Source organism: Methanoregula sp. (assembly GCF_049686655.1).
Classification (GTDB): Archaea; Halobacteriota; Methanomicrobia; order Methanomicrobiales; family Methanospirillaceae; genus Methanoregula.
Genome location: NZ_JBAVIG010000056.1, coordinates 1 through 42,943, shown reverse-complemented (window position 1 = coordinate 42,943; position 42,943 = coordinate 1). Strand labels below are relative to the sequence as shown.

Genomic DNA, 42,943 nt, shown 5'->3' with positions numbered 1-42,943 from the left:
TTTTTGCCACAAATCGCGGGGATAATTTCCGTGGTGGACAACATGGTTCCATTTTTGTGTTCACCACCGGACCCTGATGGGAAAATACGCCCGTTTCGGCCCCGGATTGAGGGGCGAGACCGTATGTCTGAGGGCAGGGCGGTTTTGTCTCATAAAGGATGGGATAATTTAGAGAAGTACTGGACCCTAATAACGTAGTTATTGATTCTCTCCGTTTTCCCGATTTCTCATTGAATTCATATGATTACATTGCATCGAAAGGTTATATTGAACTATTAGAGAAAGAATCGTTAGAAAGAGAATGCTTTTTGAATATAATAAAAATAAAAGAAGATATCCTTAATTTGAAAGATTTTCAGAATAGTTACACTCAACATTGGATGCTTTCATCTCTAATTGGCAAGACTCCTGGAAACAGTATACAACATTACAATAAGACGAAACGGATTATTTTTGAAGATATACGTAAAACTATTGATATTTACGTCGCGGATTATAGTGTCTATAAACCTCCAAAATATCCCAAAAAGTTCTTTCTCTGAAATTTTGGAAAAACCTCCCTGCCCCGCCGTGCCTCGAAGAGGCCCTGAGGCGGGGAGCCCTCATTCCGATCCTTCCTTACCGACCGGATTTTCATTTACAGGATCTGGAATACGAGCCAAACCTTATCCCCTTCCCCGCCAGATTGCCGCGTGAGGCAACCAGGAATGGTGTCTCAGGAGGGACATCCATGAACATGGTTTGGGACAGGTTCGTATCGAACGGGATCCGTGAACTGGGATACGATATCGGAACACGGACAATGGCAGTGGTATTCTCGGACAAGACAACAAAGTACTATGCGCCGGTGCCGTATCCGCTGTATGCATCGATCTTCCATGCCCGGTTTCCCGAGCGTCTCTATAAACAGGTCATCGAAGGGCAGATTCCTCAGGTCAGTTGAGCATAAGTACCGACAACGATCTGCCGGACGATGCGGATCCCGCGTAGGTGATATGCCGTTTTTAGCGGAACGGTTCTCTTGTGATCCGGCGGGGGAATGGTCTCTTTTCGGGAGTGATCATCGCAAAGCCGAAGAATCTTCCTGAATTATTTTTTCGCATCAGGTCGAGTGACCCTTTTTAGCGTTTAAAAAAAATGTGTGTGAACCTGCCGGCTCTTCAGTAGCTGATCGTCCGCATTGCCGTAAGAGTGTCGGGCACCTGCTTGCGGTAATAGGACTTGGCTGCACCGCAGGTCGGGCATACCCAGGTAGCGGGGATGGCGGAGAAATCAGTCCCGGCCTTGATCGGTTCAGCCGACATGATCTTGCATGCGTACTTGTCCATCTCGGACGAGTTGCACAGGATCGTGGTGAACGTCTTGGTCTCTCCGACTGCGGGGTCATAGATATGTCCGCACATCGTGCACGTGTATTTGTCCATCGTGGTAACCTCCTTGTGATCTCCTCAAAAATTAATTTTTCATGTAGAGCCTGCCGTAGACCGGCACGCCCTTGCGGGTGGGATGGCGCTCGCCCATGTCACCGGTGTACTCGGTGAACCGGGCCTTGGTGCCGTCGACTTCTAGCTCGGTCTCCCCGATCTTCTTGAAGCCGGGCATCATCACGTTGATGGCGCCAAAGACATAGACCTCGCCCTTGACCATCTGGCCGGCGACACGGCGGTTTGCGTTACCCTTGACAACGATCCTGCCGCCTTCCATATGGGTGCCGATGTGGATATCGACATTGCCTTCGACGATCAGTTCGCCGCCGGTCATGAACGTGGCAACATCGGAACCTGCGTTGCCCTTCACGCGAAGGACCCCGCCGCTCATGCCTCTCCAGTCGCCACGGTAGGCAGCGCCGAGGTAGTTGCCGGCATTGCCTTCAACAGTGAATTCCCCACCTTTCATGGCGAGACCGCAGAAGGAGTGGACATTGCCCTTGACGAGGAGTTTCCCGCCGGACATCCAGCTGCCGGTGTACATATCGCAGGTGGAGTTGACAACCACTTCGCCAGCGGTCATCTTGGCGCCGATGTACTTCATCTTCGTGCAGTCGCCGTTGATGACGATCTTTGTATCCGCTGCGGTAGCGCCTGCTTCACCGGCAACGGTGAAGTATTCGCCCAGCGTTGAGATCTCCTTGCCCTGGTACGCGCCCAGTTTTGCAATCTGGTCGGGAGTCTTACCGGCAAATGCATCCGGGTTGACGTGCTCGCACTCCAGGAAGAGTTCCGGTGTCTTTTTTACGGTGAGTGTAATGGTGTTCATCTTTTTCACCTCACTGGGTCGCATCCACGGCGATGATGTGCTGGTGCGGTGCATAGCTCTCGGGGACCGGGTAGTTGTTCTCGTTCACGCTGTAGTAGCGGAGGAACTTCTCCTTGATGTCATGCAGGACCTGCTTGTTCTCATTGACCTTTGCATCCACCCAGAAGGTCTTCTTGTGACCCATGTCAACAACTTTGCCGTCCTCGACACAGATCTTGCCGTCCTTGAAGAGCCATGCGACCTGCGCAAATGCCTTCTCGATCTCCGGCCCGCTTAACGGGAACTTGTCCGGGTTGATGTTGTAGATGGCGATGTCGGCGTTCATACCGGGAGCGAGGCCGCCATAGTCCTTCATCAGGCCGAGTGCCTTTGCGGGACCTGCACGGGTCATGGCAGCGAGCTCGTAGAGCGTGATCTCACGGTCCATGTTCGCGAGGTTGGTTGCGCCGATGACCTTGTCGGCTTTCTTGAAGCCGTTGAGGAGTTCGTCACGTACCTTCTTGCTCATGAGCCATGAGTAGACACGCGGGTAGCGGGTGAACGGTCCTGCGTTCGGGTGGTCGGTGGTGATGAAACAACGCATCGGGTCCTTTGCATAGAGCGGAATTTCAAGACCTACTGCCCACTGGCAGCAGAAGACGGCATTGCTCGGATCGTAGATGAACGGTACGATACCTGCTGCGGTCTCGAGTTCCACGTCCACGTTGAACCACTTCAGGTGGTTGAGGCCGTGGAGGTGGTGCTCGAAGGGACCGTCGGCAGTCATCGTGGTGGTCTCGTCGAGGGTGACGTTACCGGTATCGATGGTGAGGTTCTTCTGCCTGTTGACGTAGTCCATGACTTCCTTTGCACCGGACTCGAAGTCACCCCAGTTGGTTCCCTTGTAGGAGTGGAACTGGAGGTGCGTGGAGTGCAGGACCTGCTCGCGGCCGAAGTTGTTCTTGGGCTTGATGCCTTCTGCGAGCTTGAGGGAGTCGAGGGTCGTCTTGTAGTTCCCGGGGTTGCCGAGGTCGTTCTGGTGGAGGTGCATCGAGTGCGGGAGACCGAGGTACTCGTTTGCATCGATCAGGCCCTTGATAATCTCTCCGGGCGTGATGTCGAAGTACGGGACCGGGTCGTGGATGGTAAGACAGTTCAGTCCCCATGCCCAGGCTTCCGTGCCGCCGGGGTTGACGCACTTGACGCCATATCCCTTGGTCTGGCGGAGAATCCATGCAATGTAGGCAGCGGTGTTCTCGATCTCCTGGTTCTTGAGGTACTCGAGGATGAACCAGTTGTTGCCGAAGACCGGGAGTGCAGCCTCATCGATGATCGGGGTGTCGTGGATCTCTTCGTGGACGTGCCGGGCATAGAGCGGGGGCATCGCGGCTTCCATGGCGAACGTGAACCCCATGCGGGCGTACTCGTAGCCGGTCTTGAAGACGGTCGGGATCGACTTGCCACCCTCGATCCTGGTGATGCCGACGGTCTTGTGGGAGTCGAAATGTTTGTCTTCAGGCCTGTACCAGCGGCCTGCGTTGACCTTGGGGCCAGCCACGTGGGCGTGGATCTCAAGGGCGCCTGCCATGACGGTCTTGTCCTTCGCATCGATGACTTTTGCGCCGGACCCGACCTTGTCGACAATCTTGCCGTCTTTGACGGCAATGTCCTTCTTGTCGCCCTTGATACCCTGGACCGGGTCAAAGACGCGACCGTTCTTGATGATAAATTCAGACATTTACGCGCCTCCCTTTGCCAGGAGTTCGTCAACACGGTGGTTGATCTTGGTTAAGAGTTCCTCGTCCGTGAGCACGCCTTCCGGCGGGTCTACCACCTTGCGGGTCTCGATCGGGACGTTGTCCATACGATAGGCACAGCCTCCTACTTCGACACCTACCAGGGCGACCGGGATGTGGATATCCGAGATCTCGGTGGTGCAGTTGATGTGCGGGTCAATGCAGACAGTTGGTTTCCGGGAACTGCTGATCATCGCATCTACCGGGAAGTGTGCGCCGGGGTCGGTTGCGATATAGAAGCAGGCCTCGACTTCGTTGCGGTTGAGGAGGTCGACGGAGGTCGTCTCGCCGGTCTGGTGGCGTGCCTGATCCCTGCGGGAGAGGTCGACCGCGTACGGGAACCCGTACTGCCAGCCGAGCACCTGGCCGGAGCCGGTGACGTTCCAGTGGCCCCGCATTGCCATGATCGCGAACTTCGTGAAGTCGTTCATGTCGCGAGTCAGGTTGATGGCGATATCGATGTTGTGGTTCCTGCCCATCGAGTGGGTCAGTCCCATGCCGAAGAAAATGATACCGAACCGGGCGGTCTTTAAGTCCTCGACGATCTCGATGATCTTCTCTTTCGGGACGCCGCCGACGGTGTCGGGGAGCCATTCGCCGCGGGCTGCGGTCCTGAAGGCGTTTAAGAGTTCGTAGTCATAACCCTGCTGGACCTGAATGAATTCATCGGCGCACTTGGCGGTGTCCGTGTACCGGCAGTCAATGGCGTAGATCTTCCGGCCTTTGTGACCCTTGACGGTGAAGAAACCGCGGGGGAAGATCGAGTACCGGGACATGTGCCGGGGGTGGGCGTGAGCCGGGTTGCAGCCCCAGAAGATGACGCGGTCGGCACGGTTCTTGACTTCACCGAGCGTACAGCTCGGGACACCGACATCTTCGATGGCGATGAGCGAGGAGCCGTGGCAGACCGTTGCACAGTTGTCGACAATACCGCCGACCTTCTCTGCGATCTCGTGGCCGATGCTCATGGCCTGGCAGCTCGTGGATGCCCAGCCGTACATCAGGGTCTTTCTCGACTTGACGAGCATCTTTGCGGTCCAGTCGATCGCCTCGTCGTAGGTGATCTCCTTGTAGGTGCCGTCGGCCTGTCTCATCCGGGGGCGTTTGACCCGGCCGGGCATGCGCTGGTGGTTGAACTTCTCGGCGCCAATCGCACAGGCGTTCTTGACTCCGAGGATCGTCTTGTTGTCGTCGGATACCGAGACTACGAGGTCATCGCACAGGGTTCCGCAGAACGGGCAGATTACATCAGTTACTTCTTTTGGCATAGCTCCTCACTTCCTTATGAGGCCGCAGGCGTCCTGCAATACCTCGACTGCGCCCATAATGCGTTCGTTTGCGGCAATCTCCACATCGACCGGGAATCCCTTGAAGCAGGGCTCGCCCGTGGAATAGGTATAGGCCGGCACAATCCGGTTTGCCCAGGGGCCCATCGGGATGTGGGCAAGGCCCGGGACAAGGTCTTCGCGGGTCTCGACTGCTTTTACAATAACGCTGCCGACCGAGCTCGTGACCTTCACGTTCGTGTTCTTCCATACACCGAGTTTCTTCATGTCCTCAGGGTGCATGTGCATAATCGTGCAGGCATCGAAATATTTCTGGGATGTCTTTCCTGCTTCCATGCCAACGCCCTGCTGGATCGTCCGGCACGTGATCATGTTGAGGGTAATTTTCTTCTCTGCCATTGCATCTCCTCGTTTGTATTCAGGTCAGGCCTTGGCCGGGAGTTCGGTTGAGCCTTTCCCGGAGAGGCTGATCACATCATACGGGCATGCTTCGACACACACGCCGCATCCTGCACAGAGTTCAGCCTTGAAATCAAGGCTGACTGCGACACCGTCCTGCACCTGGTAGATCTTCTCCTTGGTGACAGGGTCGAGCGTAAAGAGCTCGAGAGCATTGACCGGGCAGGCAACCACACAATTGTTGCACCCGGTACAGCGCTCCATGTTTACATGTACTGCAAACGCCATGCACATCACACACAAATTTTTCTGATCAAATTTGCTTAAGTCTAAAGTTGACCAAGGGCAGTAATTAAAGATTGTTTAAGTCACAGACGGTAAAGTGGAATAAATTAATCACAAGATCTGATTTTTACAAGTGATTAACACGCGATCCTGATTTTTATGTGATGTTAACAACCGGTGAGAGAAAAAAATGAATTCCGATCAGGTTGGCTGAGGGAAATTCCTTATACTGGCCGATTGAATATTTATAAAAAATTTAAAGTGTCCGTATTTTGTATAACGCGCAAAATGGAGGATAAACTAATGTAAGGTACGCCGGGCCCGTTGCCGTATGCCTTGTCCGGTGATTCAGGCTGCAGCTTTTTCTTCCTTTACCAGTTCCTGCGGGACAAATCTCATGGCATTCTTCTTCTTTGTCAGCCAGACCAGTTTTCCTTCAGTGAAGGCAAATGCCTGCATCAGGAGGACACGGATGTGGGGCGGGATAGCAGAGGTATCGGCTGCCTGCGGGACGAGCAGGTACTTCTTTGTCCGGGTACTCCAGCCATCGGGCTGGTTATCGAATGCGGCGAATACATCATCCGTCGGTGACGGATCGAAGGAGACTGCAACCAGGGTAACCTCCTCTCCTACCCATTTGTCCCGCGAAATGCGGTAGTAAGTTCCCGCAGACCGGAGTACTGGTTCGATATTCCATCCGTCGGTACCGGAAAACAACTGGCGGAGATCCCTCTCTGCGAAGAGGGCCATCACGTCCTTCTGGGAGCCCATAATGATCATCATTCTGTAGCATCTTTGATCTTATAAGTTTTGGGAATTTGTTTGATTTTTACAAATAGTTAAATGTAATTAATTAATAATCCTCTGGCAGATTGTGATCTGCCTGATGTGGGATGATTCCTTATCTGAATCATATCTTTCATGGGGAAAATTATACCGGGAATCCAAGACCGCAGAGTATTCTGCCCATGGCAGCTCACTCAATGGTATCCTGGAAGAAGAGAGGAACCGTATGAATACCAAAGAACACTCCCCTGCGCACGGCCGGGAATACACCCTTGACGAACTGAATGCCCGCATGAAAGACTATGACGTGGACCCCCGGGTCCGCGAGTACCTGAACCGGTGCATCGCGTTCCACTCCTTCCCGGCGCCCGGTCTCCTCATCGGCGCCTTCATGGTCGATTATGCGCTTGAACAGCTTGGAGCCAGACCCGATGAGAAGCTCTATGCGGTCTGCGAGACGCACAAGTGTGCCCCCGATGCCCTCCAGGTTATCGCCCATGCCACGTACGGGAACAACCGGCTCCGGATTGTCAATGTCGGCAAGTTTGCCATTACGGTCAACCGGGCTTCGGCCGGGGATTCTTCGGATGGTGTCCGGGTGTACGTGGATCCAAAGAAATTGTCCCGGTATCCCACCATCCAGACCTGGTTCACCAATAGCCCCGGTTTTGACAAGAAGACCATGAACAACCAGCTCTTCGATGAGATCTTCGCTGCCGGACGGGCAATTCTTTCCAGCGAACGTGTCAGGGTAAAGGTGGAAGGGAAGAAGAAGTGGAAGGCCGTCACGTGCCCGAAATGCGGTGAGATGGTGCCGGATTATTCTGTCGGGGCGGATGGGCTGTGTGCTGCGTGCGGGAACATGAGGTATTACGAGAAGATCGACTGAAGCGAACCTGTGTGAATTTTTTTAAAAAGGGAAATGATCGATCCCGGGGCGGGTAACGATACAAACAACCTCATTCCCACCTGCGATGGCAATGAAAACCGGTTCCTGACTGGCCTCGCGTGGCAGGGAAACATGGTACCTGATCGGGAAAACATCTCCGGCACCGATCGTTCGGGTGGGTAAACAAATACCCCCGGGAGTGAAAAGGTTCCCGGTTTTTGATTTTACTTTCCAGGAAACCCGTCTTATTTTTTTGACCGACCGTTCATGATCCGGCAGAGAAGAATCCCCACTCCGATGGAAAATGGAACCGCACCCGGAAAAGCAGTCGCAGCATGGTTTTCTGTCTTCCCAGGTACTGGATCTGTTACTGTTTTTTCCTGTGCCGGGCCTGGAGGTGACGTGACATCCGTCAGGGAAACCGGTGCAGATACCGGAACGTCCATTACAAAGAGATGGACAAACCCCTCATCGAGGGTCTTGAAATCGGGATCAGCATAGACGATCCGGTTTTGGCCAACGGCGAGAAGCTGGGGATGAGTGGTATTTACCGGAAGTATTTCACGCACGCCGGAGATCGTATTATAGACAACAATCGTACCGGCCCGCTCATCGCGCAGGTCGAAATCAGAATACTCCTGCCACACGACGAGATCCCCCGAGAGCAGGGGTGCATCGGTCACGAAAAGATCCCTGCTGATACGGATGGTAGTGCCGGATGAAATGTTGTACAGGTAAACGGCAGGTTTTCCGTTACGGTAATCCATCCACACGATCGAAGTGCCGGAAATTTTTGGTTTCTGCTGCAGGCCGCGTTCAGTACAGATCGGCTGCGTTATTCCTGTTCCAAGATCGTACAGATAAATATCCCCCCCGCCCGGCTCGTTTCGTTTATCGGTCCATACTATCCGTGAGCCGGAGATCGACGGATCCGTCTGGTCAGCGGCAGCGGTACTGATATTCTGCCGGGTTCCCGTAGTCAGGTTCATGAAGACGATATCCTGATCATTGGAAGACAGATACGGTTTCCTCTTCGCCCAAACCACGCGATCCCCGTCGATATCCGGAAACGCATTCTGCAATTGCTGGTCGGGCGCTGATCCATCGGAAGTCAGGGCGGTTTCCCTCCCGCGGGTTGCATCGTACAGGAAGAGATCGTCCCTGCCAAATTCACTCCAGACAATATACCGTCCCGAGACTGCGACGGGAGGCCTGAACTCAGACTCCTGATGGATTCCCGGGGTCCCGGAGATCATTACGATGGAATTATCAGTGAGATTCATCAGGTAAATACGGTTCAGGACACATTTCTCCTCAATCTTTCTCTCGGCCCAAGTATTCATCCAGACCAGGTTTGAACCATCGAGAGCGAAGAAACCGGAATATTCGTAATGGTCGGGAGAACTTTCATCTGCGGTAATATTCGGTGAATGGATCAGGATCTCATGCCCGGCAAGAGCACTGGCATGCAGGGAGAAGAGCGCGGTAAACCAGAAGAGCCCCATGAGAAAAATTCCGGCACGTTTCCTGATCCCGTTCACCGGATAATTATCACAGGGCCGGTTACCCGGAAAAAAATCGGGTACGGTCGCAAAACGGGATTGTCCCGGCCATCCTTCCTGCGATCTTTCCTGCATGAGTATCCTGTCCTTATCCTGTCCTATTGGTTTACTGTAATCTGTTAAGAGGTTGTTATATATTAAAAAAATTTCAAAAAAAGGAAATTATCCTGCGAAATACTTGGACGCAGAATGATCTGATCCCTCAGTGCTCGGGGTGATGGTATATCCCCAGGAATGAACATGGTAGTATCCTGCCGCCGGCCATGCCACATTGTTGTATGCCGAGACATAGGATCCCGATGTCGATCCTGATGTGGAACCTACCGTGCTGTCAGCTGCGTTCTTCAGGAACGATTCCACGTAGATATACGATGCCGACTGCGTACAGGAGGAATAACTGCTGAAATAGATGTGATTCGTGTAGATCGTCAGGTCACCGTGTACCGTCAGTGTTGCAAGAGTCGAATCCGGCTGCACGGTTTTCGGGGTTACCCCGTTATCTTCGGGCCAGTGCATCTTTCGCTGGTGCATCTCTTTTATGACTTCGTCAGAGACGCCAGCAAGCTGCTCGGGATGGACCTGCTCCATGTAATCCCCAATAGTGATATCAGAAGCCCCAGAGATGGTTGATCTTATCCACCTGGTCAGGAGCTGCCTGAACCATGCGGGTACTGTGGTCAGCCGAATCCGCTGCGCTGACAATTGGTATACTCGCGATACAGATGAGGCTTAAACAGGCAAGCATCATCAATAGTTTTGAAAATTCATGTTTCATGTTTTCACCCAGAATTTTTTTATCCGGACTTCAGTTCGATAGAGGTTCATGTTCTGATATTATGATAAAAATAAAATCCTCTTAAATTTTATGTGACAAAATTTTATCGATTAATTTTAATATCTGGATCTCAAAAAAGAACTACGGGAACCTGGAAGCACTATGATCCGGCGTATGCGATCGGTTATAAAATATATTTTCCTGGCAACCGTTGCCGTCGCCTGCGCCTATGCGATCCTCAATTCCCTTACCCTGGCTCTTTGGGGTGATCCATCGGTGCAGGGTGTGCCCCGCATCTTCCACCCTCTCCCGATTGTGATCCTGCATTACGCCAGGATGATCTCCCCGTTGCTCGGCAAGGGCGTAGAGATTGCCATATTCCTGGGTATAGGATTCCTAGCAGTCTTTGGTTTCCGTCAGCTGACAGGAAAAAACCTGCTCGACAATCCCGTCCGGAAAGATCTCGTCGATTTTATCCGGATGCATCCCGGCCTGCACTTCCGTTCAATCATGCGGGGAACCGGCATCAACCGGGGGACCCTCTATTATCACCTGAACCAGCTGAAGTCCCTGAGAATGGTTACTGAAGTGAAAGATGGCGGGTTTACCCGGTATTTCCTGCGAATGAACGGGTTTTCGCCACTTGAACAGAAGATAATCACCCATTCTGATAATCTCATCAGGTACCGGATCATCATCACGTTGAAAGATCATCCCGTTATTGCAAAAACGGAGCTCCAGAAAATTGTTGGAATATCCGGGCCATCCCTCTGGTATCACATGCACCTCCTTGTAGCAGATAAGATCGCCTGCCCTGAACCGGATGGCAGGAGAATCCGCTACTCTCTGACCCGGGAAGTTACTGCGATAGTAAGATCTGACAGGCCCGACCCGGCTTACCCCCGTCCTCAAGCCCAACAGGTCCCGGCCGTATAATGGATTACGGGCACGGCGACAATCCAGACGCCCACAGGTAACATGAACTGGCATCCCAGGCCACCCTGGGCAAGGTTCCCATTAAAAAATATCTTAAAAAAGGATTCCCGGTTACGATTCCCGTGCCAGCCGGTGATCGATTACCTGTCAACAGATGTTTCCCGGGGGTTGGATCCATGTCTTCCGGTATTCGATCACCCTGCCCGATACGGAGTCTACGTCAACGGTGAATCCGTCACTGTCGCAGGGATATTTCTTATCGAGACGATCATAGACGAATACATACGCGCCTGCGACGCCGGAATCCGGCATACCGATAGGATCGTACCGTTCTTCACTCATGTTGAGAGATAGAACGCCGTTGCGGTTCCTGATCTCATTGTCGGAAGTGATCCGGGCTGTGCCGGTGGCGATGGCCGGGCTTGCCGGGCGGCCAAGACGTTTGACCGGAATCGCATACCATACCAGGCTCCCGGTCCGGGGATCCAACTCCCCCTGGCCGATTCTTTCGTTGTTTTTGAGAAGATCGAACACGAAAGAGGACTGGCTGAATTGGTCTCCCGGGTTGTTCGTGATATTCACTTGGTCCGGGTCCAGTTCGGGCAATGCCCTGCGGGCAAGAATGCCGGCCTGGTCTGCCGTAATCGTTCCATTCTCCAGGCTGTCCGATTCGACCGGCGACTGGTCTGCCGGAATTGTACCCGAGGCAGTTGCTGACAGGGATACTTTTGCTGCCGGTAACGATGAGGATCGATCCGATGACTGCGGGGTTACCTGATGCGTTTGCCGGCTGTCGAGCACGTAACCTGCAACAATTATCACTATGAATACCACTGCGATAATGATACCAAGATTTTTTTTGTCCATGGAATATACCTCGTATCTCTTTCTGAAGCAAGAACTGGATACCCCGGTGCACAGGTTCAGGCCCAGATAGTTACGCATATTTTTCAGGATTATAAACGAGTTCTGTGACAATCTTTTGTGTGTCTCTGAGGGATCATGCTACACAAAAGAGAGAAAATACAATGTTTCATCGCAACGGCAGAGGGGATAGTGCTCGCACAGGTTCTGGACCCGGTCACGGCGCAGCAGATCGTCGGGATCATTACGGGAATGGGGGGGTGAGGGGCCCGGCCCCCTCCTCCATCCCGCGCCGGGTATATCGTGCATCCCCGGGCCCGTCTCTCCGTGAGAAGAGTATCATCGTACCGGTACAGAGAACGGATCCGAGAAGACCGACCGGCCGGATCAGGTCTGAGCTGGCCGGTTCATGGATCACCAGGGCGATCATCCCGGCAAGGACCAGGATGCAGGTGAAGTGGAAATACAGGATCCGGCGATCCCCGTCATCGCAGGGCCGGATAGATCCCCGTATGTGGTATGTGCTGAAGGGGAAGAACGGGGAGATCCCCTTCCGTGTACAGAGATCCAGGACAAGATGGAGGAGCAGGCCAAGAGCAAGTCCTGCGAGAAATATCTCTATGAGGAGATCGATCGCCGTGCTTCCTGAAAGAATATCGGGAATGGTCAGGATGGCAGTAAAACCCAGAAAAATAAATGTAATTCCCGGAAGGGAGTGGGTCAGCCGCTTGTCTTTTGGATCAAACGATTTCTCCTCGAGAGAACCGTATACAGCAATCATAACGGGTACGTAAAGCCTGGTAGTGAGCCGTGTGATATAATAGGCAAACGTGAGGGACCGGAACCGTGAGGGTTTTTTCATCTGGATGTCCGGGAGGATGGCGCCCATCTCCGCTCCAATGATCACGAATCCCAGCCAGATCAGATTACCCTGAAAAAATGCGCAGCACAGGATGAGCATGCAGAGCAGGGTGAGGGAGAGGTGATGACGGGTGATCATGCCAATACCGTAAGGATAGAAATTGACCCGCGGGATATTAAGTTTTAGTATTATGCTTAATTTTTACAAAAATTAAACAAAAATAGTTAAATAACGCAGGATACGAATGTTCTCTTACATTCAAGTATTTTCGTTCCTCCGAGGTCCGCTATGAAAAATCCGATTCAACAAAAGGAACGCAGCGTAGCGTTCCTGTCTGTCATAGGTTTGTCCTGTATCGTAATTTTCTGCAGTATTGCCGGCTGTATTGCCAATTCAACGTCCCAGTCCGGATCAAGTCCGGTGCCAATAACCTCATCTGATGTCATCATTCCGGTGGACTCCCCCTCCTCCCTTTCCTCTACGAGCAACATGCAGAAAGGTGGTGTGCCGGCCAGTGGCCTGGCCTACGAGGGGCTGGTAATCAAGGACCTGAACGGGAAGTTTGATCCGTCTCTTGCAGAGAGCTGGAATATTTCCAGTGATGCAAAGACATGGACATTCCACCTGGTAAAAAATGCAACCTGGAATGATGGCGTTCCCTTCACCTGTGAGGATGTAAAATTCACTAATGATTACATGAAATCCTACAACCTTACCATGGGCTTTGTGCTCGGGGATGTCCAGACTATTACGTGTATCGATAATTATACGGCAGTATTCACCCTGAAGACCTCGTATTCCGGCTTCCTCGATCAGATCTCGCATACGCCGGGAATCTCCATATCCCCCAAACATTTCTGGGAGAATATTACCGATCCCCAGCACTACCAGGATACGCAGTTCATCGGAACGGGTCCCTTTAAATTTGCCGGTGCAGAACCCGGGTACTTCCATTATACAGTCAATGATCTCTATTATGGTGCGAAACCCAAAATTTCCGGTATAATTCTCAAAGTGATAACCAATAAAGACAGCCAGGTTCTGGCACTCAAAAATGGCGAGATTGATGTTGTAAGTGGTATCACCCCCGCAATAGCGCAAAGCCTTGCGGGCGAGAACAATATCGGGTTATATACGATCAACGATACGGGAGCCTATGAACTCGCATTCAATATGGATCAATATCCGGCAAATATATCCGCGTTCCGCCACGCAATGAGTCACGCCATTGACAGGAAGACTGTCAGTTCCCTGTTCGGAACCGGGCAGCCTACCGAAACCACATTCTTAATCCAAAACCTTGCCGGGGATTACGTCAACCCGGCTGAAGTGGGGATGTACGATTACAACCTGACGAAGGCAGTGGAAATTCTTGCGGGGGCGAATTTTACCCGCAGCGCCGACGGGGTTCTTACAGGCCAGGATGGCAAGCCTGTAACAGTCACCATCCCCCTTGGAGGACATGGTTCGTCTGTGGACCAGCAGAAGATTGTGACTGTCATCAAGAATGACTGGGCAAAACTGGGAATTACCGTTAGCACGGTCTCATATGACGACCAGACCCAGTATCGGAATGCGGTCAATGATAACCCGGTCTTCTTCGACGGGTTCCCTGTCATGCTGCACGATGATGCCGATGCAATGATGGATTTTGCCCACACGCCGTTGCAGGAAATGAATTATTATAATTACAATGATTCGGAATACAATTCACTCGTCGCCGAAATACAGAATACTCCCGACCAGACCAAAATCAGGCAGCTGGCTTACCGGATGCAGGAACTACTCGCCAGGGATATTCCCAGCGTCCCGGTGTGCACTACTGATACCATTGTTGCATACCGGACGGACCGGTTCACCGGGTGGGACATCGGCCCGGGGTATCATACTATTCTCGATCCGAAAGTACTGACAAACCTGACACCGGTGAAGCCATCGTAATACCTGAAAAGGAGATGGGGATGCTGCATCAGGATCCATTCTTTTGCTTGGGAAGATCGAGCGCATTTCCCTTCATGTCCGGATTTTTAACGGACGAGAAAGGAATCACAGGAACAGCTAATGAATCTGGTTGAGATTGGATCGCACACCATAAGGGAAGTCGTATGATCTCAGGGAAGTACTTCCTGAAAAGACTCGGCTATAGCGGTGCTGCGTTTTTTGTCAGCGTCACCATCACGTTCTTTCTCCTGCACCTGATGCCTGGAGATTACATCACCAATTACCTGCTCTCCCTGACCAACACCCTCCCGAAGGAGACGGTTGACCAGTTCTACCAGCAATTCGGCCTGAACCTTCCGCTGACCGATCAGTATGTCCTGTATATTTCCAATATCCTGCAGGGTCAGTGGGGGTATTCCTATGCCTACAGCGTGCCGATCTTACCCCTGATAACGGAAAAACTCTTCTGGTCGCTCATTATCCTGCTGCCGGCAACCGTTCTGGGTATCATTACCGGCACTATGCTTGGTGCATGGTCTGGCTGGAAATCCGGTGGGAAAAAAGATCTCGCCCTCTTCAATGTCATGATCGTGATCCGGGCGATCCCGGAGTTCTGGTGGGCGATCATGGCGGTGGTGATATTCGGGTTTTATCTCAGGTGGTTCCCGCTGGGCGGATATTCCAGCATCAACATATTGTACGAGGGGATCAGTATCCCGGATATCCTTTACCATGCGATCCTGCCCATTGCCCTTATGACATTTTTCATCGCAACCGGGAACTATTACGTTATGCGGAACTCAATGATCTCGGTCATCGGCGAGGATTATATCACCACCGCACGGGCAAAAGGGCTCTCGGAGACCAGGATCCTCTGGAACCATGCGCTGAAAAATGCTCTTCTCCCCATGATCACGATAACCACATTCCAGTTTGCTGCGATCATCATGGGAAATGTGTTTATCGAGACGGTATTTTCCTGGCCCGGAATCGGGTTTCTGACAACAGAAGCACTCAGGTTGCGCGACCTGCCGCTCCTTGAAGGGATCTTCATTCTGGATACGCTGCTCTCGATCGCAGCGATGCTGATTGCTGACATCCTCTCTTCCATGATCGATCCACGGATCAGGAGGGGGAAAGATGTCTAGGATGATGATCCTGTGGGTGAGTGTTGCGATCCTGTGTGCTTATTTTGCAGTCGCTTTCTCTGCACCATTGATCACTTCCTTCGGGCCAACGGAAATTACCGGTAAGCCCCTGCAACATCCGGGTAACGGGCACCTGCTGGGAACAAATGATCTTGGCCAGGATATTTTCAGCCAGCTTATTTACGGGGCACGCATCACCCTGCTTTTTGGATTCTGTTCCGCCCTTTTGTCCGTATCGATTAGCACCAGCCTGGGGATTATCATCGGGTATTACGGGGGTTTGCTCGATGAGATTGTATCGCGATCCATCGACGTAGTAATGCCGATCCCGATGTTTCCTCTCCTCATTGTCCTTACCACGTTTTTCTCTCCGGGCGTCCTGCAGATCAGTATCCTGATGGGGATTCTCAGTAGCATCTATGGCATACGTATCATCCGGGCGCAGGTGCTCTCGCTTTCACAGACATATTTCGTGGAGGGTGCACGTGCAATCGGCGCCTCGGACTTTCACATCATGTTCCGGCATATCCTGCCCAACGTGATGCCGGTGATCATGGTAAAATTCGTCTCCTCTTCCCAGCACCTGCTGGTGATGGGGGTGGGACTGAGTTTTATCGGATTGTGGGATACGACAACGGTTGACTGGGGAACGATGATCCAGAATTCGTATTCGTCCGGGGGTCTTGCCCTAGGGCTTTGGTGGTGGCTCCTCCCTCCGGGTATCGCGGTCATCGGCATCTCCCTTGCCCTTGCGATGATCGGCTATAGTTTCGAGGAAAAATTCAACCCGAAGGTCGGGGTGAACCGGATATGAGTCATCCTTGCCAACCGATGCCCCGCAAAGGAGCGCCCGTATGGGAATGATCTCTCTTACCGGAATACAAGTAGTGTTTCCCTCCGGTTCCGGCAGGATACGGGCAGTGGATGCTGTCGACATCTCACTCAATTCCGGAGACCGCCTTGCACTGATAGGAGAGTCGGGATGTGGTAAGACCGTTCTTGGGATGGCCGTCATGGGTCTCCTCCCGGGAAATGCTGAAATCCGCGGAACGATACGATACAATGATCTCGAACTCCTGTCCCTCACACCTCGCGGGATGCAGCAGATACGGGGACGGGAAATCGCCATGATCGCACAGAACTCTGCGAGTGCCCTCAACCCGGTTATGAGAATCGGAGACCAGGTTGCAGAATCTCTCCTGGTCCACAGAATCCTTTCACGGAATGCGGCGCAAAATGAGGCATCCCGTCTTCTCGGTCTGCTGGGATTCGATGATCCAGGATGGGCAGGAAAGCGCTATCCCCATGAGTTTTCGGGAGGAATGAAAGAACGAATCCTCATCGCGATCGCGCTCATCTGCAATCCACGACTGGTAATAGCCGATGAGCCGACGGCAGGACTTGATGCCCAGGTAAAATTACAGGTGCTGGAGCTTATAAAAAACCAGCTGGCAGACCAGAGGACGCTCCTTCTCATCACCCATGATCTGGGAGCGGCCTCATTCCTGTGTACCCGGATCGCTGTGATGTATGCCGGGGAGATCATTGAGACGGGACCGGTGAGCGAAGTACTTTCAATGCCGAAGCATCCGTATACCCAGGGCCTGATCGCTTCGCATCCCTCTGCAGGACTCCACCCGATACCCGGTATGAGTCCCCCGCCGGATCAGCTACCTGACGGGTGCAGGTTTTTTACCCGGTGCCCTGTTGCAACAGATCAGTGTCGCAGGATTCACCCTCTCCTGAAAAACAGCGGAGGTCCGCGCCAGGTACGGTGCCTGCACTATGATTGAACTGGCGAATATCACGAAATACTACACGCGGGGCTTTTTCCGGAAACAGAAAAGTCTGATAGTGGATGACGTATCCCTGTCCATCCGGCGCGGTGAAACCCTCGGGCTTGTTGGCGAGAGCGGGAGCGGGAAGACTACGCTTGGCCGGATCGCGCTCAGGCTGATCGAGCCCTCAAGTGGAACGGTCCGGTTCGATGGCGTTGATGTGACCTCACTCTCACGGTCTGCCCTGAGGCAGTTCCGCCAGCGGATGCAGATTATCTTCCAGGACCCGGATACCTCGCTTAATCCCCGGATGACGATCCATGACTGCGTGGCAGAACCATTCAGAATATGGCGTCTTGCCGGGGCCCGGGAGATGGAGGATCGGATTCCGGAATTGCTCGGACTTGTGGGGCTCCAGCCGGAGCTTGCCTCCCGCTACCCATTCGAGATCTCCGGGGGACAGAAACAACGCGTGGCACTGGCCCGTGTGCTTGCCCTTAACCCCACATTTATCGTGGCCGACGAACCGACTGCGGCCCTGGACCTGTCCGTGCAGGCACAGGTGCTCAGCCTGCTGAAAGATATACAACAGAAACGGCAACTTACCCTGCTTTTCATCTCCCACGATCTTCAGGTAATTGAGAAGATGAGTGACAGGATTGCCGTCATGCATAAAGGAAGAATTGTCGAGCAGGGAGCAACTTCACAGATTTTAAGGCACCCGACAGATCGCTATACTATCCGGATGATTGCTGCCGCTCATGAAAGCGAGGCATGGTTCGGGAAGGAAAGCCCGGTGACTACCGAATGAAAAGAACAACGAAATTACATGGTATTATGCTCGTTTTCAGTTCTCGGGAGAATAGAAGGCTGGTCCTCACTCCTATCTGCGACCACTTATGACTGAATATCCGATCCATTCTGGAAGACTGCTGATGATGCCCGGCAGTACGACGAGTTTACGCGAACCACGTTTGCCCGTATCTACCCGGTCATTGCCAACCAGATTCTCAACCGGACCGGGATCACCACGGGCACCTGCCTCGACGTGGGGTCAGGACCGGCGCCTCTGGCGATAGCCATCGCACTTCTGTCGAATCTTCGTGTGACAGCACTCGACAGTTCACGGGAGATGCACGCTCTTGCCATGCAGAATGTTCAAGCCCGGGGGCTTCCACTACGTGTTATCCCGGTAATCGCGGATGTCCATGCGATCCCTGTTGGTGACGGGGCGTTCGATCTTGTGGTGAGCCTGGGGTCTTATCACTTCTGGCAGGATCTCCCGACCGCGTTCACGGAGATCCTCCGCGTAATGAAGCCGGGAGGTACCGCGTACATTGGTGGGGGGGCGGAACATCACAGATTAAGGCAGAAGTCCTTGCCAAGCGGAAGGAGCGGGGGATCGTGGACGATCCGGATCACCCGGCATGCACCCGGTTCCGGAAGTTCCTGCCCGGGGAGATCGAGGCATCGATAGAAGCGGCCGGGATCAGCGATTACCAAATCATCAGCGACAATGCCGGGTTCTGGATGGTCATCAGGAAAAATGATGGCGAGAAGAAACCGGAATAGTCCTGCTTTAAAAAATTATGCGTGTCCCTCTATCGTAATCCGGATCTCCTGCTTAACGAACGGTGTGTCTCGCTACGAACATGAACCTGCAAACGTCACTATTGTTAAACATTTTAAATTTGTTAAACACAAATAATTATTGAAGTGTGACCGGATGCGACCGGTATCGTGAACCCTCTGTTCAGCCATGCTGTCTGAAGGTACGCGGGGATTTTTCATGACTGACATCAGTGAGATTGACTGGAACGAGGCCTGGAATGACCCGGGGCCTGAACGGAGAGGAAAAGAGGAATTCGTCACCTGCCTTGAACGATGGTCGGAACCGGAACGGTGCAGAAAATTCAGCCGCATGGCAAAAGCGGACAACTGGAAAGGGTCATGGGGGCGGATCCATGCCATGCAGATCACGCCGGAATCACGGGTGCTGGACATCGGGGCGGGTCCCGGGACCCTTGCCGTTCCGCTGTCAGGTATTGCCCGGCACGTTACCGCGGTCGAACCGTCCCCGGGCATGGCAGACTGCCTGCGGAAGAATATCAGCCAGTCAGGTATCCGGAACATCGAGATCCTGCAGAAGAAATGGGAGGATGTCGATATTGCGACGGACTTGGAGTCCCCGTATGATGTCGTCGTGGCTTCGTATTCATTGGGAGTTCCCGATCTCAGGGATGCATTGCTGAAGATGGATGCAGCTTCCGGGAAATACGTGTATATCTTCTGGTTTGCCGACATGCAGTCCCCCTGGCGCCGGAATTACGGGGAGATCTGGGAGAAGCTCTTTGAGGTTCCCCACAAGGAAACGAGAAAACCGAATATTATCTTCAACCTTTTAAACCAGATGGGCATCTATGCCAATGTCGAAATCTCAAAAGAGGAACATACCAACGGGTTCTCCAGTATCGAAGAAGCCGTGGCCGATCAGTCCGCGGGACTGAGGCTGAAAACAGATGAACAGATATCGGTCCTGAGGGAGTTCCTCACCCGTAAACTGCACCATGAAAACGGGCGCTACATTCTCAGGGGGATATCGTACCAGGCAAAAATATGGTGGGATAAGGATAGCTGATCATTTTCCGGGATTCCCGTCCGGTGTTGCAGGGCACACCGGAGCAAATTGCCGTACAGGACCGTTATCAGGTCAGTTCTTACGGACTACAATAATCTCGTTATGCTTGTTGCCGTATACCCTGTATTTTGACAAAACCCTTCGTGTCACCATCGGGATAGTGGGATGGCGAAGGTACTCCCGGACTCCTGGGTATCTGATGATGACAAAAACCTGTTGCTTATACCCCTACTATCGGGCAAGAAAAAAAATGAATGATTTTTGGGGGATGATGACCACCCAGGATCCTCATCACTGATTCTTTTCGCTGTACGTTGTTCTGTTCTATGGGGAGATGGTAACCAGGTTACTGGAGATAACATGTCCTGACTTGTCATCCACTTCAAGGATGAACTGCTTCCCCACGTTGTTGTTGTTCCGGATACACAGCTGCCAGAACATTGTCTTGGTACCGCTGTACGTATATCCATCAGAATTCACGGTCCAGGGGTACGGTGCATTCATTGTCTGTAGGATGTTACAGGTGGTATTCGCACCGGTCATGTAGAACGTATCCCCGGGATTGAACGAACTGACATAATAACCCAAATCGGTGGCATTCTGGACGTATGTTCCCTGTGAATTCGATATGGTTGACATATTGAGGATCTGGGTAGTCCGCTCCTCCATGTTCTGACCGAACGTGTCGCCATCCTTTATCATGAAGACAATATCACTGAGTGGAAGAGGATCTCCCCCCGCGTGGATGATCTGCAGGCCATTTGAGACGCTGTACTGCCCCTGGATCGTTGCCTGTGCAACTTTTTTCTGTCCACCCACAACGCCCCCGGCAAACCCGGACACGACTGCTGCGATGATGATGGTGACGACAAGCATCAGCATCACGCCGACAACCGGCGAAATTGCATGTTCATTGGTCTTTTTTGCCATGATCTCAGTCCTCCACTACGGCGACATCTTTCGAGAAGATTGTCTGCCCGGTCGGTACATAGACGATTTTAACCGATACCGTGTCTCCGGCCCTCAGGTTCTCCCATCCGGTTCCCAGTACTGCCTGCATGGGATCGATCTGGCCAGATCCGGGTCCATTATAGCTGCCCGGGTCGTTTGAATATTGGAAGGGAGTCAGAACACCATACCCGCCGAGGAGCGATCCCTCACTCGTGGAAATTCCGGGTCCGTTGGCCCCTTCCGGCTGGGCAATCATGCTTGTTCCCTGCATCAGCGTATAATTACCAAACATCTGGGCAGGGAGCATATCAGGATCCGAATCCTGCGCAGCTGAGGACTCATTGGTAATACCCACACCAAATCCTGATGGCACAGCATTTGGGATAACGATGTATTGCTTCTGGGTTATATAGTAATAGGAATTAACGACACCACCTATCGATGTGTTACCACCGGTTACAGAAGTTTGAGTAGTGGTGTTGTAGGCCGTCCAACTGGTTACTAATTTGATGTTTTTGGTCGATATGGGTTCGCTTACACCATGCACATTGGCATAAAACCCGCTTCCATACCAGGATCCTGAGTTCGAAATCTTTACATCCATCTGGAGCGTCGGGGACTTGTGGGCATTCCCCATAAGTCCTCCCGCGAAACCGCTGATGACAGCCGCAATGATGATGGTGACGACAAGCATCAGCATCACACCAACCACGGGTGAAACGGCATCTTCGGTTTTTCCTGTTGGCAAACGTTTGAGATAATCCATACAATTTCCTCTGAATAATTCGTGAAAGATTACTGCGTGGCGGTGCCGGACACGAAGCAGCACAAACCCACCATGCTAACATACAAATTATAATGGAGAATATTTAACAATTGCCTTTTGTTAATGATACGATGTTAACTATATTTTACAGATTTGGAACAATACATGATTCTCCATCCTGCCCTGGTAAAGGCGTGTTTTTAAAAGAGAGTGAGAGATCAAAAAGGACATTACCTGAGCATTTCAATGAAGGCCTCGACCCGGTTCTGGGACTGTTCGAGCGACTCCATTCTCGTGAGTTCTCCCAGCTCAATACAAATGGCCGGAAGCCCGGTACGTTCTTTTATGATATCGGTGATCATCCCGGCAACTGCACTCTGGTAGTTGCATCCCCAGTTGTACATGAAAATGACACCGTCTGCCCGGGAATCCCTGACCTGTTCCACTGTCCATTCCGCACGTTCCTCGGTCGGCCGCTCATAGGGGTGGGATGAGATTGCCCGAGCCAGATTTTCATACGGGTCACCGGATTCCTTTACATCCATGGTCATGACACTCCATTGATCGTCTTTGCCAACGATGACCCCTCCTTTCTTATCGATAAAGGCAGGATTCGGGTGAACGCATGAACCGCAGATAAACAGCCGGGCTGGATCAGAGCTGATGCCAGTTCCCGTTATCCCTTTTTGGACCCGGCCCTGTATTTCTCTCAGATACTCCTGGAGAACCTGGATCGCCACGGTATAATCAAAGGCGCCCATACTCCCGAGATGAACGAATGAATTATCTATACTGTTTGTCGGGGGAACTTTTGCATTCCACCAGATCTTCTGGCATTCCCTGACAATACGCCGTGCCTGGTTTTCACATTTTATTTCAGCCTCCAGCATTTCATCAGTTACTGTTTTTCCGGAGATACCCCCTAATTTTTCGGTTAACTCCCTGATCTCCGTTTTAAGATAATTTATCCGCCATTCTCCGTAGCCATGGTTGACCGGATAATCCATAAAAAACGTGGGAACCCTGATGGGCCCGGTACGGCATGCGACCGTAGCATAGGCCATATCCGAACAGCCGGTACAGAGGCATGGGGCGACCGCACTGACCGGCAGCTTGTTTTTCTTCAGGAGCGCCAGGTATGCAACCAGGTTGCAGGACTCTATGGTCAGGTTCTGCCGGGCCTCTTCAAGCAATGCCATTCCCCTGATGTTGGCCTGCCTGAAGTCCTGCCCGGTCAGCTGCTGGAGCATCCACCCCCGTGGAAAGGGAGGACCGACCGAAATGCATCCAGCAGCATAATAGGGCTCAGAAGTAATCCATCCCCGTACGATAACAATCGGTTTTCCTTTTTCATGCATGTCCCGGATCCGATCCATGTGGGTCAGGGACAGGTAATTCTGTTTAATCCCGCTGAGGAACGTTACATCCCCGGACAATTGTCCGCCGAACGAGGCCTGCGTGTTGAAGGCATACGGGTATCGCGCGGGACCTTCCTTTGTCATGAAGTCCCACATCTGTTCAGTAGTGATACATGTACCATCTCCAAAAACCAGATCCTCTGTTTCCAGAAAAAGCGGTTTCACTTCTTCTGGGTACTGAAATGCGGAACCTGACCCGTTCATACCTTCCCTCCCGCCCGTTTCCTGAATTTTACCATTTCAATGAATGCCTCCGAACGCGTACGGATAGCTTCCATATCTGATTTTGCATACTCAGTATGTATCTCAAGGAACGGAATTCCTTCGTTATTGAGAAAATCCTTCATCTCGATTCCTTTAAACGTGACGGAATCGCAATACCGCAGGCTGTGATAGATAACTCCATCCGCGGAGCTCTCGGTAACCGCACGTTTAAGGTTTTGGAGCCGTATATCCGTACTCTGGTCAAGGTGGGGGATTGCGGGAGGGAGGATGCGATCCATATAGGCATCAGCAATCCCTTTCAGCGAGGGTTCCCGGATATCCACCTTAAGGTACGGATCCAACCCCGACCAGAGATCGTCCGTGACTATATTCCCTTTCAGCTGGGTTACGATGTCGATCAATTTGGTATCTCCCGGGGCTATGACACTTCCCGAGAGGAGAATCCGGACACCCTTTGAAGGTTTTCCGGCTTCTCCGGTACCACGAAGCTCCCCGATTTCGCGTACCAAATTCTGCAGAAGGGCAAGATATTCCTGCCGGTCAAGATAATATCCGGCATGGACGACCTGATACACATCATGCCACGTGATTATCTGAGGACTATCGTGAGCTGCATATGCATAGAGCTTTTTGATCGCTTCGCGAATGTTGTTGTACAATCCTGTTGATGCTGCAAGCGCGCTGCCGGTGATTTTTTTTCCCGAAAACTCTTCCAGCTGGCGGGTGAACGCCTCAACTTCTCTGAAAAAATATTCCCGTGCCTGAGGAGTCTGGAAATTCCTTGGAACCCCAAGGAAAAAAGTTTTTTTCTTAAAATAATATTTGGTGACTTCCCCGAGTCGGTAAACCTGCATGCAGGTAGTATCGAAGGCGACCGCATCAGTCTTTTGCACATAGGGATCTTTATTTTCTGCAAACAGACCTGCACTTGCACGGATAAATGCGCAATTTTGTGTGGAAATGTACCGGGACCCGATCTCAACCAGCCGATCATCCCCCCCTTTGCCCAGTCTCAACGGGATCATACCTGATGCATGAATGATCTCTTCCGGCATGGTGTACCCAATCCATCCCAGGACTTTCTGCCCATCCTTTTTTGCCGCATCAATTTCACGGGGCCTCCGTTCAACCGCCAGCTGTATTTTCTGAAGGGTTTTAAGTACCATAATCAAACCTCAGAACCAAGATTTCTGGCAAGTACCGCTGCCCCCAGGGCTCCGACAAGCTGGGGATCGAATTCAGGAATCACAATACTCTCATGGAATGCATCTTCCAGCGCAACTTTCATGCCGGCATTTTTAGCGACACCTCCTGAAAAGAAAATATCTTTCTCAACACCCACCCGGAACGCCATACCCGCCACTCTGTTTGAGATTGCATTATGAATCCCCCGAAGGATATTCTCAGGTTTCTCACCGCGAGCCATCAGGGAAATCACTTCTGATTCCGCAAAAACCGTACAGGTACTGCTTATCGGGACTGATTCATTTCCTTCCAGTGCCATCGGACCGAGATCATCCAGGCTGACTTTAAAAACTGATGCTATTACTTCAAGGAAACGTCCGGTACCCGCGGCACATTTGTCATTCATAACAAAATCGGTTACATTCCCGGATTCATCAAGGCGGATTACTTTGCAGTCCTGCCCACCCATGTCGATGATAGTTCTTGCTGACGGATTAAGGTGAAAGACCCCTTTTGTGTGACAGGTAATTTCTGTGGCAGTATCATCCGCATACTTAGCTGAAATCCTGCCATAACCCGTTGCAATGGTATACCTGATATCTTTCTGATCCAGACCGATCGAATCAAGTGCCTTCTGGAGGGCTTCCATTCCGCTCTTTTCAGGGAATATCCCCGTTTGCAATATACGGGATCCGATTACCCTCCCCTCATCCATGATCACAGATTTTGTCGTTAAAGATCCGATGTCCACGCCTGCATAGATCCCCTGCTCATTATTCTTCCCCATTATACACCTCACTGACAACTCATTGATTGCTACCTATTACCATCCTGCTCCATCCAGAAGCGAGGGATTTCATTTGCCATTCCCCGTGCATGAGATTACGGTCCTGGAAATTTATGATGAAAACCGGATTCTGATCGTATTCCCGGAACTTTCACTATCCATTATTGTTAAGAATGCGATTTAATAAATATTTTCAATTAACTTTTAAAAAAATTAAACAAAAAACAATAACTTAAAATAATCCTGAGCTCAACAATTACTGGAATCTATGAGTTCTGCAGACAAAATGAGGTTTAGCTACAAAAAACTCAATGCAATTTTTCCATTAAAACAGGGTAATGGAGGAATAGAGTTTCGAAATAAAGACCTCAGTACCCGGATTTCCAGGTCTGTCTGCCCAATCAATACAGTCTGATGAGGTTTTGTTCGATGAATACGATCCGTACCTGTATCTCATCGATATCAGAGAAAATCATATCGCTTGTCCGGATCCCTATTGTAACAACAGTCCTCGTTTTCAGCATCCTCCCGATATTGTTCGTTGTATCCCTCTTTTTAGGACGTTACGATGTTTCCCCGGTCCATGTTATCGAACTCCTTGTAGCACCGGTTCTAAACCTGTTGCCGGCCAATATCATCCACATCAATCCTACCTGGACTGCGACGGAAGAGAACGTTATTTACCAGATCCGCCTGCCCCGGGTGATCGCGGCTGTACTCGTAGGTGCAGGACTCGCGATTGCCGGGGCAGCGTATCAGGGACTCTTTAAAAATCCCCTTGTATCCCCGGATATACTTGGGGTATCGTCAGGAGCCGGGTTCGGGGCAGCGCTTGCTATTCTCCTGGGATTCGGAGCCATTATGATCCAGGTCTCGGCATTTTGTTTTGGTATTCTGGCTGTGGTTATTACCTACCTCCTCAGCCGGTTCTACAGGACAACACCTACGCTCATCCTCGTCCTTTCAGGAATAATTGTTGCAGCTTTTTTCTCCGCCCTGATCTCGTTTACCAAGTATGTTGCTGATCCTTATGAGAAACTGCCGGCCATAGAATTCTGGCTGATGGGAAGCCTTGCTTCAGTGAGATACACGGACATTCTCATGATAGCCCCACCCATTCTGGTCGCATCGGCAATCCTCATCCTCATTCGGTGGCGGATCAATCTTCTCGCAGTCGGTGGCGATGAAGCACGGGCTCTTGGGATCGATACGAAACGCATGTCCCAGTTCATAATTCTCTGTTCTACAATGATTACTGCCGGTGCCGTTTGCATTGCCGGAATTATAGGATGGGTAGGCCTTATTGTTCCCCACCTCGGTCGTATGCTCGTAGGCCCGGATTACAAAAAACTCATGCCGGTTACCTTTCTTCTGGGCGCATCCTATATGCTGATTATCGACGACATTGCCCGGAATCTCACCAGTGCTGAAATCCCCCTTGGCATCCTTACCGCAATTATCGGTGCTCCGTTCTTTGCCTACTTACTCAGCAAGCGTTCGGTGGGATGGACATGATCCTCGAAGTGGACAGGGCAGGGTACGCATACCCGCGGGGGAAGCAGGTATTTTCAGATATCTCTTTTTCACTCTCTGACAAGGAGGTCCTTTGTATTCTTGGACCGAACGGGATCGGCAAATCAACCCTCATCAAGTGCCTTGCAAATCTTTATCGCGTCGACATTGGCTCAATCCGGCTCTTCGGGGAGGACATGTCAGAGCTGAAACAGATTGATGTCGCGAAAAAAATCGGGTACGTCCCACAGGCGCATGAGATCATCTTCCCCTTTTCCGTTCAGGAATTTGTCCTGATGGGGAGAGCGCCTCACCTTGCTGCATTCTCTTCCCCGGGAAAAGTGGATTATGCAAAAGCCGACGAGAAGATTGATCTTGTCGGTATCAGGAAGATTGCAGATAAACCGGTGAATGAGATCAGCGGCGGGGAATATCAGCTTGCCATGATCGCCCGGGCCCTGACGCAGGAGCCATCCATCCTTCTGCTTGATGAACCGACATCGCATCTTGACTTTGGTAACCAGATACGGGTACTCGATATTATCGACCAGCTTGCAGACAGCGGCCTCTCCGTGATTATGAGCTCGCATTTTCCGGATCATGCATTCCTCACTTCCGATAATGTCGCCATCATGCAACACGGCACATTTATGGTCTACGGTCCCGCTGAGGAAGTCATCACTGAGGAGAACCTGAGGCACACCTATGGGATCGATGTCAGGATAGAATACAGTAACAACGCCGGCCGGCATGTGTGCATCCCCATGAAAAACGGCAAGTACCGGTGCCGGCATCCAAAAAAACCGGAATACCCGATGACACTGGAAGCGACAATTTCTGGTTCCGGTTCAAAATAAGCCCGGTGTATGAAAATGAACCCTGACATTAAAGATATTAAAATCGGGGAAGAAATCTCCTCGATCGATACGATCGTCGATGGATACAAAACCTACCAGGTTATCAGGGCGGCACTTGAGCTCGGCCTGTTTGAATGGCTGGACGTGCACGGTTCCACACCCTGTGAGGAACTTGGGAACACCCTGTCCATCAATGGCATGTTCACCCGGAGTTTTTTCCAGACTCTCGTGGATCTTGGTTTTCTCCAGGAAACGGATGACCGGTTTGAGAATACCAAAATTACAGCCAGACTGCTGGTACAAAAAAGTCCGGCATACCAGGGGAACTGGATTCTCAATGCGGCTGATGAAAACGGCCCATGGAGCGCACTGAATGACACACTGGTTGGATTTGCCCCGAAAAATACCGGGTCTTCCAAAGGACCGGACCTGCAGTTCCTCAAAGCGATGGGGGAACGTTCCCTCCGTGGGGAGGTACAGGAAGTAACCCGGTTGATTGCAGCATGGGAAGGTTTCGGAGCTGCAAAAAAACTTCTCGATATCGGGGGCGGGCACGGGCTATATGCTATTGCGGCCTGCCAGCAAAATCCTGACCTTCGGGCGGTGGTGCTCGATAAGCCCCGGGTAATTGATCTGACACGGGAGTTTATCCGGAATTATGGCATGGAGGACAGGATTAGGGTTGTTAGCGGAGACATTATGCATAACGATCCTGGTACCGGGTATGATATCGTGATCATTTCCCACCATCTCTACAAATTCCGGACTGCACTCCCCATGATTTTCGGAAAGGTAGCGTCGAGCCTGAGACCAAGGGGACTTTTTGTATCCAATCACTGGTTCTGTGGGCCGGTCTGCGGAACAGGATCCTCAGGTATCCGGGAACTCGATCGTTCCTTTCAAAGTTATGGGCATCCGCTCTGTCACCCGGAAGATTTTGCCAACGGGATGTTCACAAAAGGTCTGGTGATCACAAAAAGGATCACCATACCCGGCAGCTCCGGGGCCTCCCATGTGCACCTTGCAGAAAAGGTGCCGGAAGGGTGCAGTCCGTTGCCCGGACAGAATGAATCATGCGGGTGCAGGTCGTGTCAGTGAAATATCCAGCTGCAGGACAGAACCGTCTTCTTGTACCGGGGGAGTCTCCTGAACAAGGAGCTATCCTTAAAGAAACGGTCGCAGAACTACGGTCCCGGCTATCGGATCAGTTTGCTGAACTCACTGTCGAACGGGTAGCGATTGGCATATTTTTTACCGGTGTGAAACTGAGCAATGGATCGGGAGGTATCTGTTTCACACCGATTAAGGAAATTCCCCAGGCAGTCTGCTGCCCGAGTTCCCTGAGGGCTCTGCCCTGTTCCGGAAAATTCAGGGAACGATCGGTCGCAGATTTCCTGGATTCTCTTTTTGATGAGAGTCCGGTGAAACGGGCCGTTGGAATAGCGATTGTGAATGCCATGTCCGCGTCCTGCTGGGAGCGGAATCCTCCAAAGAATTATACTATTGAACGCGGATCAGATGCCCTTGAGACGATTGAGATCCCTGATGATGCACATGTTGTGGTAATAGGAGCGCTGGTACCGATACTGGCGCGGCTTAAAAAGCGGGAAAAACCATTCTCGGTTATTGAGATGGATCCCCGGACCCTCAAAGATGATGAGATGCCGTTCTGGGTACCAGTTGAAAGAACCGCAGAAGTCGTCCCTATGGCTGACCTGCTGGTTATCACCGGGACCTCCCTGCTTTTTCACTCGCTGGAACCAATTCTTGCTTGTGCAAATCAGGGAGCACAGATTATTGTTGTCGGACCAACTGCCAGTATGCTTCCTGACGCCTTTTTCCGGCGTGGCGTATCCGTGCTTGGGGGAGATCTCGTAAGCCGTCCTGATGAGCTCCTGGATATCCTCAGTGAGGGAGGTTCCGGGTACCACTTTTTCGGCAAATCAGCAGAGAGGATTATTATCCGGAACAAAACCGGATCCTGCGAAAATAGCGGGTGCAGACGGGAATCATTATGAACCGAGGTTAATCATGGAGAAGAAAATCAAGGTAATCCTGATTATTGCTTCAATCCTGATCCTTCTGGGAATTGCGGTATATGCATTGAACAGCAATGCGCTCACTACCAACCCGACTGCACCTGCAGGTAAAAACACAACAACCATCACCGATATGATGGGACGGACGCTGGTCGTGCCCGCGAATATAAGCCGCGTGCTGAGCACGGGTCCGCCAACAACAATTGAAGTATATGTCCTTGCCCCGGACAAACTGATCGGGGTAAATTTTGACCCGAATCCCACGAACGGGAGTACCTACCTGCCGGCAAAATACCAGGACCTTCCCAATGTCGGTGGCTGGTTTGGTAAACAAACCGGCAATTACGAGAATTTCATCTCCGCAAATCCCGAAATCATTCTTGACGGGGATCTCGGAACCGGCAATTATGTGAGCACCCTTGAAGATCACCAGCAGAAATTCGGGGCCATCCCCGTAGTCGGCATTACCGAAGCCGACAATGTCACCGGCTATGATACCTCCATCAAATTCCTCGGGATACTTCTCGGTGCAGACGAGCAGGCTGCCTCCCTGTCGGAGTTCTATAACCGGGTCATGTCGATGGTCCAGTCCCGGGTTTCATCGATTCCTGACAGCGAGAAGGTCCGGGTCTATTATGCGGAAGGCCCAAAAGGGCTCCAGACCGATCCGACGGGGTCCTCCCATTCTGAACTGATCGAACTGGCCGGTGGGATTAATGTGGCTGATTGTGCACTCACACCGGGCATGGGCATGACCCCCGTCTCAATGGAACAGGTAACAACCTGGGACCCTGACATAATTATTGTGGGAGACCCCGGGTTTTACAAAACCATTTACAATGATACGCTCTGGATGCCAATCAAAGCCTTGAAAAACCACCGGGTCTACCTGGTCCCACAATCGCCATTCACTTGGTTTGATCGCCCGCCCGGGGTTAACCGGATCATTGGCATTCCGTGGACTGCCAAAGTCCTGTATCCGGACAAGTTCAGCGATATGGATCTTCCGGCACTCACGAAGGAATTCTATTCGAAGTTCTATCACTACAACCTGACGGATAATGAGGTAAACACCCTGCTGAAACCGTAAACCCGGCGTGAGACGGGCATTTCAAAGGAGGATCAGATATGGAAAAGAAAAAGCTACTCATCATAATCGGGGCGGGTATCCTGGTAATTGCAACTATCGGTCTGTATTCACTGAACGGAATTTCGAACACACAGCCAGCGACCCCTGCAACAAAAAACACGACAACCATCACGGATATGATGGGGAGAAACCTGGTAATCCCGAGCCCTATCAAGGGAGTTCTGGCGACCGCTCCGCCAACATCCATCGCGGTGTACATTCTCGCCCCGGATAAACTTATGGGAGTGAATATTGCACCTTCCGCCATCAATGGCAGTGTGTACATGCCGGAGAAGTACCAGGAACTGCCTAATGTCGGAGGGTGGACAATGATGACCCCAAATGGCAACTTTGAGTCATTCATTGAAATGAAACCGGATATCGTTTTTGACGCGGAATGGGGGGTGGGAAATTTTTCGGATCAGCTTGTCGATCGCCAGGAAAAATTCGGTTCCATCCCGGTGGTCGGGGTACTGAACGCATATACTATCAATAACTTCGATCCCTGCATCCAGTTCATGGGCCGCGTTCTCGGTGAGGATGGGCAGGCTGCATCTCTTGAAGAGTTTTACCACAGAATGCTGTCAAATGTTACAACACGCGTTGAGACCATACCGGAAAATGAACGCGTCAGGGTATATTATGCGTCAGGACCTGACGGGCTCCAGACCGCATTAAAAGGATCGCAGCATGCGGAATTAATTGAATTCGCCGGCGGAGAAAACGTAGCTGACTTTGAGATCGCACCAGGGGCAGCTTTCACACAGGTCTCAATGGAACAGGTAACGACATGGAACCCTGATCTCATTATTGTCGATGATCCCGGATTTTACAAAACCATCTACAATGATACGCTCTGGCTATCAATCAATGCCGTGAAAAACCACCGGGTTTATCTTGTCCCCCAGTCCCCGTACAAATGGTTTGATGGCCCACCGGGTCTGAACCAGATCATCGGCATCCCGTGGACTGCTAAAGTTTTCTATCCGGACAAGTTCAGCGATATGGACATGCCTGCGCTCACCAGGGAGTTCTATTCGAAATTCTACCATTATAACCTTACAGACAATGAGGTGAAAACCCTGCTGAACCCGTAATACCGGGCATGAGAGCAGGTAAGCATTAAGTGGAGATCAGATATGGAGAAGAGAACATTACTCATCATAGCCGGAGCAACTATCCTGGTACTTGCAGTTATCGGCCTGTATTCACTGAACGGAATTTCGAACACACAACCAGCGGCTCCTGCAATAAAAAACACGACAACCATCACGGATATGATGGGGAGAACTCTGGTAATCCCCAGCTCTATCAAGGGAGTTCTGGCAACCGCCCCACCAACTTCAATTGCAGTGTACATTCTCGCCCCGGATAAACTTATGGGGGTTAATTTTGCACCTTCCGCCATCAATGGCAGCGTGTATATGCCGGAGAAGTACCAGGAGCTGCCTAATGTAGGAGGGTGGACAATGATGACCCCGAACGGCAACTTTGAGTCCTTCATTGCCATGAAACCGGATATCGTTTTTGATGGCGAATGGGGAGTGGGTAATTTTTCGGATGAACTTGTCGATTACCAGGGGAAATTTGGCACCATTCCGGTGGTCGGAGTGCTGAACGCGTACACTATCGATAACTTCGATCCCTGCATCCGGTTCATGGGCAGCGTTCTCGGCGAGAATGGGCAGGCTGCTTCTCTTGAAGAGTTTTACCACAGAGTGCTGTCAAATGTGACTGCACGCGTTGAGACTATTCCGGAAAATGAACGGGTCAGGGTATACTATGCGTCAGGACCTGATGGGCTCCAGACCGCATTAAAAGGATCGCAGCATGCGGAGTTAATTGAATTCGCCGGCGGAGAAAACGTAGCCGACTTTGAGATCGCACCCGCGGCTGCGTTCTCTCAGGTCTCGATGGAACAGGTGACTACGTGGAACCCTGACGTGATTATTGTGGGAGATCCCGGGTTTTATAAAAGCATCTATAACGATCCGCTCTGGCAGCCGATCAATGCCGTGAAGAACCACCGGGTCTATCTCGTCCCCCAGTCCCCGTACAAATGGTTTGATGGCCCACCGGGCCTGAACCAGATCATCGGCATCCCGTGGACTGCCCAAGTTTTCTATCCGGACAAGTTCAGCGATATCAACATGCCTGCGCTCACCAGGGAGTTCTATTCGAAGTTCTACCACTACAACCTTACAGACAATGAGGTGAAAACCCTGCTGAACCCTTAAGGGATCAAGGAATTTCTATATCCATATTTCTGTATGAGTTGAAAATCCCAAAAACCGGGTGTTATATATCTCATTCATTTTTATCATGGGCAAAAAATCCTCCAGAAATCACACAACCTGACAAACCTTGGCCAGTTGCCCGCCCGAGAAAAACGGATCTATCTGTTTTTCTCGCCGCATGACTCTTGTCAGCCAGTCATGATCCAAAAAAGATAGTAGATTGCCCCGCGCACCACCGGATTCATTTCCCGGCAGGTTGTGCCGGAGGTAATAATTTGAGTATCCTGTCCGCTTCTTCATCAGTGAGATTGTAGTTATAGAATCTGGTATAGAATTCTTTGATCTCTTTATGCATATCGAGATCCTCAAATTTTTCCGGGTGAAGAATTTTTGCCAGCCACATCAGCTGGAGGATCTGCTGCGATCCTGCATCCCAAAAAAACACCCCGGTCGGACTGATATATACGTGCTGGTTTTTCATTGCTTTCAATTCATTAAAACGCGTGTCATTTACCATCTCCGCTAATGTTTGTCCTGCCGGTTTTGAACCAAGATTACTGGCTCCGCAATGATCGATAATGATATAATCTGGGTCCCATTGCAGGAGCTGCTCCATGGAAATGTCAAAACCCCACGGTCCGGACAAGTCGGCGGTAACACTCCTTCCTCCTGCCAGGGAAATCATATCTGAAATATCTGATTCTTCTTTCCCGGTTGTCGAAAGAGGCGTTCGTACAGCAAAGTAGACCGTTGGCCGTTGTTCCTGGGGAATGCTTGCAGTTCTGGATAAAACCATTGCGACTTTTTCATCAAAATACTGTGAGTATTCGGCAGATTTTGCCTGGGCATCAGGACCAAGTACGTCAGCGTATACCTGAAGTTCGGCTTTTGTATCATTGAATTCCGTATGCATCGCAACGGGTGCTACAGCAATCCCTGCATCCTGAATCTTATTGATAACCTCAGGAGGTGTAGTCCAGAAGAAGATAACATCTGGTTTGTTTTCCAGAAGATCCTCAATATTGGGGTTTTGTGCATTATGGATCTGGGAAACGTTTGTCAGGTTACGAAAGATTACATTTGCCCATGGCCAGAGGTTGTTACTATCAGACGTCAGGATCACTTTGTCTTCGGCACCCAGGATTACGACTTTTTCATACGAGGGGCCTTTGAGGCATCCTATCCTGGTAATATTTGCCGGAACGGTAAATATCGTGCCGTCAAGATTCGTCACATTACGCGTGAGTCCCGTCGAAGCCACATGGAGATTTTGAGTAATAGCTTCCGTATGATTGCTATTTATGGCAAATACGACAATTATTGCAAAAATGAGGGCTACAAAAAGAATTGGGAATCCGGTCTTCTTCATATCCATGAATAATGTTAAACGTTCAAATTAAAATATTAACTTTAGGGTTTAGTTAAAAGTTTGTAGTAAACAATATTTTTCAATTGTTAATAAGTTTATGTTTAATTTACCAAAAATCAATATATTTTAATACCATTGTATTTTACAGTTCCATAAGAGAGATCCGCGGCGATCCCAGACCTTCGGATAAATCTCTTTTTGGTTCAGGTATAAAGATCATGGACACACCGGTCATATATCTCAACAATGCTGCCACATCCTGGCCAAAACCCCCGGAAGTGATAGAAGCAGTTAATGAATCATTCCGACAACCATTCAACGAATCCGGCCGTTCAACGTCACAACTCCCAACAGATTACCTTAATACAACACGAGAGGCCGTCGCCGGTTTCTTCAGGGTGCAGGATCCGGATCATATCATATTCACCGCAAATGCAACAGATTCGCTGAACACCCTGATCCATGGTTTTGCAATGAAAACCCCTGAATCGTTTCATGTACTCATGACCGATCTTGACCATAATTCCGTGATCCGCCCTTTGAGGACTCTTGAACAGGCAGGACGATGTTCAGTATCCATGGTACCGAGTTCCGGGTCGCATATCAATCCAGAATCCATGGAATCGGCAATCCGGAAAGATACCCGTCTGGTGGTTATGGCGCATGGATCCAATGTTCTGGGATCCGTGCAGGACATCACGGGCATCGGGAGGTACCTGCAGGAAAGGAACATCTTTTTTATGGTCGATGGTGCACAGACCGCAGGACTGGTCCCCGTGGATCTCAGAACTGCACCGGTCGATGCCTTCGTCTTCACTGGCCATAAGTATCTGTTCGGTTTTCCCGGGACCGGTGGTTTTTTCATCCGTGATCCCACCCGGATATCTCCTTCCCGCCAGGGGGGCACCGGGACATTTTCAAAGTCACCCTTCCAGCCGATGGACCTCCCGGAGAAGTTTGAGACCGGAACTCCGAACTACCCCGGGATTATTTCGCTCGGAGCAGGAATACGGTATCTGGAAAAAACGGGTGCGATGGCAATTGAGCGGAAAATGCGGGATCTGACCGCTGTTTTTATGAACGCATTTGCAGATGATGAAAATATTATCGTCTATAATAAAAACCCCGGTCTTCCGGTCATTTCCCTGAATATCCGGGATTTGCCGAATGAGGATGCTGGGTTTATCCTCCGGGAAATGTACGGGGTTATTTGCCGGACAGGCCTGCACTGTGCCCCGCTTATCCATGACAGGATCAACGGTGGTGTCGGCAGTCTGCGGTTATCCCCGTCTTACCTGAACACTCACGAGGAATGCGTTACGGCAGCAGAGGCCGTCCGGGATGTGGCGGACCGTGTCCATTGTAGCTGAACAACGAGAGCACAATTGCACGGATGGGAGGATAAAGAAAGTCTATCTCATCTCTCAACCCGTGGACCGGATCCTTGCATCGCACCTGAAACAATTCGGCTCGGTACATATTATGGAAAACCTCCCGCGCCCCCTTCTCACGTTTGTGCAGTCACCTCACCTGAATCTCCGGGGGATCATTGGCGATACCGTCATCGAGGTATGGTATTCCCCCGAATCACTCCCGGTTATAGAAAAACTGGTGTACCGGATATTTACCACGTTGTAGCATGCGGTAATCTTTGCCAACACCCGTCCCATTGCCACGATCATCGTTAAGGATCAACCGGCTCCAGCACATTTTTCATGAAATAAATCATTAACTTATCAGTAAAGTAAATCACTCGTACTTATCTTGGGGCTCGGCGTCGGGATCTATCCCCACTCGTCCACCCGACAAGGCCGGACCGGTATAAATGAGACCGAAGTATCGGGAAACAGGAAGGAAACACTCATGGAATGCAGTTATTGTGAACGGGCCTGCGAGATCCCGGAAAAGATGAACGGCTACTGCCGGATGTACCGTAATGAACAGGGAACCATAACAGAAAACTACCCGGATGCGTACCTCAACATCTACCCGGTCTCAAGCGAATCTATCCCAATGCTCCACTTTTACCCGAACGCTGTCTTCCTGCTCATCAGCACCATCGGGTGCAACTTTGCCTGCGAAGGATGCATTTCGGAGTTCCAGACAACTCGACCCGGTACCTTGCAGGACATCCTCACGGTTCACACGCCGGAAGAAATCCTTTCAATCGCGCGGGAGGGTGCCTGTCGGGGTATCACTTTCTGTCTTAACGAACCTGCTGTTTCACTTCCCACGTTTCTCCGGGTTGCGCGGGCAGCAAAAAAAGAAGGGCTCCTTGTCGGATGCTCCAGCAATGGTTACATGACCCCGGAGGCATTACAGAGCCTGATCCCGTATCTGGACTTTGTCAATATCGGCCTCAAGGGTTCGACAGATGAGCGGTATCGTGAATGCGGGGCCGCATCCGCTGAGCCTGTCTACAGGAATATAAAAGCCCTGTACGATGCCGGTGTGGCGGTTGAAATATCTGCTATGTACCTCAACGGGAGGGAACACGAGGTAATCGGGGCAGCTGAACGTATCCGGGCAATCTCACCTGACATTCCGTTCCAGGTGATGCGGTTCATGGCAATGCGCAAGGATCTCAGGGCGATCGAACCGACACGAGAGCAGGGGGAGCAGCTCTGCACAGAGCTGCGCCGGTACCTCAATCATGTGTTCCTTTTCAACACGCCGGCAACGACCGAACTCGACTCCCGGTGCCCCGTCTGCGGGGCAACCATTGTCCACCGGGTATTCTTCGGCCCTATGGCGGCACGGGTTCTTTCCTGCCGGCCGGATGGGGTGTGCAGCTGCGGATACCGGTTCCCCTATCTGGGGGAGATCGATCCTGTTTTCGAAGGGGAACCCCGCATCCTCGGAGGATACCGGTCGATCGTTGGAGTGCAGATTATTTCAGAAATTATCAGGACTCTCGGGGTTACGGATGAAGCGGAAATAGACCGGATTGGTAAAATCGTGATTACGGATGGATATCTCAGAACACTCCAGGAGCATATGAGTTCAATAAGCGCGTATCTCGGGATGATCAGGTATGTCGCAGGACTTGCTCACCGCGAAGAGCAGGGAAATATCCTCACGGAATACATGCAATCGATCGTCGATGAGGTGCGAGATCGCGTTGGGGGAGCAGGAAAACCACAGGTCTATGTTGCGCTCAGTCACCCGCTTTTACCCCTCTATGCAGTAAAGTTCGAAAACATCCTTACAGTGGCCGCAGGAGGAACAAGCTTGAACATAGCAATCGACCATAAAGAAAGTTCGAAAAAGGAATATATCGCTGAAGAAGTCAATGCTCTTAATCCTGAGGTCATTTTTATCTCCGGCCATTTCCCGACGCCGGTTACAGATTTCCTTGGTACCTGCCGGGAGCTGGGCATAATGTGTCAGGCGATCTCAGAACACAGGGTATATGTTCTGAATGCCGGGTATGCACCTGGAACCCCACGCTGGATCCTTGGGCTTATGGACATGGCAAATATCCTCCATCCTGATCTCTGCCGGTACTCAATGCCTGAAGAAGAGGTGCGGTTTGATAAGGTGATCACTAGTCTGTAATTTGAGGAGGGATACTGCTATCCTTCCGGTCTGGATCATCATAAGACCTGAAAGCCGTTGAGATAATACACTAGACAGGACAATTCCATGATCAGCAACCGGATACATCCTATACTCAACGGATTTCAGAAGGGCTTCCATCTCCTGCGCTTTTACAGCGACAAATTCCGACACTATCTTGTCACCCTGCTCATCCTGAGCGTCCTGCTCGGGCTGATGGAAACATTCCAGATCGTACTGCTGTATCCGATCATGAATGCCACCATCAATTTCCAAGGCCCGGAGATCGCCCTGTTTGAACCGTTCTACACGTTCGTACGAGGTTTCATTTCCCTGCCGGATATTGTGCTGTTCTCGCTCCTGTTTATCCTGTTAGTGTGCCTTACGTTCCTCGTATCGCTGATATATAGTTATTTATCGTTGTCTCTTACGAAAAAAGTGATACTTAAAACGAAACGGAGAATTTTTGATAAACTTATCTGGAACGATTACCAGTATTACGTCGAGACCAAACGGGGGGATATTATCTACAATGTCGTTGCTGCCCCTGCTGAAGTCAGGCATTTCCTGGAAACCGCAACATCCATGTTTTCTGGAAGCGTTATTATCGTTACCATAGTTATTACCCTGTGTTTTGTATCCGTGACGGCGGTTTCCCTGCTCTTATTCGGAGGCCTCATTTTCATTCTGGTGATCCGGGTGATCGGAAAAAAATTCTCGCTCCGCCTCGGTCATTTTTATATGCGGTCAACGCGGGCGGAGAACGAGGTGATAAGCGGGTACGTAACGGGCCTGAGGCAGATACGATCTGTAAACGGGGATACGTACTGGAAAGAAAAATACGATTGTGCCCTCCATGAATACTGGGACAAATACATACGGCTCAGTTTTTTCCGGCAGCTGCCTGGTGCAACTCTCCAGTTCCTGTTTTTTGTCGCGATTGCAGTGCTGGTAATCTTGCTTTATTACCTCTATCAGGATCAGTTTCTGTACATCATTCCGCTGATGGGGACCTTTGTCTTTTCAGCTATGAAAGTGATCCCCCGTCTTTCCGATATGAGCGACGATTATATGGAGATTATGGACCAGTGGCCCAATCTTGAGACGATTTATCGGTTCCTGAATGATTCCCGCTATCATGTGATAAAAAACGGCGCGCGAACCTTCACTGCACTTTCCTCGGATATCGTCTTCGACAACGTCACGTTTTCTTATTATCCGGACCAGGACCTGCTGGAAGGAGTCCACCTGACGATAAAACGAATGAACGTTACTGCCCTTGTCGGCCATTCCGGTTCCGGTAAATCCACGATAGTCTCCCTGCTTCTCCGGTACTATGACGTGAATGCCGGTAGTATCCGGTTAAACGGATATGACCTGCGCGAATACGACCGGGCAACCCTCCTGCAGAGAGTGGGATACGTGAGCCAGGATACCTTTGTTTATAATGTGACCGTCCGGGAAAATATCGCGTTTTGTGGAATATATTCCGATGCGGAGATCATTGAAGCTGCCAGGAAAGCCAATATACACACATTTATAGACAGCCTTCCGGAGAAGTATGAAAGTATTGTCGGGGACCAGGGAATAAAATTATCCGGAGGAGAGAAACAGAGGATCGCCATCGCCCGGGCTCTTGTACGAAACCCGGAGATCCTGATCCTCGATGAGGCAACGAGTAATCTGGACAATGAATCCGAAGCCATAGTTCAGGACTCCATCAACCGGGTCTCAGAGAATATTACTACGTTCATTATTGCCCACAGGCTCTCAACCATCCGAAAGGCCGATACGATCTATGTGATGAGTGACGGGAAAATTGTTGAGAGAGGTAATCATGAGACACTTATGGAGAAACGCGGGGCTTATTATGAGTTGTACGAGTCTGAGGGGTGAGTTCATCGGACCGGATACTGATCAGGCAATCCGGTTGCTTTAAGGATTGAAGTGAAATCTGTTCGTGGGAGGTTGCTGATGCGGAAAACCGGCATTGCCCGGCTATGAGAAAATCTTTTGATAGGAAGGATGTTACTGATGATTGTATCCCATCCCACAGGAATTCGGCGATTGGGCTGATTCTCAAATTAAACAGTTCTATTAACGCAGTTTTTGGCATCTGATTATTCGGGAGAATTCTGCAATTTTTAGGTTTCCCGAAAAATGCTCTTCTGAAAAATCCTCTTGAATAACTAAGTCCTCGACCAGTAACAAATTCGAAAAAATATTGGATTAAAAACAAATTATTGATAACATTAAAAAGTTAATTTAATAGTATGAACGTGGATTCAACTACAGTCCCCATTACGTCCCCGCTCCTGCCGGCACCGGTGTGTAGCGCCGGGACCCTCTCTTTCCGTGAACGGTGGCGCCAGCTGAAACTCGCCCATTGCGCAGTCCCGAATTATGGCAACTCCCGCCAGTTCTGGGGGGATAAGAAGAAGGTGAATACTGTGTATGCGAAAGGAAACGGGAAACATGACGAGAAGACGGAGGCCCGTCTGCGAACCATGAATATCCCCGATGGTTCGCGAGTACTCGATATCGGTGCAGGGCCCGGCACCTATACCATTCCGCTCGCCGCCCGTGGCTGTCACGTGACCGTTATCGAACCGTCACCGGTTATGCGGAAACTGCTGGAGGCCCGGATAAAAAAAGAGAAGATCAAAAATATTGTTGTTATCCCGAAACGCTGGGAGGATGTGAATGTAAGCGAACTGGGAAAGCCGTTCGATGTCGTCATCGCCTCCTTTTCTCTGACGATGATGGATATCGGTGAAGCACTTGAAAAGATGCAGCGTTGCTGCCAGGGGACGGTCCATCTCTTCTGGTTCCTGACACCCCCGGCCTGGGTCCAGGTGAACAAGGATTTGTGGCCGCACCTGCATGGCGGTACGTTCCCCGGGGAACCCACCGCGGAATGGCTCTGGCAGGTGCTGTACGAGATGGGGATCTATGCAAATCTCACTGCAGAACAGGGTTTTCCACCGTCAAGATACTCAAATGTTGATGAAGTTGTTGACGAGTTCCGACTCCGCCTGAACTGCACGACCCCTGCCCAGGAAGAAACCGTGCGGAATTATTTCCACACGGTACTCCGTCATGACGGGGACAGTGTGATCCTTGGGAACGGGACTCAGGTAGCACACATCTGGTGGAGTACTATAAAACCGGACTGGCAGGTTTAACGGGTTCGTTACATTAAAACAGAATACATGGTGAAAACATGAGCGATTACGAAGTATTATTCAACAAGGCAAAGAAGTTCCACGGGCATGTCTGTGGTGGAATTGTTCTCGGAACACGGCTGACCATCGCAGGGCTGCGGGAACTTGGCATGAACCCCCACGAAGAGAACCGCAACCTCATCGTGTACGTGGAGATTGACCGGTGCGGGGCAGATGCCGTTCAGGCCATTACCGGGTGTTCGCTGGGCCACCGGAATCTCAAGCACAAGGATTACGGGAAATTTGCCGCAACGTTTGTAGATATCGGGACACGAAAGGCAGTCCGCGTATCGGTCCAAGAGAAAAACCGTGCAGCACATAACACGCTGGCAAAGGACGAAATGATCAAGCTCCTCGGGGAGATTCCCGAACTGGAGATCCTGAAGATCGAGCACGTGAAGATGGACATCCCCGATGACGATATCCCGGGATTCCCCCATGAGAAAGCAGTCTGCAGTGTCTGCGGGGAGCAGATCATGGACAACCGGCACATCATAGTTGACAGCAAGCCGATGTGCAAGAACTGTGGCATATCCTCATACTATACGGTACTGAACTCTTAAGGGGAATATCCTGTCGATATGGACCCTTTAATCCCTGGCTCTCCCATCAAGCCCCTTCAACCCACATTTTGGCGGGACCAATGGTACCGGAAGAAACTCGCAAGAATAACGTCTCCGGGATTCGAGAGTGTGGGAACTTACTGGAACAAACGGAAAAATGTGAATGAGCTCTATGTCAGGAGCCGTACCCGCTCCCCCTGGCTGGAAAAGATGGACGGACGTCTCAAAGCCCTGCATATCCCTGCCGGTGCCCGTGTCCTCGATATCGGTGGAGGGAGCGGGGCCCTTGCAATTCCGCTTGCTGCACGGGGCTGCGAAGTTACGGTGATCGAACCTTCCGCTGCCATGCGGGAAGAGCTGGAGAAAAACCTGGCATCTTCGGGAGCTGGACCTCTCGTAGTGATTCCTTCACGGTGGGAAGATGTATCTCCAAACGAACTTGGCGAGCCGTTCGATGCAGTGATCGCCTCCTACTCACTCTCTATGGTAGATATCGGAGAGGCACTGGAAAAGATGTATGCCTGTTGCCGGGGTACGGTCCATCTCTTCTGGTTCCTTACACCTCCTGCATGGGAACGGGTCAGCCGGGATCTCTGACCGTGTCTCCACGGAAGGGAATACCCGGGCGAGCCCCTTGCGGACTGTCTCTGGCAGGCATTATATGATATGGGAATTTATGCAAATATTACACCGGAACACAAAAAAACCACGGTTTACCGGACATCTGATGAAGCAGTCCGGGAATATTACCAGCGCCTGAACTGCTCGACAATGGTGCAGGAGGAGATCCTTAAGGAATACTTCACACATAAACTCCGGCCCTGCCGCGAGAGTTTTATCCTTGATGGCGCATCATATAGTGCCCATATCTGGTGGGACACCGGGGCCTGACATCTCCCCGGAATGTGCAATGTAATTATTTAACTATTCTAAAAATCAATAA

General features: G+C 51.1%; 44 protein-coding genes. 27 read left to right on the top strand and 17 right to left on the bottom strand.

Features of this window, described 5'->3' with window-relative positions; genetic code table 11:
• Positions 1–730: 730 nt before the first annotated feature.
• A complete protein-coding gene (locus WBL42_RS07795) occupies positions 731–943 on the top strand; it encodes a KTSC domain-containing protein (protein WP_424720714.1) in 213 nt (70 codons plus the stop codon).
• 217 nt (positions 944–1,160) lie between these two features.
• On the opposite strand, the gene WBL42_RS07790 is transcribed toward WBL42_RS07795, so the two are convergent.
• The 7 genes from WBL42_RS07790 to WBL42_RS07760 form a co-directional block, all read right to left on the bottom strand.
• Entirely contained in the window at positions 1,161–1,424 is a 264-nt protein-coding gene (locus WBL42_RS07790) for a rubredoxin (RefSeq protein ID WP_424720713.1), read from the bottom strand.
• 31 nt (positions 1,425–1,455) lie between these two features.
• Complete coding sequence (locus WBL42_RS07785) at positions 1,456–2,256, bottom strand: formylmethanofuran dehydrogenase subunit C (protein ID WP_424720712.1); 801 nt, start codon at positions 2,254–2,256, stop codon at positions 1,456–1,458.
• A 10-nt stretch (positions 2,257–2,266) separates the two neighbouring features.
• Positions 2,267–3,973, bottom strand: a complete 1,707-nt coding sequence (locus WBL42_RS07780; protein ID WP_424720711.1) for a formylmethanofuran dehydrogenase subunit A — start codon at positions 3,971–3,973, stop codon at positions 2,267–2,269.
• Complete coding sequence (locus WBL42_RS07775) at positions 3,974–5,299, bottom strand: formylmethanofuran dehydrogenase subunit B (protein ID WP_424720710.1); 1,326 nt, start codon at positions 5,297–5,299, stop codon at positions 3,974–3,976.
• Between the two features lie 6 nt (positions 5,300–5,305).
• Positions 5,306–5,716 carry a molybdopterin dinucleotide binding domain-containing protein gene (locus tag WBL42_RS07770; RefSeq protein ID WP_424720709.1) on the bottom strand — a complete coding sequence of 137 codons (411 nt, stop codon included), beginning with the start codon at positions 5,714–5,716 and terminating at the stop codon, positions 5,306–5,308.
• A gap of 24 nt (positions 5,717–5,740) precedes the next feature.
• Entirely contained in the window at positions 5,741–6,004 is a 264-nt protein-coding gene (locus WBL42_RS07765; protein ID WP_424720708.1) for a 4Fe-4S binding protein, read from the bottom strand.
• A gap of 345 nt (positions 6,005–6,349) precedes the next feature.
• Positions 6,350–6,784, bottom strand: a complete 435-nt coding sequence (locus WBL42_RS07760) for a hypothetical protein (RefSeq protein WP_424720707.1) — start codon at positions 6,782–6,784, stop codon at positions 6,350–6,352.
• 103 nt (positions 6,785–6,887) lie between these two features.
• On the opposite strand from WBL42_RS07760, the gene WBL42_RS07755 reads away from it, so the two are divergent.
• A complete protein-coding gene (locus WBL42_RS07755; protein WP_424720706.1) occupies positions 6,888–7,676 on the top strand; it encodes an FmdE family protein in 789 nt (262 codons plus the stop codon).
• A gap of 245 nt (positions 7,677–7,921) precedes the next feature.
• On the opposite strand, the gene WBL42_RS07750 is transcribed toward WBL42_RS07755, so the two are convergent.
• Together WBL42_RS07750 and WBL42_RS07745 are read right to left on the bottom strand one after the other, a co-directional pair.
• Positions 7,922–9,217: a TolB family protein gene (locus tag WBL42_RS07750; RefSeq protein WP_424720705.1), complete on the bottom strand. Its 1,296-nt coding sequence runs from the start codon at positions 9,215–9,217 to the stop codon at positions 7,922–7,924.
• Between the two features lie 183 nt (positions 9,218–9,400).
• A complete protein-coding gene (locus WBL42_RS07745) occupies positions 9,401–9,826 on the bottom strand; it encodes a hypothetical protein (protein ID WP_424720704.1) in 426 nt (141 codons plus the stop codon).
• A gap of 349 nt (positions 9,827–10,175) precedes the next feature.
• Between WBL42_RS07745 and WBL42_RS07740 the strand changes: the two genes are divergently transcribed.
• Positions 10,176–10,949 carry a winged helix-turn-helix transcriptional regulator gene (locus WBL42_RS07740; protein ID WP_424720703.1) on the top strand — a complete coding sequence of 258 codons (774 nt, stop codon included), beginning with the start codon at positions 10,176–10,178 and terminating at the stop codon, positions 10,947–10,949.
• Positions 10,950–11,096: 147 nt separating this feature from the next.
• Here WBL42_RS07740 and WBL42_RS07735 read toward each other — a convergent pair whose 3' ends face one another.
• Positions 11,097–11,816 carry a hypothetical protein gene (locus WBL42_RS07735; protein WP_424720702.1) on the bottom strand — a complete coding sequence of 240 codons (720 nt, stop codon included), beginning with the start codon at positions 11,814–11,816 and terminating at the stop codon, positions 11,097–11,099.
• A gap of 135 nt (positions 11,817–11,951) precedes the next feature.
• On the opposite strand from WBL42_RS07735, the gene WBL42_RS07730 reads away from it, so the two are divergent.
• Positions 11,952–12,077, top strand: coding sequence for a hypothetical protein (locus WBL42_RS07730; protein WP_424720701.1), 126 nt, complete (start codon positions 11,952–11,954; stop codon positions 12,075–12,077).
• Here WBL42_RS07730 and WBL42_RS07725 read toward each other — a convergent pair.
• Positions 12,058–12,813 carry a metal-dependent hydrolase gene (locus tag WBL42_RS07725; RefSeq protein ID WP_424720700.1) on the bottom strand — a complete coding sequence of 252 codons (756 nt, stop codon included), beginning with the start codon at positions 12,811–12,813 and terminating at the stop codon, positions 12,058–12,060. The genes WBL42_RS07730 and WBL42_RS07725 overlap by 20 nt on opposite strands.
• Positions 12,814–12,963: 150 nt before the next feature.
• Between WBL42_RS07725 and WBL42_RS07720 the strand changes: the two genes are divergently transcribed.
• The 8 genes from WBL42_RS07720 (at position 12,964) to WBL42_RS07685 (ending at position 20,180) form a co-directional block, all read left to right on the top strand.
• On the top strand, positions 12,964–14,616 hold the full coding sequence (locus WBL42_RS07720) for an ABC transporter substrate-binding protein (RefSeq protein ID WP_424720699.1): 1,653 nt from the start codon (positions 12,964–12,966) through the stop codon (positions 14,614–14,616).
• Positions 14,617–14,780: 164 nt separating this feature from the next.
• Positions 14,781–15,764, top strand: coding sequence for an ABC transporter permease (locus WBL42_RS07715; RefSeq protein ID WP_424720698.1), 984 nt, complete (start codon positions 14,781–14,783; stop codon positions 15,762–15,764).
• Entirely contained in the window at positions 15,757–16,578 is an 822-nt protein-coding gene (locus tag WBL42_RS07710; RefSeq protein WP_424720697.1) for an ABC transporter permease, read from the top strand. Before WBL42_RS07715 ends, WBL42_RS07710 begins: the two co-directional genes overlap by 8 nt.
• A 40-nt stretch (positions 16,579–16,618) precedes the next feature.
• Positions 16,619–17,557, top strand: a complete 939-nt coding sequence (locus tag WBL42_RS07705) for an ABC transporter ATP-binding protein (protein ID WP_424720696.1) — start codon at positions 16,619–16,621, stop codon at positions 17,555–17,557.
• A complete protein-coding gene (locus WBL42_RS07700; protein WP_424720695.1) occupies positions 17,550–18,353 on the top strand; it encodes an ATP-binding cassette domain-containing protein in 804 nt (267 codons plus the stop codon). Before WBL42_RS07705 ends, WBL42_RS07700 begins: the two co-directional genes overlap by 8 nt.
• Positions 18,354–18,590: 237 nt before the next feature.
• Positions 18,591–19,019, top strand: coding sequence for a class I SAM-dependent methyltransferase (locus WBL42_RS07695; RefSeq protein ID WP_424720694.1), 429 nt, complete (start codon positions 18,591–18,593; stop codon positions 19,017–19,019).
• Positions 18,947–19,114, top strand: coding sequence for a hypothetical protein (locus WBL42_RS07690; RefSeq protein ID WP_424720693.1), 168 nt, complete (start codon positions 18,947–18,949; stop codon positions 19,112–19,114). The genes WBL42_RS07695 and WBL42_RS07690 overlap by 73 nt, the downstream gene beginning before the upstream one ends.
• 217 nt (positions 19,115–19,331) lie before the next feature.
• Positions 19,332–20,180: a class I SAM-dependent methyltransferase gene (locus WBL42_RS07685; RefSeq protein WP_424720692.1), complete on the top strand. Its 849-nt coding sequence runs from the start codon at positions 19,332–19,334 to the stop codon at positions 20,178–20,180.
• Positions 20,181–20,504: 324 nt separating this feature from the next.
• Here WBL42_RS07685 and WBL42_RS07680 read toward each other — a convergent pair whose 3' ends face one another.
• From WBL42_RS07680 to WBL42_RS07660, 5 genes are all read right to left on the bottom strand, one after another.
• Positions 20,505–21,110, bottom strand: a complete 606-nt coding sequence (locus WBL42_RS07680; protein WP_424720691.1) for a type IV pilin N-terminal domain-containing protein — start codon at positions 21,108–21,110, stop codon at positions 20,505–20,507.
• 4 nt (positions 21,111–21,114) lie between these two features.
• Entirely contained in the window at positions 21,115–21,897 is a 783-nt protein-coding gene (locus tag WBL42_RS07675) for a type IV pilin N-terminal domain-containing protein (protein WP_424720690.1), read from the bottom strand.
• A gap of 230 nt (positions 21,898–22,127) precedes the next feature.
• A complete protein-coding gene (locus tag WBL42_RS07670) occupies positions 22,128–23,399 on the bottom strand; it encodes a 2-hydroxyacyl-CoA dehydratase subunit D (RefSeq protein ID WP_424720689.1) in 1,272 nt (423 codons plus the stop codon).
• 116 nt (positions 23,400–23,515) lie between these two features.
• Positions 23,516–24,706, bottom strand: a complete 1,191-nt coding sequence (locus tag WBL42_RS07665; RefSeq protein ID WP_424720688.1) for a 2-hydroxyacyl-CoA dehydratase subunit D — start codon at positions 24,704–24,706, stop codon at positions 23,516–23,518.
• A 2-nt stretch (positions 24,707–24,708) separates the two neighbouring features.
• Complete coding sequence (locus WBL42_RS07660; RefSeq protein ID WP_424720687.1) at positions 24,709–25,476, bottom strand: acyl-CoA dehydratase activase; 768 nt, start codon at positions 25,474–25,476, stop codon at positions 24,709–24,711.
• 465 nt (positions 25,477–25,941) lie between these two features.
• Between WBL42_RS07660 and WBL42_RS07655 the strand changes: the two genes are divergently transcribed.
• Genes WBL42_RS07655 through WBL42_RS07625 form a run of 7 tightly spaced genes read left to right on the top strand, consistent with a single transcriptional unit; the run spans position 25,942 to position 33,286 of the window.
• Positions 25,942–27,027: a FecCD family ABC transporter permease gene (locus tag WBL42_RS07655; protein ID WP_424720686.1), complete on the top strand. Its 1,086-nt coding sequence runs from the start codon at positions 25,942–25,944 to the stop codon at positions 27,025–27,027.
• Positions 27,018–27,881, top strand: a complete 864-nt coding sequence (locus tag WBL42_RS07650; protein ID WP_424720685.1) for an ABC transporter ATP-binding protein — start codon at positions 27,018–27,020, stop codon at positions 27,879–27,881. Before WBL42_RS07655 ends, WBL42_RS07650 begins: the two co-directional genes overlap by 10 nt.
• Before the next feature lie 15 nt (positions 27,882–27,896).
• Positions 27,897–28,979 (top strand): methyltransferase, encoded by a 1,083-nt coding sequence (locus WBL42_RS07645; protein ID WP_424720684.1) that lies wholly within the window; start codon positions 27,897–27,899, stop codon positions 28,977–28,979.
• The gene (locus WBL42_RS07640; protein ID WP_424720683.1) at positions 28,970–29,899 is read left to right on the top strand and encodes a Rossmann-like domain-containing protein; all 930 of its coding nucleotides are present in this window, start codon (positions 28,970–28,972) and stop codon (positions 29,897–29,899) included. The genes WBL42_RS07645 and WBL42_RS07640 overlap by 10 nt, the downstream gene beginning before the upstream one ends.
• A gap of 13 nt (positions 29,900–29,912) precedes the next feature.
• On the top strand, positions 29,913–31,010 hold the full coding sequence (locus WBL42_RS07635; protein WP_424720682.1) for an iron ABC transporter substrate-binding protein: 1,098 nt from the start codon (positions 29,913–29,915) through the stop codon (positions 31,008–31,010).
• 38 nt (positions 31,011–31,048) lie between these two features.
• Entirely contained in the window at positions 31,049–32,146 is a 1,098-nt protein-coding gene (locus WBL42_RS07630) for an ABC transporter substrate-binding protein (protein ID WP_424720681.1), read from the top strand.
• 42 nt (positions 32,147–32,188) lie between these two features.
• A complete protein-coding gene (locus tag WBL42_RS07625; protein WP_424720680.1) occupies positions 32,189–33,286 on the top strand; it encodes an ABC transporter substrate-binding protein in 1,098 nt (365 codons plus the stop codon).
• A gap of 241 nt (positions 33,287–33,527) precedes the next feature.
• On the opposite strand, the gene WBL42_RS07620 is transcribed toward WBL42_RS07625, so the two are convergent.
• Positions 33,528–34,655: an ABC transporter substrate-binding protein gene (locus WBL42_RS07620; protein WP_424720679.1), complete on the bottom strand. Its 1,128-nt coding sequence runs from the start codon at positions 34,653–34,655 to the stop codon at positions 33,528–33,530.
• Positions 34,656–34,873: 218 nt separating this feature from the next.
• Here WBL42_RS07620 and WBL42_RS07615 point away from each other — a divergent pair, with 218 nt between their 5' ends.
• The 8 genes from WBL42_RS07615 (at position 34,874) to WBL42_RS07580 (ending at position 42,891) form a co-directional block, all read left to right on the top strand.
• The gene (locus WBL42_RS07615; RefSeq protein ID WP_424720678.1) at positions 34,874–36,025 is read left to right on the top strand and encodes an aminotransferase class V-fold PLP-dependent enzyme; all 1,152 of its coding nucleotides are present in this window, start codon (positions 34,874–34,876) and stop codon (positions 36,023–36,025) included.
• Positions 36,009–36,293: a hypothetical protein gene (locus tag WBL42_RS07610; RefSeq protein ID WP_424720677.1), complete on the top strand. Its 285-nt coding sequence runs from the start codon at positions 36,009–36,011 to the stop codon at positions 36,291–36,293. The genes WBL42_RS07615 and WBL42_RS07610 overlap by 17 nt, the downstream gene beginning before the upstream one ends.
• 225 nt (positions 36,294–36,518) lie before the next feature.
• Complete coding sequence (locus tag WBL42_RS07605; RefSeq protein ID WP_424720676.1) at positions 36,519–38,213, top strand: radical SAM protein; 1,695 nt, start codon at positions 36,519–36,521, stop codon at positions 38,211–38,213.
• 87 nt (positions 38,214–38,300) lie between these two features.
• Positions 38,301–40,109, top strand: coding sequence for an ABC transporter ATP-binding protein (locus tag WBL42_RS07600; protein WP_424720675.1), 1,809 nt, complete (start codon positions 38,301–38,303; stop codon positions 40,107–40,109).
• 377 nt (positions 40,110–40,486) lie between these two features.
• A complete protein-coding gene (locus tag WBL42_RS07595; protein WP_424720674.1) occupies positions 40,487–41,398 on the top strand; it encodes a class I SAM-dependent methyltransferase in 912 nt (303 codons plus the stop codon).
• Positions 41,399–41,436: 38 nt separating this feature from the next.
• The gene (locus WBL42_RS07590) at positions 41,437–42,000 is read left to right on the top strand and encodes an FmdE family protein (RefSeq protein ID WP_424720673.1); all 564 of its coding nucleotides are present in this window, start codon (positions 41,437–41,439) and stop codon (positions 41,998–42,000) included.
• 129 nt (positions 42,001–42,129) lie between these two features.
• Positions 42,130–42,597, top strand: a complete 468-nt coding sequence (locus WBL42_RS07585; protein WP_424720672.1) for a class I SAM-dependent methyltransferase — start codon at positions 42,130–42,132, stop codon at positions 42,595–42,597.
• 69 nt (positions 42,598–42,666) lie between these two features.
• A complete protein-coding gene (locus tag WBL42_RS07580; protein WP_424720671.1) occupies positions 42,667–42,891 on the top strand; it encodes a hypothetical protein in 225 nt (74 codons plus the stop codon).
• The last annotated feature ends 52 nt before the right edge of the window (positions 42,892–42,943 follow it).

What these genes read in the sequence shown, in the direction of transcription:
- WBL42_RS07795 (WP_424720714.1), top strand. Translation starts at nt 731, where the DNA reads ATGAACATGGTTTGGGACAGGTTCGTATCGAACGGGATCCGTGAACTG.
- WBL42_RS07760 (WP_424720707.1), bottom strand. Translation starts at nt 6,784, where the DNA reads ATGATGATCATTATGGGCTCCCAGAAGGACGTGATGGCCCTCTTCGCA.
- WBL42_RS07775 (WP_424720710.1), bottom strand. Translation starts at nt 5,299, where the DNA reads ATGCCAAAAGAAGTAACTGATGTAATCTGCCCGTTCTGCGGAACCCTG.
- WBL42_RS07635 (WP_424720682.1), top strand. Translation starts at nt 29,913, where the DNA reads ATGGAGAAGAAAATCAAGGTAATCCTGATTATTGCTTCAATCCTGATC.
- WBL42_RS07650 (WP_424720685.1), top strand. Translation starts at nt 27,018, where the DNA reads ATGGACATGATCCTCGAAGTGGACAGGGCAGGGTACGCATACCCGCGG.
- WBL42_RS07720 (WP_424720699.1), top strand. Translation starts at nt 12,964, where the DNA reads ATGAAAAATCCGATTCAACAAAAGGAACGCAGCGTAGCGTTCCTGTCT.
- WBL42_RS07790 (WP_424720713.1), bottom strand. Translation starts at nt 1,424, where the DNA reads ATGGACAAATACACGTGCACGATGTGCGGACATATCTATGACCCCGCA.
- WBL42_RS07705 (WP_424720696.1), top strand. Translation starts at nt 16,619, where the DNA reads ATGGGAATGATCTCTCTTACCGGAATACAAGTAGTGTTTCCCTCCGGT.
- WBL42_RS07685 (WP_424720692.1), top strand. Translation starts at nt 19,332, where the DNA reads ATGACTGACATCAGTGAGATTGACTGGAACGAGGCCTGGAATGACCCG.
- WBL42_RS07785 (WP_424720712.1), bottom strand. Translation starts at nt 2,256, where the DNA reads ATGAACACCATTACACTCACCGTAAAAAAGACACCGGAACTCTTCCTG.
- WBL42_RS07605 (WP_424720676.1), top strand. Translation starts at nt 36,519, where the DNA reads ATGGAATGCAGTTATTGTGAACGGGCCTGCGAGATCCCGGAAAAGATG.
- WBL42_RS07780 (WP_424720711.1), bottom strand. Translation starts at nt 3,973, where the DNA reads ATGTCTGAATTTATCATCAAGAACGGTCGCGTCTTTGACCCGGTCCAG.
- WBL42_RS07590 (WP_424720673.1), top strand. Translation starts at nt 41,437, where the DNA reads ATGAGCGATTACGAAGTATTATTCAACAAGGCAAAGAAGTTCCACGGG.
- WBL42_RS07670 (WP_424720689.1), bottom strand. Translation starts at nt 23,399, where the DNA reads ATGACAAAGGAAGGTCCCGCGCGATACCCGTATGCCTTCAACACGCAG.
- WBL42_RS07700 (WP_424720695.1), top strand. Translation starts at nt 17,550, where the DNA reads ATGATTGAACTGGCGAATATCACGAAATACTACACGCGGGGCTTTTTC.
- WBL42_RS07630 (WP_424720681.1), top strand. Translation starts at nt 31,049, where the DNA reads ATGGAAAAGAAAAAGCTACTCATCATAATCGGGGCGGGTATCCTGGTA.
- WBL42_RS07755 (WP_424720706.1), top strand. Translation starts at nt 6,888, where the DNA reads ATGTGGGATGATTCCTTATCTGAATCATATCTTTCATGGGGAAAATTA.
- WBL42_RS07645 (WP_424720684.1), top strand. Translation starts at nt 27,897, where the DNA reads ATGAACCCTGACATTAAAGATATTAAAATCGGGGAAGAAATCTCCTCG.
- WBL42_RS07715 (WP_424720698.1), top strand. Translation starts at nt 14,781, where the DNA reads ATGATCTCAGGGAAGTACTTCCTGAAAAGACTCGGCTATAGCGGTGCT.
- WBL42_RS07735 (WP_424720702.1), bottom strand. Translation starts at nt 11,816, where the DNA reads ATGGACAAAAAAAATCTTGGTATCATTATCGCAGTGGTATTCATAGTG.
- WBL42_RS07730 (WP_424720701.1), top strand. Translation starts at nt 11,952, where the DNA reads ATGCTACACAAAAGAGAGAAAATACAATGTTTCATCGCAACGGCAGAG.
- WBL42_RS07620 (WP_424720679.1), bottom strand. Translation starts at nt 34,655, where the DNA reads ATGAAGAAGACCGGATTCCCAATTCTTTTTGTAGCCCTCATTTTTGCA.
- WBL42_RS07665 (WP_424720688.1), bottom strand. Translation starts at nt 24,706, where the DNA reads ATGGTACTTAAAACCCTTCAGAAAATACAGCTGGCGGTTGAACGGAGG.
- WBL42_RS07615 (WP_424720678.1), top strand. Translation starts at nt 34,874, where the DNA reads ATGGACACACCGGTCATATATCTCAACAATGCTGCCACATCCTGGCCA.
- WBL42_RS07595 (WP_424720674.1), top strand. Translation starts at nt 40,487, where the DNA reads ATGAACGTGGATTCAACTACAGTCCCCATTACGTCCCCGCTCCTGCCG.
- WBL42_RS07625 (WP_424720680.1), top strand. Translation starts at nt 32,189, where the DNA reads ATGGAGAAGAGAACATTACTCATCATAGCCGGAGCAACTATCCTGGTA.
- WBL42_RS07740 (WP_424720703.1), top strand. Translation starts at nt 10,176, where the DNA reads ATGATCCGGCGTATGCGATCGGTTATAAAATATATTTTCCTGGCAACC.
- WBL42_RS07710 (WP_424720697.1), top strand. Translation starts at nt 15,757, where the DNA reads ATGTCTAGGATGATGATCCTGTGGGTGAGTGTTGCGATCCTGTGTGCT.
- WBL42_RS07580 (WP_424720671.1), top strand. Translation starts at nt 42,667, where the DNA reads ATGGGAATTTATGCAAATATTACACCGGAACACAAAAAAACCACGGTT.
- WBL42_RS07725 (WP_424720700.1), bottom strand. Translation starts at nt 12,813, where the DNA reads ATGATCACCCGTCATCACCTCTCCCTCACCCTGCTCTGCATGCTCATC.
- WBL42_RS07600 (WP_424720675.1), top strand. Translation starts at nt 38,301, where the DNA reads ATGATCAGCAACCGGATACATCCTATACTCAACGGATTTCAGAAGGGC.
- WBL42_RS07745 (WP_424720704.1), bottom strand. Translation starts at nt 9,826, where the DNA reads ATGGAGCAGGTCCATCCCGAGCAGCTTGCTGGCGTCTCTGACGAAGTC.
- WBL42_RS07765 (WP_424720708.1), bottom strand. Translation starts at nt 6,004, where the DNA reads ATGGCGTTTGCAGTACATGTAAACATGGAGCGCTGTACCGGGTGCAAC.
- WBL42_RS07770 (WP_424720709.1), bottom strand. Translation starts at nt 5,716, where the DNA reads ATGGCAGAGAAGAAAATTACCCTCAACATGATCACGTGCCGGACGATC.
- WBL42_RS07680 (WP_424720691.1), bottom strand. Translation starts at nt 21,110, where the DNA reads ATGGCAAAAAAGACCAATGAACATGCAATTTCGCCGGTTGTCGGCGTG.
- WBL42_RS07655 (WP_424720686.1), top strand. Translation starts at nt 25,942, where the DNA reads ATGAATACGATCCGTACCTGTATCTCATCGATATCAGAGAAAATCATA.
- WBL42_RS07675 (WP_424720690.1), bottom strand. Translation starts at nt 21,897, where the DNA reads ATGGATTATCTCAAACGTTTGCCAACAGGAAAAACCGAAGATGCCGTT.